This window comes from Natrinema sp. HArc-T2, assembly GCF_041821085.1.
GTDB lineage: Archaea > Halobacteriota > Halobacteria > Halobacteriales > Natrialbaceae > Natrinema.
The window spans coordinates 332205-387100 of sequence record NZ_JBGUAZ010000001.1; the positions used below are offsets into that span (position 1 = coordinate 332205).

Consider the following 54896-nt stretch of genomic DNA (forward strand, 5'->3'; position numbering starts at 1 on the left):
CATGGCGACGCGCGGCCAGCAGTACGTTTGCGACGTGTTCAGAGACGCCGAACTCGGGGTCTGCGGGGACGGTGGCCCGCCCTTTCACGTCGAAGATCCGACCCGGCACGCCAGCCACGTCGTCGACATCCTCTGCGTCGGGCGTACAGGCGACGAGGTTCGCGCCGACTGCGGGGATGAGCGCAGTAAAGCCACTCGCCGTCTCGAGGATGCGCAGCCCGCGCCGGAGCGACGAAAGTACCCGCTCGCTCGTCCGCAGGTCGCTTTCGGGATCGTGGACGCGAAAGCTCGCGCCGTGGTCGGCCAGTTCCGGAACGGCCTCCTCGTGAAGCTGGGCAAGCAGGTCGCCGCCGGCCTCGAGGTCGCGGATCAGGACCTCGAGTTCGATCAGGGCCTGTACCGGAGAGATCTCCTCGGCGGCCAGGCCGGTCCCGAGTTCCTCGACGAGGGTCTGGACGCGGTCGTCGGTGGCGATGCGATCGTTGACGGTCACGTCGCCATGAGCGTACTTCGAGACGGCGCTCTGGCTGATCCCGAGGACGTCAGCGACCTCGCTCTGGGTGAAGCCCCGATCGCGCAGATCGCCGGCCAGCAGCGACCGGACGGTCGGGAGAAACTCGTCTACGACGATTTCTTCGACGAATTGCATTCGTTACTCGCAAGTACGGGCGGCTGACGTGAGAAACTGTTGGTCCGCCTGGGAGCTAGAGTAGCGGGACGAGCAGCGCCGCGAACTCGTAGTCGAAGATGTGGTTGAGCATCGCGTAGGTGACGACGCCGAGGACGAGACTCAGGATCCACGCGCCGGCGGCGATCCGCCCGATCTTTGCGTGGGGCGTTTGCCGGAGTTCGGCAGGCGTGTGGCTCAGTCCGAGGACTAGCGCGTAGAGGACGACCGGCACCGAGACGATCGAGAGGATGATGTGGATCGCCAGCATGACGAGATAGGCGTAGTAGATGCCCTGCGGGCCGACGAACTCCTTCGTGCCGCCGCCGCCGACCTTGAGCAGATAGACGACCAGGAACCCGAGGATCAACACGAAGCCGCTGACCATCGCCAGGCGGTGTTTTTCGACCTCACCCTTGCGAATCCAGTACCAGCCCAGCGTCAGCACTACCGTCGCGGTCGTGTTGATGACCGCGATCACGTGCGACAGCAGGTTGACCTGTGCGTTCGTCAGGTCGGGATAGATCGGCACGTCGAGCAGGAACGTTCCGAGTACCAGCGCGTAGCCGACGATCGTCAGGAGGACCGTGACGCCCATCGGCTGCTCCCGGAGACGTCGTCTCGCATCAGCAGTTGCCATTATCGGACGTTGGGAGCACCGCCGTATCATGCTTGCTGTTCGCTACGAGACGTAGCAGGGTCGACGGTGCCGTTGCTCTCGAGCCTCGAGTCGTCGCGGACGACATCGTCACCGACGGAGCTCGCCTCCGTGTCCCCATCCCCGAGTCGTCGGTGATCGACCGCGACCGTCGATGCCGTACTGCCGGTCGGAGCCGTCTCTTGGCACAACCGGTGGTATCAATCTGCAGGTTCGGTCGACCCCTCGAGCGAGACCACTCCGTCGCATCCGACGGTGACATGATAGTCACAGAACGTAAACGAGACCGTTCCGCGTGGTCTGGTCGCACCGTTCGACCGCTCGGCAAAGAGCGCGTCGAGCGCTGCCGGGTCGACGACTGCATGAAGTGATTCGTACTGCGGCGGCGCGAGGTCGACCGACTGCACGCCCTCCGCGTCCGCGACTGTTTCGATTACCGCTTGGCTCGGCGGTTTCGTTGACGGTTCATCACTGCTATAGCCACCCTCCACCATCGTATTTGGGCCTTCCAAACCCGATGGAATAAAACTGTCCTTCGCGGATTCGACCGTGTCACCGGTCCTTGAGAGCAGACTGGCTGCCGTCACGCTGTCCCGGCGTACCCGGATAGCGACGTGCGGATCAACCACCACAGATCGGATCCAGAGCAATCTTAGACACGGTCCCGCCGCGTCGTCGCCACCCGAACGCGGGCGAAAACACAACGGGGCCGTGAGACACGGCAACCGATCGCTACTCGATGTGGATCGCCGGTTTGCCCGGTCGTGCTTTCGCCGCTCGCTCGTCGTCGGCGTCGGCCCGGCGGACGGTGACGGTCGCCCCGAACTCGTCCGTGACGAGCCAGGTCGCCTGCTCGAGGGTCTCGAGTTCGCGGGCCGGGGCGAGCAACTGGCCGGACTCCGCGCCGCCGTCGCGGCCAAGCAACTGCCCGACGAACGCGCCGACGGTCTCGCGGTCGGCGGCGACGTCGTCGGCTGCGAGCACCTGCTCGATGATGGCGTCGGTGTCGCCACCGTCAGCGGCTGCCTCGTCGACCAGTTCGGCGGCTCTGTATTTCCACTCGCGAGCGCAGACGAGTTCGATCCGGTCGGGTTCGTCGATCGCAGCGACGTCGACGATGTCCCGGACGTCTTCGAGGGTGCGCTCGACCAGTTGGCGCTCGAGCTGGTAGGCCGAGCGATCGCCTGCAGGCTCGGGCCAGTCGGCTTCGACGACCAAGCCGTCACCCCGGAGTTTGTTCCAGAGTTCTTCCCCGAGGTGGGGGGCCATCGGGGCGATCAGCGCGGCCAGTGTCAACAGCCCGCGCCGATAGACGTCGTCGTGCGGGCGGTCGTATTCGCGGTAGCGCCGGAGTAGGCGTGCAAGTTCCTGAATCTCGGTTGCAGCGCGGTGGAACCGGAACCGCTCGTACTCCTCGGTGACGGCGGCGATCGTCCGATCGATCTCCCGGTCGACGTACTCATCGTGATCGCGGCGTTCGACACGGGTGTCGCCCTCATCGACGAAGTCGGTCGCCATCCCATAGAGCGTCTGCTGGAGGTCGTAGGCCCCGCGGACGTTGTTGGCCGTCCACTCGAAATCCTGTTCGGGGTGGGCCGCCGAGAGGACGAACAACCGCGTCGTCTCCGCGCCGTACTCCTGGGGCGCAACGACGTTTCCTTTCGAACTGGACATCTTCTCGCCGTCATATAGGACCGTTCCCTGGCTGCGGAGTTCCTCGATCGGCTCGCGGTGCTCGAGCAGTCCCAGATCGGCCAGCGCCTTCGTGAAAAAGCGGGTATACAGCAGATGGAGAATGGCGTGTTCTTCGCCGCCGACGTAGACGTCGACGGGAAGCCACTCGTTGGCGCGGTCGGTGTCGAACGGCGCGTCCGCCAGCTCGGGCGAGGGGAATCGCAGGAAGTACCACGAGGAGTCGACGAAGGTGTCCATCGTGTCCGTCTCGCGTTCGGCTGGGGAGCCACAGGCCGGGCACGTCGTCTGTTTCCACTCCTCAGCGGCGTCGAGTGGGTTCCCCGTGGTCCGGACGAACTCGGGGAGTTCGACCGGAAGGTCCGCTTCGGGCACGAGGACCGGCCCGCAGTCGTCACAGTGGACGACCGGAATCGGCGTCCCCCAGTAGCGCTGCCGGGAGATCAGCCAGTCACGCAGCCGGTAGGTGACGTCGTCAACGAGTGCGTTGTGGTCGGCGACGAGTCGCTCGCGGGCCGTCTCGCTGTCGAGGCCGTCGTACTCGCCGCTTCCCTCGAGAGTGCCCTCGCCGGTGTAGGGTCCCGTTTCGTCGTGTTCGCCGTCGTTACCGTCGCCTTCAGGGACGATCACACGCTCGACCGGCAGGTCGTGTGCGAGCGCGAACTCGTGGTCGCGCTCGTTGTGACCGGGCACGCCCATCACGGCCCCGGTGCCGACGTCTTCTAAGACGTAGCCGGCGACGTAGACGGGGAGGTCATCGCCGGTCAGTGGGTGGGTTGCCGTCGCGTCGGTTTCGATACCCGAAAAGCCGACTTCGTCGGGGTCCTGTTCGCGGACGGTCTCGACGTACTCGGCGACTGCTGTGTCCTCTTCGGCCAACTCCCGCGCCAGATCGTGACCCGGCGAGACTGCGAGAGAAGTCGCGCCGTAGATCGTCTCCGGGCGGGTGCTGAAGACGTCGACGGTGTCGATCCCGTCAGCATCCGCGTCATCGTGAGACACCTCGAACGTGATCCGCGCACCTTCCTGACGACCGATCCAGTTGCGCTGAATCTCGCGGACGCCGTCGGGCCAGCCCTCAAGATCGTCGAGCCCCTCGTGGAGCTCCTCGGCGTAGTCGGTGATCGTAAAGAACCACTGGTCGAGTTCCCGGCGACCGACGGGGGTCTCACAGCGCCAGCAGACCCGGGTGCCGTCACGCTCAGCGACCTGTGCGTCGGCGAGCACCGTCTCGCAGTCGGGACACCAGTTGACCGTTGCCGCCTCGTAGTCGACGAGCCCGTCTTCGTAGAACTGCTCGAACAGCCACTGGTTCCACCGATAGTAGTCGGGCTCACAGGTGGTGACCTCCCGGGACCAGTCGTAGCCAAAGCCCATCGTCTCGAGTTCTTCGCGCATGCGTCGGATACACGCCTGCGTCCAGGACTCGGGGTCGGTCTTGCGCTCGAACGCGGCGTTTTCGGCGGGAAGACCGAAGGCGTCCCAGCCCATCGGGTGGAGGACGTTGTCGCCTTGCATCCGGCGATAGCGCGCGTAGGCGTCCGTAATCGCGTAGTTGCGGATGTGACCCATATGCAGCGTCCCCGACGTGTAGGGAAACATTCCGAGGACGTAGGTCGGATCCTCGGCGTCGGAATCGAGCGCGTAGACATCGTCACGCTCCCAGACGTACTGCCAGAACTCCTGTACCTGCGCGTGATCGTAATGACTCGTCATTATCGGGAGATCCGTTGGGTGTCACTCGGTGGGCCGGCTATATCATTGTTCGGCCGCGGGCGACGGTCTTGCCGACCGTCATGGCCGGCGTCGGCTGTGCCGGCTGCCCGCTCGAGCGACCGACCGCCAGCCGACTAAAGCCGTGATACTGTCGGACAAACCGGATTACACATCGATCGCACTCGAGACGCTGTCGCCAGCGCCGACAGGTGTCGAGACACGACCGAGTGGTCAGTGACCGTTGGCCGACAGGAGAATCCAGTGCCTATCGAGCTGTGGGTTGAACGTAACAAAGCGGGTGGCCCGTCTCCCATCGACTGTACGAATGTCTCACTCCCGCGACGATGGTCCATCGACGGTCGCGTTGTTCGTCACCATCGCGACCGTCTTACTCGTGTTCAGCGCGCTCGCGGTCCTGTTCGTCCCGGAACTGACGCCCAACGAGTCGAAGGCGTCCGGGATCGACTCGGATGGCGTGAACGCGACGAACGACCGCGGGAACGTCGACGAGCCCGACTCGGCGACGGCCACGAGCGACCCGACCGACGACGGCGTCGATAGCGGTTCGGATGGCGAACCCGGAGCGGATGCCCAGTCAGTCGACAGTGATCGTGAGGACGATGTCGACGTGGACACTGATGACGAGGTCGACGCTGACGACGGTCGTGACGACGATGTCTTCGACTGGGCGCTCGAGGAGACTGGCATCACCGACGACGCCGATGACACGGAGGACGCAGACGATACAGACGATGCCGACGGCGCCGACGACCGCGGTCCGCCCGGCGATGCCGGGCCACCCGACGATGCAGGCCCTCCTGACGACTTCGATCCGTTCGACGACTGAGACGGTTTGCTGTAACGATTTACCGGTGTATCGATCCGACGGTTCGTGGGCTGTATCGAAACTGACGGCCAATCGGGGATGAGCCATCTGTTCGGAGCCGCAGAACGTCTGGGATTCGTGACCCTCTCCGGACGCGACTGACGGGACGCCCTTCACCCATGATAGCATAACACAGCACATGCCTTCGACTGCACTCGTCACCGGCTGTTCGTCGGGCATCGGCTACGAAACGGCTCGCGCACTGCTGGCCGATGGCTGGCACGTCTACGCGACCGCGCGAGATCGTGATCGAGACGGGCTCGAGAACCTGGCTGACCGCGGTGCCGAGCCCGTCGCGCTCGATCTGACCAAGTCCGCGGACATCGACCGTGTCGTCGCTCGCGTCCGCGACGAAGCTGGCGGCGTCGACTGTCTGGTCAACAACGCGGGCTACGGCCAGTTCGGGCCGGTCGAAGACGTACCGACGGATTTGCTCGAGCGCCAGTTCGCCGTCCACTGCTTCGGCCCGCATCGACTCATGCGAGCGGTGCTGCCGGGTATGCGCGAACGCGGTCGTGGCCGGATCATCACCGTCACCAGCGCTGCGGACCGGCTCGCACTGGCCGGGATCGGCGGTTACAACGCCTCGAAGTGGGCGCTCGCGGGTTTGAGCGATGCGCTTCGACAGGAACTGGTCGGCTCGGACGTCGAGGTCGTCGTCGTTCAGCCCGGACTCGTCGCGACGCCGTTTTACGATCGCGCTCTGAGTGAACTCGAGGCGGCAGCCACAGCCGCGCGATCGCCGGCCCGGCCCGACGGTGACGCGACGGCAGCGACGGACGCCGACGTGACCGTCGTCAGGCCCACGCAGTATACCGACCTCTATCGCGTTCTCCAGCAGGTTCGCGCCGTCGAGGGTGGCGGTCGTCTCATCAACGACCCCGAAGACGTCGCCGAAACGATTCTGACAGCCGCGACGGTGCTCGATCCCGAAACCCACTACCGCGTCGGTCCGCTGCCACTGCTTGGCTCGCTGTACGGTACGCTCGTGCCGGCAACACTGCGAGACCAGCTCACAAAACTCGGCGTTCGACTAGCCGCGAGCGAACCGGTCTTGGAATTGCTCGAGCGACGGACGCCCGATCCTGGGGCTGAGCCGTATCCACCACGACGGTGAGGTGAGTTACGTTTGTGCTGCCGTCCCACGTGGGACCTCGCGACCGCCGGTGTAGGCGACGTACGCCGACAGTCCTGCGGCGACCAGCCCCGAGAGGACGTTACTCCAGATCAGGCCAGTGGATGCGGCCTCGAGGCCGCTCATCGCGAACTCGCCGCCGATGGCCCACTGGGAGATGAAGACCCACAGCGCCAGCAGGGCAGCGAGCGACATTACGCCGGTACTGGTGGCGTAGGCGTTGGTGAGCCGGTAGTAGTTGTACCCGGCCAGCAGGAAGATCCCGCCGCCGACCAGCAGGTTGTTCCACAGCATGGACGCCGCCGGTCCGTAGACGAACGGCGAGACGGCGATCCACAGCCCGATCAGGGAGACGAATCCACTCAGCCATTTCTCCCCGTCCGATCCGCGCTGCCGGGCGGACGATTCACCGCGCATCGGGTCGTTGGTCGTGGACTCGCTCATAGTCGGCGCTACCGCAAGCGCGCTGAAAAAACGTGTCGACCGTTCTAGTCGGGCCGTGAGAACCCGGTTCGGTGACCGTCCCCTCCGTGCTCGCCCAATGATCGATGAGGGGCTTCCAAACATGTGTTATACCTCGTCAATCCATGACTGGTGGCAGAGGAGGTGGCCGGGTAATCAGGTTTTAGGTCGGACGGGCTCCATCGAGAAATCAAATACGATCCACTTGGCATCCAGAGACGACTGGATCGCGGTGTAAACGGCCCTCGGGACGTGGATTCCAATAGACACTTCTACTGCTTCTCTGTCCCATTATGCATGGGCGCTTCGGACCTGTATGATCCGGACCGAATCTCTCCGCTCGCGTGGCGACTGCTCAGAGTCGCAGCCGGATACGACCAACGAGCAGTCGAACGGGAGGTGGACGAACTCATGCAGGCACATATCTCGATGCTCGAGAGTGGAAACCGGTCGTTGTCACACGCACGGCGAACGACGCTGTTGGAACTCTACAGCGCCGAACTCGCCGACGAGCAGGTACGGGCGATCGTCGATCACTTCTAGTGACACGTTCACGAATAGAAGGGCTTAAGAACAATAATGATAATTCCCGCCTGTATCAATGATACACGGACTGTTGGGTGGTTTAAACAGACGATTAGTACAATTTCTCCTTGCAGGGATCGGGATGGTGGCGATCGCAGCGGCACCCACACCGGCCGGCCTCTCGGTCGCGGGCCAGTACGCGATCGCGACGATGTTCTTCGCCGGCTTCCTCTGGGTGACCGGGACGCTTCCACTTGCGGTCACCGCACTGACGATTCCAGTTTTGCTGACTGGCACCGGTATCTACAACTCCATGGACACCGCACTCGCGGGGTTCGCGGACCACATCGTCTTCCTGTTCCTCGCGGGCTTTATGCTTGCGAACGGGATTCAGAAGTACGATATCGACCGGCGGATCGCGCTATATACCATCGCCAAGATGGGCAGCTCACCGCGACGGCTGGTTCTCGCGATCATGATCGTGACCGCCGTGTTGTCGATGTGGGTCTCGAACACCGCAACGGCCGCGATGATGACGCCCATCGCAGTCGGGATTCTCACGCAGGTGCTCGATCGCGACGACCTCGCGTCGTCGCAGGAGTCGGCAGCCGACGCCGACGTGGCCGACGCCGACGCGGTCCCCGATGGCGGCGCCGTCGGCTCGACAGCCGACTTCACGAACATCCAGATCTCGATGTTGCTGGGGACTGCCTACGCAGCGAGCGTCGGCGGTGTCGGGACGATCATCGGCACGCCGCCGAACGCGATCCTCGTCGGTCAGCTCAACGCTATTCTGGACTACGAGATCGGGTTCGCCGAGTGGTTCCTCGTCGGCTTCCCGGTCGTCGTCGTGACGCTCCCGCTGATCTGGTTCCTCCTGACGTACGTGCTCTACCCGCCGGAGATCCCGCAGGTCGATCAGGCGCGCTCGATCGCCCGCGAACAACTCGAGGCGGAGGGCGACCTCGACCCGCGGGGCAAGCGCGTGGCGATGATCTTCGCCGCGACGGCCGGTCTCTGGATGCTCGGCGGCCTCGGTAAAGTCTTCGAGCCGTTCCTCTCGAGTGCCTGGATGACGACGCTGTTCGGCGGCGATAAAATGACCGTCCTCGGCGTCGAAGGACATCAGGGCCTGCTCTACTACGTGATGGTCGGCGTCGCCGCGGTGCCGGCGCTCGTCCTGGCCGACACGATGGAGTGGGACGAACTGGTCGACATCGACTGGGGTACGCTGTTGCTGTTCGGCGGCGGTATCTCGCTTGCGAACGCGCTGGCGGACACAGGCGCGACGGAGTGGATCGCCGAGACGGTGTTCGGCAACCTCGTCGGCGCACCCATCGTGCTCGTCATCGGGGCGGTCGTCCTGCTGGTCATCTTCCTGACCGAGATGACGTCGAACTCCGCGACAACCAGCATCATCGTCCCCATCCTGATCAGTCTGGGCAGCGTTTTCTCGGCGACGCTCGGACTGACCGACTTCTCGACCGCGCTCTTCCTCTCGGTCTCCGGCGCGATTGCCGCGAGCTTCGCGTTCGCACTTCCGGTCGCGACACCGCCGAACGCCATCGTGTTCGGCAGCGGCTACATCAAACAGCGTCATATGCTCCGGACAGGACTCATCCTGAACGCGATCATGACAGTCATCCTGACGGGAATTATCTGGCTGCTGTTTACCTTCGTCTGGCCCCACCTGCTGTGGTGAGCGACGACTGAGTTTCGCGCAGCCGTTTCCGGTTAGCTCGAGTCGGTCTCGAGAATCGGCTTGCTTTTCATTTCCTCCGCGGCGGAGCAACTGTCAGCCCCGGTCGGCGCTCGCTTCGGTCGTCGTTGTGAGAACCAGCGGACGGTACGCCAGTCGATCGCCTCGAGAGACAACAGTACGCTCGGCTGGACCACGAGCGTTCGACCGGACTGGCGGACGCTCAACACCAGACCAGTCAGGGATAGCGACAGCGGATCGGAACAGTCGGTCAAAGCGATCGCTCCGAACAGCTATTGTGTCGAAATACGCATGGTAACATGTATGAACCGTCGAACAGTCCTCACGGCGACAGGAGGGATGGCGACGTTGTTCGTAACGGGCTGTCTGGGTGGGAGCGGTCCGGTTGGCGAAGAGACCACCGAGGTGTCGATGGTCGACGAGCAGTTCGATCCGCGGAACGTCCACGCCGACACGGATGCGACGATCACGTGGACCAACGAGGACGAGACGCGCCATACAGTCACGGCAGCCTCGGACAACTGGGAGAAGGACAGGGAGGTCCCTGGCGGCGCGGAGACGACCCACACGTTCGGGGAAAGCGGGGTGTACGACGTGTATTGCAGCGTCCACGGCGACGCCGACCTGTCGGGGATGAGTATGAAGGTGAGCATCGGTGATGCCGTCATCGAGAATCCACTCGGCGATGGCAGCGACTCTGATGGGGGTGGATACTACTGAGACTGGGTCCCGACTTTCTTTCTCGAGTGTCTTCACAACGTAGTGACTCGAGAGCAATCACAAACGAGTGAAGCAGTCTGAAACGCACCCACGAGTGTCGGCACCCGACCGCTCAGAACGCGAGTGCGTCAACGAGGACCGCGACCAGCACGGCACCGAGGAACGCGTTCGAGGCGTGGAACGAGCGAAACGCTGCGGCTTCGGTCTGTTCGAAGTGGAGACGAACGGCCGCCCAGAGGAAGATGCCCCCGAAGAGGACGACCGTCCCGGCGTACAGCATGCCGAGCTCGGTGATCCAGGTCAGTGCGATCGCACTCGCGAGCGTCGCGGCGATGTAGTAGAGGATGTGCTTTCTGGTGACGGTCTCGCCACGGACGACCGGCATCATCGGGAAGCCACCGCGGGCGTAGTCGTCCTTGTAGGCCAGCGCGAGGTTATAGAAGTGTGCCGGCGTCCAGAGGAAGATCAGTCCCGCGAGTGCGAGCCCCGGCAGGCCGATTTCGTTGGTGACTGCAGCCCAGCCGATGAGCGCGGGAAGTGCTCCTGCAGCGCCGCCGATGACCGTGTTCTGGACCGTGTTCGGCTTGAGCATCAGCGTGTAGACGACGCTATAAAACAGGATCGCGGCGAGACCGAGCGCCGCGGCCAGTCGATTGATGGTCAGGAACAATCCGAGTGACGCGACAGTCAACGCGAGTCCGAACGCGAGTGCGTTCCGGACCGGAATCAGATCGACCGCGAGCGGTCGTTCTGCTGTGCGGGACATCTGCTGGTCGACGTCGCGCTCGAGGACGTGATTGAACGTCCCGCTCGCGCCGATCGCGAGGACGCCACCGCCAAGTGTCGCGAGGATGGTCGACAGCTCGAGGTCGGGGCCGGCGGCCAGTGCCATGCCGGCAGCGGCGACCAGACAGAGCAGCCACATCAGCCGCGGTTTCGTCATGCCGAAGTATGCACGTGCGGTCAGCCGGGCGCGAGCCAGCCGACTCGACGGCAGCGTCCGCTCGGTTGCGGGTGAGATGTCCTCGTCGAGTTCCTCGAGCGGCGTCGGTGAGTCGATGGCATCGTCGTCGCTGCCGGTCGCGAGCTCGAGATCCCAGGCGAGTGCGAGGACGACCGCCGAGAAGATCACGAGCCCGAGTGCGAGGTGGAGTCCGGGAACGATCGCGGCAGGGCCGACCGTCGCGGTGAGGGCGCCAACACCGATCTGGACAACGTAGAGGAGGGCGCCGACGGCGAGGACTGAGCTGACGCGACGGGAGGCGTCACCGACGGTTGCGGCAAGCGCCGTCGCGCCGACGAGCAGGCCGACGACGAGGGCCGTCAGCCGGTGGGTCCACGCGATTGCGAGTTCGGTCTGGCTCAGCGGGTCGACCGGCGCGTGACAGGTCGGCCACGTCGAACACGACGCGGTCGCGTTCGTCAGCGAGGTCGTTGCGCCGACGATCAAAAGCAAATAGACGCCCAGCGCGGTCGCTGTGAGCAGTGCTGAAAAGCGTCGCCGCGTACCGATCGGACGAGGGAACGACTCTGTTGCCACGGCTATTCTCGTCTACATCCTTTGACTCCGCATATTTAGTGCTCTCGCTTTTGCCGCTTTCATCTGATCGCCTCGTATCCGACCCAGTTTTTGCCGCCTTCTGTCGGCCACCTCGTGTTCCCGCCCGCGAGACGGCCAGCACGCAAGTCGGCTTCGGGGCATCGAACTGGCCGCCACGGCCGTCGTCCAACCGCAACAGCTACATTCCCATGTCCGCGGCCGCGTCCGGAATCGGGAGGTCATGCGGCGAGACGCTCAGTAGCTCACCGACGTGGTCGAGTGCCATATCGAACCCGTAGTAGCGCTCGAGTTCGTCGCCCGCAGCTGATGGCCGCACTTTCAACATCGCGTAGCCCTCGCGGTTCTGTGCGACCGCTGCAGTTTGGCCCGTGTCGCGCTCGAACGTGAGGAGTCGTTCCGTCTCGGTTTCTTCGTAGGTTGCTGTGATGCCGTTTGCATCAGCCGTCCGGTCGTCAGTCATAGACGCCACTCACGGGGCAACCACCGGGAATCTGTCGGTTCCGGTGTGGTGCTCATGTTAGCCCGGCGAAGCAGCCCGTCGCGTGACCGAACGCGACCCGGTCACGGCGGAGACACATCGACACCGATTTTTCGGTTGCCTTCGAGGGTCGCCTCGTGAGCCGTTCCGAGTCCCAGACGGCCCGTCGACCGCTCGCGGCGTTCGAGCTGACGCGGACGGTTACGCTCCAGTGGCTCGCCGTCTCTGCGACCGGGTTTTTCGGCTTCGCCTACGGCTTCGGGCACGTGCTCGCGTGGATTCGTGGCACCTCACTCGAGCCGATCGTGATCGCGCCATCTTCACCGCCGACAGTGCTCGGCTGGCTGGCTGTCTCCGTCGGCCTGCTCGTCTGCGTGGTCGTCCCCCACGAACTGCTCCACGGCGTGTTCCTGGCGCGCTATGGCGATAACCCCGACTACGGGATCGGCGTCTCCCATTTCGTGCTTCCCTATGCCTACGCCGGGACCAGCGGCGCGCGCTATACTCGCAATCAGTTGCTCGTCGCCCTGCTCGCCCCGTTCGTGGTGCTGACGGCTGCCGGCGTCGCCGTGATGGTCGTCGTCCCGACACCGCTGTTGATCGTTCCGCTAGCGGCGAACGCGACCGGGTCGATCGGCGATCTCTGGATGGCCGCCGTCCTCTATCAGTATCCTGCCAACGTTCGCGTGGGCGACCCACCCGGTGACGTTCGCGGCTTCGGTATCTACGGCGCGCGCGGCCAGACACTGAGCCGACGGCCGGGCATGCCACTGCTCGCCCGGTTTCTGGCCGGTGGCGTCGGTACCCTCGCCATGCTCGGACTCTACGCCTTGGGTGCCGTGCTATTCTCGCTTGCCGTTGGCACTGGCGACGTCGTTCTCGGCGATCCAGGGTCGGGATGGCTGCTGTTTCGCCACTATCGTCTTCCCGACGGCACCGCGCTGCTCGAGGTCGGCGATCGGGCGCTGCTCACAGTCGCCGTCCTCGGTGGGCTCGCGTGGACGATCGTCACGATCGTCTACCGCCAGCTCGCGGCGGAGTAAGAAACCGTAACGCTCGACTCCTACTGCGCTGAACCCGCAGTATGACCAAGTGGCTCCGGAGCGGTCGCCGCCGAGACATCTGCTTCTTGCTCGCGGCGGCCGACGACGGCGAACTGCGCGGCCAGCAACTGAAATCACGCCTCGAGTCTCACTACGACGACCGACTCGAGCCCAAGTCGTTCTACGGCTCGCTGTCGGCGCTGGTCGAGGCGGGCTTCGTCGAGAAGCGAACCGAGGGACTTCACGACGTGTACGCACTGACCGAGCCCGGCGCACAGCGCGTGCGCGACCACTACACGTGGGTTCGGGACTGCCTCGAAGAATAGAGCTGTGTCGGGCGGTCGCTACTGCTCGAGCAGTTGGTCGCCGATCGTGTTCCGGAGCACTTCGCTGGTGCCCTCGTAGATCTCGTTGAGTTTGGCGTCGCGGTAGAACCGCTGGGCGGCGAAGTCCTTTGTGTAGCCGTAGCCGCCGTGGATCTGGATGCCCTCGTTTGCGACCTCGCGGCTCACTTCGGAGGCGTAGAGTTTGGCCTGTGAGGCGTCCTTGATGTAGTTCTCACCGCGGATCTTCTTGTCGGCGGCCTTGTGCATGAGCAGTTTGGCGGCCTGAATCTTCGTGTCCATGTCCGCGAGCTTGTGTTTGATCGACTGGAACTCGCCGATTGGCTGGCCGAACTGCTCGCGCTCGGTGGCGTAGTCCCGTGCTTCCTCGAAGGCCGCGCGGGCGATGCCGACACCGCGGGCGGCGATCGTGATTCGGCCACCGTTGAGGGTCTTCAGGGCGTGAACGAAGCCTTCACCCTCGTCGCCGAGCCGTCGGTCCTCGGGGATACGGAGGTCGTCAAAGCGGAGTTCGGCGGTCGGACAGCCCTTGTCGCCGAGTTTCTCCTCGGTGCCTTCGACGATGAAGCCGTCGTCTTCCTCGGGGCGGACGATGAACGACGAGATGCCCTTGTTACCTGCGTCGGGGTCGGTCTTCGCGAACACGGTGACCGTGTCGGCCACCGAGCCGTTCGAGATCCAGAGCTTGCCGCCGTTTACCACGTACTCGTCGCCGTCTTTCTCGGCGGTCGTATCCATGGCGGGGACGTCGCTGCCCGCACCCGCTTCCGAGAGCGCGAACGCACCGATGTCGTCGCCGGCTGCAAGCGGCGTCAGGTACTCCTCTTTCTGGTCGTCGTCGCCGAACTCGTAGAGCATGTTCCCTGCAAGCGAGGTGTGAGCAGCGACGATCGTTCCGAGTCCGCCCGAGCCACGGGAGATCTCCTCGAGCCCGATCGCGTAGGAGTGATAGTCGAGGCCGGCACCGCCGTACTCCTCGGGGAACGGCATCCCCATCAGGCCTAGCTTGGCCATCTCGTCGATGAGGTCAGACGGGAACTCGTCGTCGTGGTCGATCTCGTCGGCGACGGGGACGATCTCCTCATCGACGAACTCCGATACCATATCCCGAATCTGCTGCTGTTCGGGGGAGAGTGCAAAGTCCATACGTGCCGGTTCGTCTTCTCGGCTCTTTATTGTTCGCTATTTCGTCTATCGTATTGCCCAGACTGTGTTCTGCTTAGTAGTGTTAGGAACGAGTGCGAAGCGAGTCAACATCGCTGTGTCCAGACGGTAGGTGAGCGACGTGTCTGGGATCAGTCGCGATCCGGGGCAGCCTCGTCCGGAACCTGTCCCTCGACGAGCGACTGGTCGGCGTACTCCTCGCGGATGTCCTTCTTGGAGAACTTGCCCGTCGCCGTCTTCGGCACTTGCTTGATGAATTCGATCTCGTCGGGCAGCCACCATTTGGGGTACTCCTCGGCAAGCATGTCGTCGATTTCGTCGGGCAACGACTCGCGGTCTGCATCCTCGCCAGGGACGACGAACGCAACTGGCCGCTCTTGCCAGCGCTCGTGTGGGACGCCGACGACGGCTGCCTCGGCGACGTCGTCGTGGGCCATGATCGCGTTCTCGAGTTCGACCGAGGAGATCCACTCGCCGCCGGATTTGATCACGTCTTTTTCGCGGTCGACGATCTGGATGTAGCCGTCCTCGTCGACGGTGACGACGTCGCCAGTCTTGAGCCAGCCGTCTTCGAAGTCCGTCTCGTTCGCTTCGGGCCGTTTGAAATACTCCGTCGTCACCCATGGCCCGCGAATCCACAGCTCGCCGAACGCCTCGCCGTTCCAGGCGATTTCCTCGCCGTCGTCGCCGATCACTTTGAACTCGAGGCCGGGAGCCATCAGCCCCTGTTTACTGCGCTTGTCGATCTGGGTGTCATAGTCCGCATCCTGTAGGTCGGCTTTGAGATGAGAGACCGATCCGATCGGGGCCGTTTCGGTCATCCCCCATGCGTGAAGGACCTCGACACCCTGCTCGTCGAACCACTCGATCATCGCTTTCGGCGCCGCCGAGCCGCCGACGATGACGGTCTCGAGCGCCGAGAGATCGACCTCGTTTTCCGAACAATAGTCCATCAACCCGAGCCAGACGGTCGGGACGCCGGCGCTGATCGTCACGCCCTCGTCTTCGATGAGGCCGGCGAGGTCCGCGGGTTCGGGTGATGGGCCAGGGAAGACCTGCTTGGCACCGCCTGCGGTCGCCGTAAACGGCATCCCCCAGGCGTTGACGTGGAACATCGGGACGACGGGCATGACGACGTCGTCGTCTGCCATCGGGATCCCCTGTGGCGTCTGGGAGGCCATCGTGTGGCTCCAGAGCATCTGCTGGGTGTATTCGACGCCTTTCGGGTTGCCGGTCGTCCCCGAGGTGTAACACATCCCTGCCGGCTGATCCTCGTCGACATCGGGCCAGTCGTAGTCTGACTCGTGGTCCTCGATGAACAGCTCGTAGGGCGTCGCCTCGAGGTCGTCTGATTCCTCGCTGCCCATAACGACGAAGTCGACGCCGTCGAACTCGTCGTCGGCGTCGGCGACCGCGCCCGCGAGCTTCGGGGCGAACGATGGGTCGACGAAAATGAGCTGATCGTCGGCGTTGTCGACGATGTACTGGATGTGTGCGTCGGGGAGTAACGGATTGATCGTGTGAAGTTGTGCGCCCATCGATGGCACGGCGAAGTAGGTCTCGAAGTGCCGCGAGTGATTCCAGCAGAACGTGGCGACCCGATCGCCCGATTCGATACCGACCGCCTCGAGCGCGTTCGCGAGTTGGCACGTCCGTGCTTCGTACTCGCTGTAGGTGTATCGCTGGAGTCCGTCGTGATTGCGGGAAACGATCTCCGTGTCAGGATACAGGTTTGTTGCACGCCACAAAAACGGTCGCAGTGTTTGACTTGTTCCGCCTGGCATCAGTGTCTATGTCATATGTTCAAACACCGCATTACTCTTTTTATCGAGTGGATAACACTTCGTAGGCCGTTCCTGTCGTCGTGGCGTGGGTCGCGAACGTCACTGCTATCGGAACAATTGAACGGTTTGACACATCGGGCGCACGACGGCTGTGCGATCAGGTGTGCAGTGACTGGCAGTGGCTACGATAGTTCCGTCGCCGACGGCCAGTTTTGGGCAAGCGCCGGCACTCCGTACAGTGCAGGCGAGAGGCGGGCTCATACACCGGATTCGTGTCAGTCTGCGTTCGATCGGAAGATCACGCCGCGACCGCGGTGTTTTTCCGGATGGTCACCAAACTAACGTGAGTAGATGACCACGGGCCAGCCCGAACCACCCACCGATGGCGACCTCGAGTGGTGTTACGATGCGGTTCATGGCGTTTCGCGAACCTTTTCGATCACGATCGATCGGCTCGAGGAGCCGATGGCGAGACATATCTGTCTCGGATATCTCTTATGCAGAATTGCGGATACGATCGAGGATGCGGGACACATCCCACCGGAGACCCAGACCGAACTGCTCTCGACGTACGACGAGTTGCTCGATCCCGATGCCGAGCAGTCGGTCGCGGCGTTCATGGACGACGTCGAACCCTGGATCCCCGACGAGCGCACCGATGACTGGGACGTCGTCGCCGAGACGCCGCGCGTGCTGCGGACGTTCGAGTCGCTCGACGAGAAGCCCCGCGAGATCATGCGCGAACCGGTCCGGGAACTCGTCGACGGGATGGCGATGTTTACCGACCGCTACGCCAACGAGGGCGGCCTACGTCTGCAGACGATCGAGGAACTCGAGGAGTACTGCTGGTACGCCGCCGGCACCGTCGGCACCCTGATCACCGGCCTGGTCGCCCGGGGCAGCTCACAGGAGCGTGCCGAGGAGATGCGCGAAAACGCCCGCTCGTTTGCTCTCCTGTTGCAACTGGTCAACATCGCGAAAGACGTCGACGACGACTACCACGAGGAGAACAACGTGTATCTCCCCGCCGAATGGCTCGCGGCGGAGGACGTCGACGTCGAGGCCGTCACCGACGAAGCCCACCAGGGCGGTGTCACGAACGTCATCAAGCGCGTGACGGGCCGCGCCGAACGCTACCTCGACGACGCCCAGCGCTATCTCGAGATCGTCCCCGAACAGCACGGCAACCGCCTCTCGGCGTGGGCGATCCCCTATCTGCTGGCGGTCGGTACGCTCCGGGAGCTACGCGAACGTCCCGAGGACGTCGTCCGCGAGGGTGACGTCAAGGTCTCTCGCGCCGAGGTGTACGAACTGCTCCAGCAGTTCGAGGACGGCGTCTCCCGATCGCGCCTCGACGAGCTTCGCGCGGAGATGTCGGAACAGCCACTTCATCAGTGAGCCGCCGCCGAGACAGTGCGGGCAGCAGTGCCGGTTGAGTGGCACATCGCTCGAGAGCCGCTGCTGGCGCAGTTCGTCGCTCTTGGAACCGTGGGTTCCAGTTCGTCGCCGCGGTTTCACAAAATATATACTATGTACCTAATGAGTGGTCGAAAACAGCTAGCGGGTTCGATCACATGACGAGAGCAGTTCGCAACGTATGATACGGACTACTGTCAGTGGGTGCCGATGGGATCCGGCTGCCCTGCAGGTGCACCGGTACAGCAGAGCGTATGAGTGACGCCGGTTCGCCCATACCCGGCGTCAGCCGCGCTCGTGAACGCGTCCACACTGCGCTTACGCGGCGCGTCGGAATCGATGCACGCGCGCTGGCTGCGTTCCGTCTCGTCCTCGGCAGTCTCCTGCTGTTCGATGTTCTCCACCGCTCGCAATACCTCGAGACGTTCTATACCGACGGCGGCGTGTTGCCGCGTTCGCTGCTCGTCGAGCAATACGCACCCGGGAAATACTCGATTCATGCACTGTCGGGGGAGCCGTGGCTTCAGGTCGTTCTGTTCGGGTGTGCTGCTGTTTCCGCCACAGCACTGCTCGTCGGGTACCGAACGAGGATCGCGACGGTCTGCTCGGTGGTGCTGCTCTTCTCGGTTCACTTTCGGAACCCGTTCGTCCTGAACGGGGCCGATAGGCTCCTCCGCGAACTGCTGCTGCTAGGAGTGTTTCTCCCGCTCGGGAATCGCTGGGCGATCGACACACTCGATGAATCTAGCGGATACTCCGACCTCGAGCGCGACGACGAATCCGCGGTCCGATCCGGCAGCGACGTCCGGATTACGACGCCAGCGACTGCGGCGATCCTCGTTCACGTCGTCGTCATGTTCGTCAATAACGCCGTTCTCAAAGCCACGGGTGACACCTGGCACAGCGGTGAGGCACTCGGGTATGCTCTCCGACTGGATCATCTGACTATCCTACTCGGTGATGCCGTCGTGAACTACCCGCTCGTGCTCACGACCGGCACCTACGTCTGGACGGGGCTGGTGACCGGCGCGCCGCTATTGCTCTTGCTCGCTGGTCGTCTCCGGATCGCGTACGTCTCGGCATTCATCGCCGCGGTCACCGGGCTGGCGCTCTCGATGGCCGTCGGCCTCTTTCCGGTCGTCTTGGCCGGTGCGTTCCTCCTGTTTCTCCCACCGCGGGTATGGGACACTCTCGAGCACATCATTAGCATTGCAGTCGATCGGGTTGGTGTGCTCGAGCGCGGTAGAGCGGCGATCCGAGGCGCAGCCAGTCGTATGGGTCGATCTTCTACCGGCGGGTCGGTGTCCTCACTCTCATTCTCACTCTCACCACCGACCCGCCGTCGAGCACGGCAGTGCTGGTCGCTCGTCCTCGTCTGCGTGCTGGCGATCGTCGTCCTGTGGAGTGGTGTGCTGCTCGGTGAAGCGCACGCTATCGAACCAGTCGACTCGACGGTGCCCGATGACTACCAGTGGACGATGTTCGCACCGAACCCGAGCTCAAGCTACGGCTGGTACGTGGTCGCCGGACACGTCGACGGCGGGGAGGACATCGACGTGCTTCGCGGAGCGACCCTCCGGACTGATCGACCGCCGGATGCATCCGATGCGTTCCCCGGCTTCCGCTGGCGAAAGTATCTGAATTCGCTGTTCGACAGCGACGTGCGGGCCGAGCGATTCGCTACCGCCATGTGCGAGCACTCGACCGCACACGCCGACACGTCCATCACGAACGTCACCGTGACCTACACCGAGCAACCGATCGCACTCGAGGGAGCGACGCCGCCCCCAGAGACAGTCACAGTGGTCGAACAGTCGTGTTCACGCGACCGGAACGCTGAACTACAGACGACTGCAACCAGCAAGTGACCAATGAGCGATGCGAACCCGGACGACAACCCGGTCGTCCTCTTCGACGGCGTCTGCAACCTCTGTAACGGGTTCGTCCAGTTTATCCTCCCACGGGACACGGACGGGCGCTTCCGCTTTGCATCCCTCCAGTCCGACGTCGGCCAGGAACTGTTGGCTGACCACGGCCTCCCGACGGACGAACTCGAGTCGGTGGTCCTCATCGAGGGTGACGACTGCTACACGAAGTCAGATGCAGTCATCCGCATCGCGAGGCTCCTCGGCGGTGTCTATACCCTGCTCGGCCCGTTTCGATTCCTGCCGCGTCAGCTCCGTGACTGGGCGTACGACTTCGTCGCCGCCCGCCGCTACCGCTGGTTCGGGAAGAAAGACCAGTGTACGATGCCACCGAGCGACGTCAGCGTTGGTGAGCGGTTTCTCGAGTGACGACGTGCTGATAGGGTCTGCTATCACTGGTTACTGGCGCACCCGCATGACGGGTCGCGGGTGCGCCGGCACTGACTGATAGGTGTCCGTATGAGCGGCGAGTGTGTGGCCAGACTGTCGACTCGGAGTCGATCAGTGGCGCTCGATCGGTCGATTTTCGAGTCGTCCTACCGACAGTATCGGTCGTCGAGTGCGAGGTGCCGTCCCAGCAGCGCGAGCGGATAGCCGAACATGGCGACGCAGACAGCCCACGGCAGGAACAGCAGACTGAACAGGGCCATCCCGTACCCGGACACCGGATGCGGGGAGGTGACCGCGATCGCGGCGATCGGTGTGAGCGCAGCGACTGCGATGAGCGCGATTGGCGTGCGCCCACGGGCGAACGCATGACCGATCGGCAAACAGAGTGCGGTCGCCAGTCCGAGGCAGAACGGGTACGCGTCCATTGGCGGGCCGACGAGCAGCAGGGACACCGCTGCTGTGGTGATCGCCGCGAGCACCGACAGCCCGGCCAGCCCACGGGTCCCGAGTCGGCCACCGAGACGACATCCTGCGCTCCCCAGGAGGGCGTAGCCGACTCCGAGCGAAGTTAGTGCGACGGCATCCGGTGCGATGCCAGTTCCGGTCGAAATTGCGCCGACAACGAGGAATCCACCCGCACCGATCACACCGATGGCTACGATCACCTGCTCGAGCGTCGCCGCATCGACGGTAGTATACCCTCGTTCGGTGCGACCAATCACGATTCCGACGATCGCGATAGACACTGCAGGGACGACCCCGCCGCGAACCCCGTGTGCGAGCGCCGTCGGACCGGTTTCGAGGCCGATCGTGGCGTAGCCTCTCACGGTATCGAGGATGCCGCCGCTGCCGTAGGTGATGTACGTCTGATCGTCGAAATCGCTGTCCCATTCGTTCCCGTTCTCGGTCGTCCACGTCGCCGCATTGCCGTCGACCGTGGCAGCAGGAATGGTGTTCGTGATTGCGGTCCCCTCGGGTGTGTGTATCGTCAATCGGTCGGCCACGAGCTGGTAGTGTGTCGGCGACGTGCCGGTCGCGAAGTACTCGATGATCCAGGTGTCGCCGACGCCGCGTCTGGCGACGTCTTCGACCGTGTAGTTCACGACGACGGTATCACCCTCGAGCGTCGTCTCGACGGCCCGAACGTCGCCGTCGGCAACGTGGTATCGCGCCCAGGCATCGTCGACTGCAGCCTCGAGCGCGGTCACGTTGGTTCGATATCGGTTGGCGACCGAGGTGGTGACGGGAACGCGGGCGTGCCACCGCGAATCGCCGGTCTCGTTGACGTACACGTCAAGCGTTCCATGACCAGTCGCACCGTCAATTTGGGCATCGTTCGCAACGCCGGGGCCACAGACGCCACAGAGCTGCGACGGTGGTGGCGCACCGGCAACGGCGGGAACGCCGGCCAAGCCAACGCTGACACAACAGAGGGCGATGACGAGATGGGCAGCTCGCATTATCTCGACCTTTGAGTGTCAGTGCTAAATAACATACCTGTCCGAAGCGGTCTTTTTCCTGCGATTGGCCGCTCGACAGCTGAGGACAAGTTTCAAGACGAGACAGTGTGAGCTATGGATGACTGGTGAACCGCGTGAGCAAGAAACACGTCGTACCTGACTCGAGTGAGGGAGCAAGCGAGAGTGAGGCCGGCGGGTCCCGCGTCGTCGATATCGGTATTACCGTCGATGTCGGGACCAGCAGCGAAAGCGAGGACGCAGCTGATATCGAACTCGCGTTCGACGAGGACGACCTCCTCGAAGCGACCGAGTCCGGAGCAGAGACCGCTATCGGGACTGAACCGGTGTCTGAATCCGGGCTGGACTCCGGGGAACGCGACGCACTCGAGGACGCCGGGATCGACCCCGAGGCGGTCCTCGAGCGGGAGTGTTCGTACTGCCGATTGCGTGATGAAGGCGTCCCTGAACCGATCGCGGACGCGCTCCGAAGACGGTTGTCGCTGCCGTGGTCGTTCGAGACCGACGGCGATCTCGATCGGCGCTCGACGGCGGTTCGCGGGCTCGGCGAGGCCGAACGTGAGTGGATCGAGGTCAGCGGAGACGAGACCTGGCAGGCCTTCGAGTACGACCGCTCTGAGCCGATTTCGGTCGGCCGGGAGCGACCCACGGAGCGACCGTATCCGAAACCGACGCCGGTGACGGCGGTGACGGGTGTCGGTCCCGCCGACGCCGACACGCTGGCCGAGGCCGGCATCCGCTCTGCCGAACGGCTGGCGACGATCGACGCGATGACCGTCGCCGATCTCCTCGAGCTCAACGTATTGCACGTCCGGATGTGGCGACACAACGCCCGGGAACTGCTCGACTGATATCACGGGTCCGTTCCGTCCAACCGAGGAGCCCGAAACGGCGACAGCCCGCCGCTGCGACAGCTACTAACTACGTTCGTACTCAAGCTTTGAAGGGCCGGATCATCAGAGATTTATAGCGGCCTGTTGGACCGTCTAACAGATGATTCCGATCGACGACTCTCCGATCGTTCGCGACGGTAAGTCACTGATTCTGGCGATGGACCACGGACTCGAGCACGGCCCAGTCGACTTCGAGGATGTGCCGGAGAAACTCGACCCGTCGACGGTTTTCGAGACGGCAACTCACGACGCCGTCACCGCGATGGCGGTCCAGAAGGGGATCGCGGAGGGATACTACCCTAGCTACGAGGACGACGTAAACCTGCTGTTGAAGCTAAACGGCACGTCGAACCTCTGGATGGGCGAGCCCGACTCGGCGGTCAACTGCTCGGTCGACTACGCCGCTGAACTGGGTGCCGATGCGCTCGGCTTTACTGTCTACGGCGGCTCGAACAACGAGATCGAGATGGTCGAGGAGTTCCGCGACGCCCAGGAGAAGGGCCGCGAGTACGACCTCCCGATGGTCATGTGGTCGTACCCGCGCGGACAGGGCCTGAAAAACGACACCAAGCCCTCGACGATCTCCTATGCGACCCGGCTAGCGCTCGAGCTGGGTGCCGACATCGCGAAGGTCAAATACCCCGGTAGCAAGGACGCGATGGCCCACGCCGTCCAGTGTGCCGGCGACATGAAAGTCGTCATGTCCGGCGGCTCCAAAACGTCGGACTACGAGTTCCTCTCGACCGTCGAGGCCGTCATCGACGCCGGTGCGAAGGGTCTCGCCGTTGGCCGCAACGTCTGGCAGCGCGAGGACCCCACTCGGCTGCTTGACGCACTCGAGCAGGTCATCTACGAGGAGAAAACCGCCGACGCTGCACTCGAGGCGACCGAATAGGAATGACGGTCTCGGACCCAGTCGTCGAGAAGATCGTCTCGACGATCGGTCGCTCGGCGACCGAGATCCGGCAGGGATTGATCGGTCGGCGCGGCACGGTCGACGAGGAAAACCCAAGCGGCGAGACCCAGGCCGAAGCCGACGTCTGGGCCGACGAGCTACTCGGCGATCGGCTGGCCGAACTCGAGGGCGTCGGGCAGTACGCCAGCGAGGAACGGGCCGACGTCATCGACTGTGGCGGCAATCCCGACGAGTCGGGTGCCTACGCCGTGGCGGTCGATCCGCTGGATGGCTCCTCGAACCTCAAATCGAACAACACGATGGGGACGATCTTCGGCGTCTACGACGCCGCGGTGCCTGCTCGCGGTGACACGCTCGTGGCCGCCGGCTTCGTCCTCTACGGGCCGATCACGACGATGGTGATCGCGACCGATGAGACCGTCGCCGAGTACGAACTCTCCGGCGGCGAGCGCACGCTCGTCGACCGCGATCTCACGCTGCCCGACGAGCCGGTCGTCTACGGCTTCGGCGGTCGCGTCCCCGACTGGCCCGACGACTTCCGCGCACACGCCCGCGAGATTGAATCCGAACTCAAACTCCGGTATGGCGGTGCGCTCATCGGCGACGTCAATCAGGTGCTGACCTACGGTGGGACATTCGGCTACCCTGCTCTCGAGTCCCGGCCCGAAGGCAAACTTCGGCTGCAGTTCGAGGGGAACCCGATCGGCTACGTCGTCGAGCAGGCCGGCGGGCGCTCTTCGGATGGGATCCAGTCGCTGCTGACCGTCGAGCCTGACGGCCTCCACGATCGGACGCCGGTCCACGTCGGCAACGCCGAGCTGATCGACCGGCTCGAGGACGCACTCGCGTAGGCGACGACGCCGTTTTTCACCAGTCTCTGGTCCAGCTTGGGGTAACAGCGACGTAGAGGCCGACGCCGACCAGCAAGAGCCCGTAAAACGTCCAGCGTGGCCAACCCGTCTCGAGGAACAACAGCGTCAGAAACAGGACCCACAGTGAAATGACGAGGACGTCACCGAGCAGTCGGAGGGTGGTGCTCGTGACGGCGCTGAACGTGTGTCGAGTACGGTCGCGTCGTGAACGACGGGAGGGATCGTTACTCATGTGATTGCGAGGGTGGCCAGTGATCAGAAGTGATAGCCATGTTGTGCAGTCAGTCGATAGGCACCGACGCCCCAGACGTAGCTCTGGCCGGGCCACCACGTCCGGGCGTTGTTAAAGCCCGCGACGAGCACGTCGTCGTCATCGCCCTCGGGGTCGCGGTGATAGCTCACGGAGCCGCTGTCGCCGTCCGTGAGATCCATCTCGCCGCCCCAGCGAATCTGTCCACGGCGACAGAACTCGTCGGTAAAGCAGGTCACCGCGTCGATACCCTGGATCTTGCCGGTCGTGTGCCCGGTCAGTGCGCCGACCTTCTCGAGTTCTGCGCCCTGGGCGACGAGGGTAGCGAGCCCGAACTTGGTGAACTGGCCGCGAACGCGAGGTCGTGACGGTGCGTCGATGCGGCTCGCGGGTTCGATCTCGCTGGTGGGTTCGATCGCCGCGACGTCTTCGACGGGGTGGTAGTGGGCGACGGTCCCCACTTCGACTGTGTCACGGTCCTCGCGCGGCAGCAACAGTGTCCCATCGGTTGCGTCGTGATCGTCGATAAACGCATGTTCGGCCGTCACGAAGAAGCGTCGCTTCCCATCAGGGTGATACAGCGCTGGGCCGAGCGTCGCCATGCTTGAGGGGGTTTCACAGGCGACGCCGCTTGGAACCCGTTCGTTCACGAGCGCATCGACGAGCTGAGGGGATCGGTGCTCCGGACTGTTCTGGATCTCGTCGACGTCGATAATCGTCTCTGCGTTGAGATCGATACCGTCTGTGAGTTCGTCGACCATTTCGGGGATGGTGTGACCGTCGCTCGAGAGCCCGACGGAGACGCTGGCGGTTCCGCTGTCGAAATCGTCGGGAACGACCGCGCTGCCGAGATAGCCCGTAAAGCCGAGCCGGGCCAGGTGCTCGTTTACCTCGACGGCCTGCTGGACGGCGGCGTACCACTCGGCAGGGACCGTTTGCGTCCGTTCCCGGATCGACCACGGATCGGCAGGGTCGTCCCTGACGAGCGCGGTGACGACGGGGACCTCGTCGTCGTCAGCTGCGAGAAAGTCGTCGACACCGAGCCAGGCGGCCATTCCGGCGGCGTAGCCACCGCTGACGAGCGTTCGCAGGAACGCACGTCGGTCCATGCCCTGCTCAAGCCGTTCTCGAAGCGTCGCGAGTCGGTGGGCTGAGTGCTCGGTCTCTGTCTCCGCCATGTCGAACTCCGGCCATCGCCGGCTCCCGTTTCGCCACTGTCTCCCGCCACGAAACGGCGTCGGTAACCGTCGAAAGGAACGTCGAAATCGACAAAAGGGGTTCTGCCTGCAGGTGCCGCAGGTGCACAGGTTCGATCGGTAGCACCCCGTTTCGAGTTGCTAGACGTGCTTACTGCTATCTGCCGTCGCGCTACGCCTGCCATAACAATACCTCGCGTGATGGAATCGGCGCGTGCTCCCAGTGGCACGACGCCGGTTCGATTCCGGTGGGGAGGCTATGAGCTCCGAGGGAGCGGTTCCGTGGCGCCTCCTGCCGGGAGACATCTCGTCCGGTGGTCTCGAGCGCCTGCTCTGGGTGGTCGTCGCGGTTGCCCTGATCGCAGACGTCGTGACGACGTTCGTCGGTCTCCAGCTCGGACTTTCCGAGTCGAACCCGGCAGCACGTGGGGCGATCGAGGGGCACGGAGTGGCCGGTATGCTCGCCCTGAAGGCGTTTGCAATCTCCGTCGGTCTCGTCTGTCGGCTCCTCCTCGAGCGCCCGTATCGCCCGATCGTTCCGGTCGGACTCGCGGTCCCGTGGCTGGTGGCTGCGACCCTGAACACCTACATGATCTCGGTCGTCCTCTAATTCTGAACTCGATCACGAGTTCCGCTCGAGGGTCCGTCGCCAGTCCCGAACCTCGGCGAGCACCGCTTCCCACTGCTCTCCCCGGCCAGGGATTTCGTCGCCAGCCAGGCGCTCGCGTTCGGTCTCGAGTCGCTCGCCGCGTTCTCCGCCCTCAGTCCAGAGACTCGCGTCGAGTCCGAACGGGTGTCGGTGGCGGTTCGACATCGTCACGACGAACTGTGTCGTACGCGGGACTGCCCATGTCGACGCCACGATCCGTCACGATCGATCGTTTCGCACAACCCCTATTCCGCTCGAGTCGCTAGTGACGACAATGGCAACGCAACCGACTCACGACGACTCGCTGCCCCCACCTGAAGCACACAAGACGGTCCTCTTCTGTCCGGAGTGTGGTCACCGGAGTCCGATCACTGGCGACTGGGATGTCACGACGACCAGCACCGAGCGGTTGCTGGTCTGTACTGGCTGTGGGGCTGTCGTCGACCGGCGATCAGAGTCACTCGAGACCGCGTAAAGAGCGCCGGCACACCCAAGCCGTAAGCCGAATCATGTACAGCGTGGCCGCTCCTGGCCCGCATAGTGTTCGTCCCTGTCGATCGACCAGTCTCGCGAGCACCCACACCCCTCGTTCAGAGTGAAACGCGTTTCGAGCGAGCGGGGGGTCGCAGCTCACGTCGGCGCCTCGATAGTTTACGCAAAGGAATCGAGGTCGAGATCCCGGTTCGTCGCCGACGGGCTGGTTTCGTGAAGTTGGTCGTACGTCGGGAGTTCCTCGAGCGAGGAATCGCGGCGGACGGCCTTGACGATGTGTTTCGGATCGGTGACGAGCCGATGTAAGAGATAACTGCCCTGTGATCGCCCGCCGCCGGTCTTTTCGGACTCGATGACGCCGAGAAACGCCTGTTCTTTGAGCTGGCGGTAGAGTCCGTTCTCGGTGATCGGATCGTTAGCAACGAGTTCGCAGATCCCGACGTAGCGTTCGTAGATCTCCCGCGTCTTGTACGTCTCTCGCCCGCCGGTAATGATGCGGCTCGCGAGCGCGTAGAGGGCGAGTTTCGCGTGGACGGTCGCCCCGCTGGTAAGTTCCTCGATGCGGTTGATCTCGGCGACCTCCTGTGCTTGCTGGATGTGGGATTCCGAGACGGTCTCGCTGCCGGTCCGCCGTGCGAGTTCGCCGGCCTCTTTGAGGATCTCGATCGCCTTCCGGGCGTCTCCGTGTTTCTTGGCTGCGAGCGCTGCACAGAGTTCGATCGTCCCACCCTCGAGGACATCGGGCTGGAACGCGTCCTCGCGGTTGCGCATGATCTCGCGGAGTTGGGAGGCGTCGTAGGGATGGAAGAACAGTTCTCGATGGCCGAAGCTACTGTCGATCCGTTCGTCGAGGGTTTCCCGATACTGGACTTTGTTACTGATTCCGATGACGCCGATGTAGGTGTCTGTCTTCTGTGCCTCCCGCGCACGCGAAAGCTGCATGAGAATGTTGCTGTTGTCCAGCTTGTCGATCTCGTCCAAAATAACGATGACCGCGTCGAAGCAATCCTCGAGAATGCCCCAGATGTGCTGGTAATACTCCATCGTCCCGACGCCCCGTAGTGGGATATTCTGTTGATAGCCGGTCTGCTCTTTCAAACTGAGCGCCAACTGTCGTGTCGCGCGGGTTTCAGTGTTCGCTTCCGAACAGTCGACGTAGAGAACGGCACAGTCGATCTCGTTGCTTCGGGCGGCGTCCTGGGCTCGAGTCGCGACGTGTCGGGAGATGAGACTCTTACCGGTCCCGGTCTTTCCGTAGATCATCACGTTGTTCGGTGGATCACCGCGCGTGATCGCGCCGACCTCAGCCGCGACGGATTGGATCTCGTCGTCACGTCCGACGATGCGATCTTCGTCCGGAACGTGACCGACGTGGAGGAGTTCTTTCCGATTAAAGATAGGATCGTGAGATCGGAAAAGTGGGTCCCCACTGGTCTGCTCAGCCATAGTTTCGTTCTGGAAGACGGTATGTATAAATCTATGGAAGGTAGTTCAGACTGATAAATGCAGGGTAGCGTTTCTGAAGCCGACGTTTATCGACTTCCTGAGTGATCAACTCCTCGACCGAATGCAGACTGAACACTGGCACTCCCCGACACGGCACTCACGTACGTTCCCGCGGAACTCTCGGTCGACCATCCCGCTGGAGTCACTACAGATCGTCTCGTTCCGACCCACCCACCCCTCGTTCAGACTGAAACTGACGTATCCGTAGTAAGTTCGCCTCGACGATTAGAACTCGCAATGGGTCTGCCTACCGGAACTCGAGGCCGAGTGACGACGAATACGGTCGCTAACTGCCGAATGGGGACAGTAGCTATGCGTTGAGGTCGACCCCTGTGCCGTGACTGGCCCCTGTCTCACGAGAAGGGGCCACAATACAATGTGTTAACTTCTCATAGCTATAGTTTCGAGTATACCACTATCTATATACTAGTATTGAATGTTATGTTATAGGCAATAATTTAGTAATCCCTAGCGGATCTCGAACCGATAACGAATATCTCCGATAAAGAGGATAATTCGCCCGAATACAGCCGAGCTGGTTACAGAGCCAATCCGCATTCACTACCGTTTTCACTCTGAACAGGGGGTGGGGGTCCTCTCAGCTTCCGTGTCCGACCGACCCGGCATCGATCGAATTGACGCCTAACTCAGCGTGACCGTCGACTGTCACAACAGGAATTGTCGTTCACTCTGAATGAGGGGTGTGACCAACCGACATGTCGGAGCTGGCGTGGTACATGCCGAACGCGACCGCTATCACCGGCTCGATTCGCCTTTCACTCTGAGAGAGGGGGGTCCGTCACCGAGCACACTCGTCCTCACTGTCTGCTAACCGAATCACTCTTACAGCAGTAGCTATCCGAATAGCCGCTAAAAGCCGACTTAGTCGTCCCAAATAGTTCGGTAACTGAAGTGATCGACCGCACGTGTCGGCGATGTCGTTCTCCTAATATTTAATTCTCTTTCAATTCCTTATATTGTCTTTTATGCACTATGAGGTGCATTCGTCACGTTTATTTTGGTTACCTCGGAAGCTACTGTCAATGTCAGACGAAGCCAACCCGTTCGAAAGTCTGCAAGCGCAGATCGACGAGGCTGCAGAGTACCTCGACATCGGTGATGACGTGATCGAGCGACTCAAACACCCCGAGCGCGTTCTCGAGACGAACCTGACGATCGAACTCGACAACGGCGATCTCGAGCGCTTCAAGGCGTTCCGTTCGCAGTTCAACGGCGACCGTGGTCCCTACAAGGGCGGCATCCGCTATCACCCGAACGTTTCCCGTGACGAGGTCAAGGCGCTGTCCGGCTGGATGACCTACAAGACGTCGATCGTCGACATCCCACTCGGCGGCGGCAAGGGTGGCATCATCATCGATCCTGCCGAGTACTCCGAGGCGGAACTCGAGCGACTCACTCGTGCGTTTGCGAAGGAACTGACGCCGATGATCGGCGAGGACCGCGACGTCCCCGCGCCTGACGTGAACACGGGCCAGCGGGAGATGAACTGGATCAAAGACACCTACGAGACCATCGAGAACACGACCGAGCCCGGCGTCATCACGGGGAAGGCGCTCGATTCGGGCGGCAGCGAGGGTCGCGTCGAAGCAACCGGTCGCTCGACGGTCATCGCTGCACGCGAGGCCTTCGACTACCTCGACAAGGACCTCGAGGGTGCGACCGTCGCCGTGCAGGGCTACGGGAACGCGGGTTGGATCGCAGCCAAGCTGATCGACGAGATGGGCGCGACCGTCGTCGCCGCCAGTGACTCGAGCGGTGGCATCTACAACCCCGACGGCTTCGACCCCGTCGCGGCGAAAGACCACAAAAACGAGACCGGCAGCGTCGTCGGCTTCGCGGAGAGCGAAGAGGAGATCACCAACGAGGACGTGCTCACGCTCGACGTCGACCTGCTGATTCCCGCTGCACTCGAGAACGCGATCGACGCCGACCTCGCCGAAGACGTCAAAGCCGACGTCATCTCGGAGGCCGCAAACGGGCCGCTGACGCCAGCCGCCGACGAGGTCCTCGAGGACAAGGACGTCTTCGTCATCCCGGACATCCTCGCGAACGCGGGCGGTGTCACCGTCTCGTACTTCGAGTGGGTCCAGAACCGCCAGCGCTTTGCCTGGTCCGAAGAGCGCGTCAACGAGGAACTCGAGGGAGTTATCGTCGACGCCTTCGACGCACTGGTCGAGACCTACGAGGAACACGACCTCGACAACCCACGGACCGCTACGTACGTCGTCGCGATCCAGCGCGTCGCCGACGCCTTCGAGGAAGCCGGCACCTGGCCCTGAATCCAGACTCGCTGGTCGCTGCCTGACTCGAACAGTGTACCCACCGATCTTTTTCGGCGTCGTAGACAGTTTCCGTTCCAACAAACACTTAGTACCTGACGGGACAGTTGTAGAGAGATGAACCGACGAACCGTTCTTGCAGGGCTCGGCGCTGTCGGCCTCGCGGGGCTGTCAGGCTGTCTGGGACTGGTTGGATTAGACGAACATAAGTCGTCACCCGCGGGCGTCGAGGCCGCTGTTCGCGAGGAGACGGGCTACGAACAGACCGGCATTGAACCGCTTTCCGTCGAGCGGGAGGTCGGCCCAACCAACGAGATTGTCACCGTCACCAATTACATGACCACTCACGAGAAGGCAGTGGACATGGGGCAACTCGGCAGGCAACGCGGTGCCGTCTTCAACGTCCTGACGACCCCGCAGGTCTCGATTCTCGGTCGTGAACTCAATCCCATCGAGGAGATGTCGACACAGGAACTCGTCGACCTCGTCAGGCAGAACTACGATGGGATCGCGAATATCGAGCACAAAGACGACACCGATGTCACGATCCTCGACCAGTCGACGACCCAGTCGCGGTTTACCGCTGACGCGGAGTTCGACGGACACGACCTCCCCGTCAACGTTCACATCACCGAAGCCGTCGAGGCTGACACGGACCTGCTCGTGACCATCGGCGTCTATCCCGAGTACGTCCAGCGACTCGAGGAACCGAACGTCACATCCCTCACGGAGGCGGTGACGACCGCTGTCGACGAGGACGCCTCGAGCGACGGCTCCAATTCCACCACGAGCAATAACGAGAGCAGCACCGATTCGACGAGCATCGACAAAATCGACAACGAGACGAGTCTTGACGGAATCGACACCGAGACGCTCACAACGAAAAGCGTCGACGACCTCCTCGGCTAATTCCGCTGTTCTCCTTTTCTATCGCCAGCCGTCGTCTTCATCGTCTTCGTCGTCCCAGCCACTCGAGTCACCCCAGCCGGTGTCATCGGCTCGGTCGCTCGAGTCGGTGTCGTCTCGGTCCCGGGACTCGTCGTGTCCCCAGAGATCGTCGCTGTCGTTCTGTCCGCGATCGTCCCCGTCAGAGCCATCGCGTTCCGTGTTCCAGTTCTCACCTGACCTGTCGGTTCGGTCGGGGCCGCCGCCCCGAACCGTCGCTCGCTGGTCGGGAATCAGATCGAGGTCTGCGTCCGTGTCGCCAAGCACCAACAGCGCGTAGTATCGGAGGTAGATAACGATCGGAACCTGGAGCAACAGCGCAGACAGGATCATGACCGGGAGGCCGAGGACGAGCACGACCAATCCAATAAACGGGATGATGAGGAGGATAATAAAGGGGATCAGCAAGAGCACGAACAGAATGCCAATCGCAACCGAAAACACCAACTGGAGTACCCAGACGAGCAGCAGGTAGACGACGTACTCGGTCCAATGTGCGGTCAGTGTCGGCCAGAACCGTTTCCAGGCAGCGACGACGCCGAGTTCGTGCTCAAGCATCGTCGGCGCGACGAAGACTGTGGTGAGTCGATCGACGATGGCGAAGGCAAGTCCGATCGGAATCGCGAGCAGAGCCAACCCGGCGATCAGTCCCAGCGAGACCGATCCCGATGTCCAGAAGACGATTGCGACCACAGGGAGTCCGAACAGCACGAGACCGAGGAGCCCCAGTGCGACGCGGAAGCCGAAAAGTCGGACACCGTGGCCGACGTTGCGTGACGTATATTTACGAACGTGGACCTCACTCGAGCGCAGTGACTCGAGCAGCGTGAACTCGAACAGCGAACTCAGAAAGAGAAAGCCCAGTCCGATAGCGAGGACGACGACTGCGAGTACGATAATCACCGGCAATAATTCGCCGACGTCGACACCAGTTCTGGGATCAGGTCCTGTTTCTGGCGCCGGGCCGCTGAATCCACTGCCGCCGAAGTACGTCGGCGTGCTGACTCCGCCGACGAAAAAGACGATGAGCGCTAACTTGAGCCACATCCAAGGACGGATCGGTGTCAGAAACGCACGAGTCACGTCGATCGCGTCACTCAGATCATCGATCGCAAACATCGGTGGTGGCTATGGTTCCTCGAGTGATAATACTGTTGCGTAGATAACAACTGCTGACCCGAATCGTGTTTCTCCTGCGAGCGCACGCGCGCGCGACACTCATCATCGAGCGACTCGAGCAACACGGTGACGCGACCTCGCAAAAGTTAACGCCGGCGGCCCCTGTCGTGGATGTATGGACATCCGCCGGCTCGCGCGGGGAACCGTCGAGTGGAGCCGCATCGAGCGCGTCGTCCGGACGCTGGCGGACCGCTACGACCGCGAGTGCGTTCGCGTCGAGTTTCTCGAGGCCGACAACTGGCTCTCGACGCCGTGTGTGATCGACGACGAGTGGTTCGTCAAGATCGTCTCCAGGCAGAACGCGCTGGTGCATGCCGTGTTGACGACCGGCAGGAACGTCGGCGCGTTCTCCTCGGGCACCGAAGGGTTTTTCGACCGATTCGACACGCCTCGCGAGATGGTCGAACACGAGTACGAAGCGACCGAGCGGATGCGCGAGATCGGCGCTAACGCGCCACAACCGATTGACGCCTTCGAGGTCAACGGACTGGGTGTGCTCGTCCTCGAGTATCTCCCCGAATTCGAATCGCTCGACGATGTCTCCGATGCCGTCGTCGCCGACCGGGCATCGGAGCTGTTCGAGATGCTAGCGAGTCTCCATGAACACGGGCTCGCTCACGGTGACCTGCGTGCCGAAAACATCCTGCTCAGTGACGGCGAGTTCTATTTCATCGATGCGACCAGCGTTCACGACGATCGCGCCGACGAGACGACGGCGTACGATCTGGCCTGTGCACTGGCCGTCCTCGAGCCCCGAATCGGTCCGCGTAAGGCCGTTGACGCGGCGACGATGGCCTACGATCCCTCGACGCTGCTCTCGGCGCGAGCGTTTCTCGATTTCGTCCGGCTGCGTCCCGACCACGAGTTCGACTCGACGACGCTACGTAGCGAACTCGAGAAGGCCGCTGACCTCGGCGGTGGATAAGCGTCGTTCAGATGGTCTCGGAGACGACTGTTGCGCTCGTGGTCGAACCGACTGCTCGTCACTGGGCACCGACGGCGATGGTCGGATTCGCCCATCAGTCTACCGGGTCGCCAGCGTGAGTCCACGAAGCGATGCACACGACACCGCGAATTCGGCATGCAACTCGGCATATGTGAACGACCATCAGGATTTTCACCGCGCACGCCGTTCCCTCTGGTATGAGCCAGCAAGCCACCGAACAGGCACACGGACACTACATCGGCGGTGAGTGGACTACTGGGGACGGACACCCGTTCGAGAGCGAAAACCCTGCGACCGGCGAGACGCTGGCGACCTTCCAGCGCGGGACCGAGGCCGATGTCGACGCGGCACTCGAGGCCGCTGAGTCGGCTTTCCCGGAGTGGCGTGATCTGTCGTATATCGACCGTGCAGAGTATCTCTGGGAAATCTATCACGAGTTGCGCGATCGCCACGAGGAACTGGGCGAGACCGTCAGCAAGGAGTGCGGCAAGGAGATTTCGGAGGGAAAAGCCGACGTAACCGAGGCCTGGCACATGGTCGAGTGGGCAGCGGGGAACGCACGCCACCCTCACGGAGACGTCGTTCCGTCGGAGGTTGCGGGCAAAGACTCCTACATGCGGCGCAAACCGCGGGGCGTCGTCGGCTGTATCACGCCGTGGAACTTCCCGGTCGCGATCCCCTTCTGGCACATGGCCATCGCGCTGGTCGAGGGCAACACCGTCGTCTGGAAACCCGCCGAACAGACGCCGTGGTGTGGCCAGATCATCGCCGAGATGTTCGAAGACGCAGGGATTCCCGACGGCGTCTTCAACATGGTCCAGGGCTTCGGCGATGCCGGCGCAGCCATCACCGACGACGAGCGCGTCGACACCGTCCTCTTTACCGGCTCGGCCGAGGTCGGCCACGAGATCGGTGACAAGGTCGGCGGCGAACCCGGCAAGCTTGCGGCCTGTGAGATGGGCGGCAAGAACGGGATCGTAATCACAGAGGAGGCCGACATGGACACCGCGGTCCACGCGGCGATCATGTCCTCGTTCAAGACCACCGGCCAGCGCTGTGTCTCGAGCGAGCGCCTGATCGTCCACGAGGACGTCTACGACGAGTTTAAAGCTCGGTTCGTCGACGTCGCCGAGAATGTCGCGGTCGGCGATCCGCTCGCGGAAGACACATTCATGGGACCGGCGATCGAGGCCGACCACGTCGAGAAGATCCGGAGCTACAACGACCTCGCACGTGAGGAGGGTGCAAACGTTCTCGTCGACCGCTTCGAACTCGCGGACAGCGAGATTCCCGACGGCCACGAGGGCGGCCACTGGGTCGGTCCGTTCGTCTACGAGATCGACTACGAGCCCGACCTGCGCTGTCTCAACGAGGAGTGTTTCGGTCCCCACGTCGCCTTACTCGAGTACTCAGGTGACATCGAACACGCGGTCGAGATGCACAACGTAACCCCCTACGGACTGGCGGGCGCGATAATCTCGGAGGACTACCGCCAGCTCAACTACTTCCGAGATCACGCCGAGGTGGGACTCGCCTACGCGAACCTGCCGTGTATCGGCGCGGAGGTCCAACTGCCCTTCGGCGGCGTCAAGAAGTCCGGCAACGGGTATCCCAGTGCGCGTGAGGCCATCGAAGCCGTCACCGAGCGCACCGCCTGGACGATGAACAACGCCGACGAGATCGAGATGGCTCAGGGGCTGTCGGCCGACATCAAGACCTCTGAGGACTAACGAGAGGAGGGAACCCTCGAGGCGAGACCGTCGGAGAGAGCCGCCGGGATCCATTCGCCGCTGGTATTCTGGGCAGCGACGAGCCATTCAAGACGTGCGTAGCGCTGTTTTCTCGTCCTTAGCGGAGTCAGCACCGACACGGCAACGACTCCCATCCTATCAACGGTCTGGTCCCCTCTCAGTTCTCACCGGCAAACGAACCGCTTATCCGACGATTCATGGAAGGGGTCAGTACATGAAGGCAGTCGTCCTCGCTGCAGGCCAGGGTACGCGCATGCGACCGCTCTCCGAATCGATTCCGAAACCCATGCTGCCGGTCGCCGACCGACCGCTCGCGGCCCACACTGTCGACGCGGCGATTGACGCCGGTGCCGACGAAGTGGTGCTGGTGATCGGCTACGAAGCCGAGACCGTTCGAGAATACTTCGGCGCTGACTACCGCGGCGTCCCGATCTCGTATGCCGTTCAGGAAGAACAGGCTGGGACGGCCGACGCCGTCAACGCTGCCCGCGACCATCTCGAGGGCTCCTTCGCCGTCCTCAACGGTGACAACCTCTACGATCAGGCTGCGATCGACCGGCTGTTCGACGCCTGTCCAGCTGTCTGTGCGATCGAAGTCACCGATCCGAGCAACTATGGCGTTCTCAGCACCGACTCCGGGCGGAACGGCTCCGTAACGGGGATCGTCGAGAAACCCGCCGATCCGCCGACGAACCTCGCCAACGCGGGGGCCTACGCCTTCCCGGCTGAAGCCCGCGAGTGGCTCGAGGTGCCCGAAAGCGAGCGCGGCGAACACGAGATCACCGATGTCGTCGCTCGCGTGATCGACGAATACGACGTCACGCCTGTCACCCTCGAGCGGTGGCTCGACGTCGGTCGTCCCTGGGAACTGCTGGAGGCAAACGAGTGGAAACTCGCCGACCTCGAGCGGCGCGTAGACGGCAATGTCAGCGAGGACGCACGGCTCGAGGGTGCGGTCGTCGTCGAGGAGGGCGCGACGGTCGAACCGGGCGTCGTGATCGAAGGCCCGGCGCTGATTCGTGAGGGAGCGGAAATCGGACCGAACGCCTACGTGCGTGGCGCGACGCTGATCGAAGCCGACGCCGAAGTCGGCCACGCCGTCGAGATCAAAAACAGCGTCATCTCGCAGGGGGCGTCGGTCAGTCACCTCTCCTACGTTGGCGACAGCGTCCTCGGGCGGAACGTCAACTTCGGCGCGGGGACGAACGTGGCGAACTTGCGCCACGACGACGACGACATTCGGTTTACGGTCAAAGGCGACCGTGTCCCGACCGATCGGCGGAAGTTCGGCGTTGTCGCTGGCGACGGGGTCAAAACCGGCATCAATACGAGCCTCACACCTGGCCTGAAGCTCACGACTGGCGCGACGACGATGCCCGGCGAGACCGTCGAGCGGGACCGGTAGCGATAGGAGTCGCTGACGGTCACGGCGCACTCGATCGCCCGATTGCCCTCCGGCGGAGTCTCACTCGTTTCGATGGTGTCTCTCCTGCTGACGACCGATCGAGGTAGTACGGAGCGACCTGACCGAACGCCGTTGCGTGTAAACAATCTTTTATAATCTAGAGGTAGCATCCATCATACATGTCGACGGCAACGGTTCGTGGAACGATCAGGGGAATGGGGCAACGAGCGAATCCGGCGTTCGCGGCGGCTGTGATACTGCTGCCGCTGGCTGCACTCGGCTACGCGGTGACGGTCGCGACGGTCCAACAGCACACGTACGTCCACGTAATGGCGGGTGTCCTCTGGACTGGGATCGATCTCTTCATGGGGGCCGTCCTCGGGCCGGTCATCGGTGGTCTGGATGACGAACAGAGTTCGGCGGTGTTTCAGCGGCTCACGCCGAAGACGGCGTTTCTCCTGCCGTCGCTTGCGTTCGTGACGATCGCTGGCGGCATCACGCTGGCCCAGCGGATCGGCATCTTCCCACATGCCGAGTCGTGGCTGGCGCTGTTTACCGCGGTGAACGTGATCCCGATCCTGCTGTTGCTGGGCTGGCGGCTCGAGGTGTGGGACGATCTGCGCTGGCAGGTTCCCTTCGCCCTCGCGACGGTCGGCTCGCTGGCCTGGGTCGCGCTCACGATCGACGAGTTCGCGATGACCGAGCCCACGGTCGCCGTCGCGCTCGCTCTTGTCACGATCCTCTCGGTTCAAGGGTTCGGCTTCCTGCTGCCCGGCGAACTTCGGATGTACCGGGAGATGCGTTCGGTCGACCCCGATCCGTCGATCATCGCCGCAATCGGCAAGCAAAACGCGATGCTCGGCGGCGTGCAGGGACTCTTCCAGTTGCTCTTGATTCTCGATATGGTCTATCTCCGCTACGGTGGCTTCCCGTTTTAGGATGTGAACGAAGAGGCGAAAGGTGGACGCGGAGAGGGGGTGCGGAAGACGAGGAGACGGGTGTGCGCTCGGTCCCGGGTACCGAGCGCATGCGACGGGCCGGAGCGACGCGCAGTGCCGGTTTCGACGTGAAAAGCGTCTGTGCCGGCGTCCGTACCGAAGGCGTGCCCAACCAAAAAGTCAGCGGTCGAGCGCTCACGCTCGAGGGCTGACCGATGGCAACCGCAAGCGAAGCCGTCTCCGGGCTACAGGCGCCGATCCCGAAGTGCTGGGAACTCCGCGCGGACGTCGGCGACCGTATCCGGCTCGACGGTGGCCGTCACCAGCGTTGGCCCGTCGCCGCTCGAGGCCAGCGAGATGCCCCACGGGTCGTAGACGGTCGACCGGCCAAGCAACGTGGCATCCTCGAACTCGCCGGCCCCGTTGATCGTCGCGACGTAACACTGATTTTCGATCGCGCGCGCCTGCGAGAGCGTCTGCCAGTGTTCGATGCGGGGGTAGGGCCACGCACTCGGGACGAGTATCAGTTCGGCACCGGCATCGACCAGTCGCCGGTAGAGTTCCGGGAATCGGAGATCGTAACACGTCGTCACGCCGACGGTCACACCGCCGATCGTCGCCGTCTCGAGTCGCTCGCCGGGGACGAGTAGCTCGGATTCCGCGGACTCGTAGCCGAAGAGGTGGTGTTTCCGGTAGACGAGTCGGCGCGTGCCGTCGGCGTCGAACAACACTGCGGTGTTCGCCAGTCCCTCGTCGGCGGGCGTCTCGACGGTGTCGGTCGCCGCCAGGTCTTCGACGATGGTCCCCGCGAGGACGGCGATCCCGTGGTCGGTTGCCGCGTTCTGCAGCCGGGAAAACGTCTCGCCGGCGATCGGTTCGGCGTGGCGCGTATAGAGGTCAAATGCGAAGTAGCCCACGTTGAACAGTTCCGGCAGAGCGACCAGGTCCACACCGCGAGCGGCAGCCTGTTCGACCGCCTCGAGTGCACGATCGACGTTCGCCTCGACGTTGCCGGCCTCGATCTCGAGCTGTGCGAGCGCGATCGTAAGGGTGTCGTCAGCTTCCTCGCTGGCAGCGTTGGGGGAAGTCATTGTCACACTGTGTCGTTCCAATCATCGTTACTGTGTCGTCTGGAGGTCCCGCTCGAGTGCGCGCCGGAGGTTCTCGAGTTCCGAATCGAGGTTGCGCTTGAAGAACTTCTCGACGCCGGGGAGTTTGCCGTCGACGACGAAGTGATTCTCGAGCCGGGACCCGGCATCGGTTTCAACGATCGTGTGTTCGCCAGTGACGCGCATCACTTTCGATTTGCCGACGAACTTGACGTACTCCGGCGGTCGTCGCGTGACGTCTTCGGTGTCGACCCTGACAGTTTTACGAATGAGTGGGATTGGCAGCGACACCTGCCAGGTGACGCGTCGTCCCTCCTGATCCTCGACTGTGTACGTTTCGACGACGCTGATGGCTCGCGCTCTGTTCGCCGGATCGGCGATGAACTCCCAGACGCGTTCGGGCGACGCCGCGACGTCGAACGACCGATCGACACGGACAGTCATGCCCGTACGTGTGGGGTAGACGGATAAAAATCCGTGGACCGGCGGGTGACCGACTACCGATGGTGACAGCCGACATCGGGGATGGTCCGTGAACAGTGTCGAGATGCTCAGCTAATGGTGACTCGCCAGGTCGTCGACCGAGCACGTCCCCACTTCTCGATGTCGACGTCGTCGGTTTTCTCCGCGAGATGTGGCAGCCGAGCGCCTACTTGCTTCGACGAGAGTCCAATCGCGTCCGCGATGTTTTTGGCTCGGAAGTATTGCTCGCCGCGGGCGGCGCTCTCGCGGAGGTACGAGATGATTCGCCGCTCTTCGTCGGAGTAGTCGTTCATCGTCCGTACACGTTACTAGGTGTTCGTCGGTCTTAACTCTTAACGGCGGGAACGGCATGGAGCCAGCGCTGAGCGCCGTTCGACCCGGCAGCGGGCCCTCTCGAGTCGTTAGGAGGAGAGGTGGATGCCGACGACCGCCAGCGAGCTAAAGAGAACGGCCCCAGCGAATCCCCAGGCAGCCGTCACGTCCGGTGCACCAACGAGCATGACCAGTGCGCCGATCACTGCGAGTGCGCCCAGTGCGAGCCCCAGTCCGATACCCTTGTCCGTCTCGGTTTGCGTAGCCATGCTCGGGCGTTGTGTGTGGGGTCTCTTAACTTCACTCATTGCTGAGCGGTTCCGGGGCCGCTCTCACCGATGACGCCACACGGCGTCGACTGGTCGTTGGACGCTCACCTGCCGAACCGATTACTTGATCGTGGTGTGTTCGGATTCCTCGTTGAGCGCGAGGTTCGCCGCAATCTCGGCGTTTCGCATCGCGTACTGGGCGGTTTGCTGGAGGCTGACGAGCACTTCCCGGACGCGAAGCAGATCCCTGTTTTGCATCTCGGGGAGTTCGTCGAGGATTTCCTGTTCTCGGCTGGCGATATCGTGGAACAGCGTCCGGACCTCGTTGGATTTGTTGTAATCGCGTTCGACAGCTGCTTCGACGGCCAGCGACGTGATTTCGTCGACCATCTCGTTGAGCTCGCGGATCTCACGCATCACCGAACTGTCGACGTTTAGCGTGTGGCCCTCGGTTTCCATGACGATGTCGCCGATATCTTCGGCGTTGTCTGCCGTCAGCTCGAGGTTCTTCGCGATCGAGCGGTAGCCGATCAGCGGGAAGCCGCTGTTTAAGCCAACCGCCCGCGCGAGGTTCGGGTTCTGGTAGGCCGTAAAGATCAGGCGCAACAGGAGCACGAAGATCTTGTTCGCCTGTCGTTCCCGGTTCAGGGCGCGCTGGGCAAGATCGGGGTTGCCGTGAGCCAGCGCCTTGATCGACTCGCCGCGCATCGTCTGCCCCGTTCGCTCTAAGCGCTCGAGCAGATTGTCGAGCGTGAAGTCTTCGGGATCGACCGAACAGCGAATCGAGATGCTCTCGGGGGTTTCCTCGATGACGCCAAGCCCCATAAGCTGCGTTTCGGCCTGATAGACTGCATTGATGTGATCCGACTCGAGCGCGCCGTCTTCACGCTCGATGCGGATGATCCGCCGTCCGAGGACGTACTGAGCGACGATCGCACGCTCGACGGCGGCGGCGTCTAGCTCGTCGGTGTGGATGATCGCTTCCGTCTCCTCCGTGCTCGCAGACTCGGGCATCACGGTCAGAGTACCCTTGCCGCTGGTCCGCAACGACACCTCGTCACCCTTCTCGACGTCGTGTTCGGACGCCCACTCCGCGGGAAGGGTCATTGCGAGTGTCGACGGGCCGAGTCGTTGCACTTTCCGCGTTTCCATAGCACACCGTAGGGGTGACCCGACCTTAATCTTGACTATATGGTCATTATCTCGAGTGCGATCGTTATATGGTTGTGACTGATGGCTGTTACGGAGACTCCCTTAAATTATTCGACCCGTCCTCCGTCGTAACGTCCAGTACTCGGCGCTCCGGCGTCAGGTAACGGGCAGCATTCGCGTGGTGAACCGCCCGGTTCGTACCTGCTGCCAGCCCCGGAGGTGGTCGTCGAGGTCCTCGTCGTCGGTGTCTACGTGCAGCGAGTCGATCCCGTCGAGTTTCTCGTCCGCGGCGACGACGGCGATATCGTCTGCCTGCCGGATCACCGGCGGTGAGATCTGGTGGTTCCCGCGACCGAAGAGAAAGCCCTGCCCGCCGATCGGTGAGACGACGATCGTCACTGGCTCCGTGATGACATCGAGGAGATCTGCCTCCGCGGCATCACGGGCGAGTACCGTTCCCTCGCGCCCGTCGGAGCCGCGTCCGGAGTCAGTGCCGTCCGATTCGGTATCGGAGTCGGCCCGCCAGACGTCGACACCAAGCGGCGAGGGATCGATGCCGAGTTCCGCTTCGATCGCCCCGACGGTGCTGCCGGGTCCGAAGACGTAGGTCCGACCGGGTTCGACCTCTCGAGCGAACCCCGTCGCCAGTGAGTCGACGCTCCCGCTCGAAACCTGCTTGCTCGATTGCAGGTCCGGCGCGACGGGCACCGGCACGATCGCCCGCAGTTCCGTCCGGACCTCCCCCTCGCGATAGGCATCCTCGTCGATGTCGTTGACTTCGCGAGCTTCGACGCGGTCGAACTCGGCGGCGATGCGACCGGCATCAGCCGGCGTCACACCGAAGACCGACGAGTAAATCTTGACCCCCGCTGGGACGCCAAGCATCGGTATCCCGGTGTCTCGAGACTCGGTCGAGAGTCCGTCGGTGGCGTCTGCGTCCTCGAGCACGGTTGCGACATCGACTGCGGTGCCGTCGCCGCCGACGAACAGGATCAGTTCGACATCGTGCTCGAGGAGCGCGCGGACGGCCCGCCGGGTGTCGGCTGCCGTCGTTTCGGCGTCCGCAGGGTCGCCGGGCCGTGCCGGATCGGCAGCGTCGTCCTCACAGACTGTTGCCGGATCGTAGACGACCGTCGGCTCGTAGCCAGCGTCCCGGGCCGCCCGTTCGCCCATCACGCCGGCGGCGGTGTAGACGGTGAGGTCAGGTGCGCGCCGATGGAGCGAGCGCAACGCCTCGCGTGCCCGATCCGGCGCTCGCGGCTCGGCACCGCGACGGCGCGCCTCCTCGAGTTTTCCGTCGGTCCCCTTTAGCCCGACCCGACCGCCCATCCCGGCGATCGGGTTGACGACGACGCCGATGGATTCCATATCCGAGCGTCGCACGCCAGCCGGAAAGCGGTATCGTGTCGCCGACCGACGATATCGTCGTCGTCACGGCCCAGCACGCATACGGCGACGCGACGGACGGGGCGACGAGCACGATTTCTGAAGGATTAAGAGGGATGCGGACCGAGCGCCAACCATGACCACACTGACCGATGCCGCTGTTCTCGCGACGGAAACGGAGCTCCCGATGAATATCGTCGGCTGGGGCGCACTCGTGTTGGGCCTGCTCGTCGTCGTTGCCTGGATGCTCTATCTCTACCGCTGACGGCACCACGTTACGGTGATTCGACCCGTTTACGGAGCCATGCGGCTGCGTCGGCGACGGTCGTTTCGTCAGTCCCTTTGAGTTCGACCCGAACCGAGTCTCCCGGATAGCTCCCGACGGAGACATCGAAGCGGTCCCGTAGTTCGGCGATGCGATCGAGGAGCGCGCTTTCGGGTTCGTCGGCGACGACCGTCTCGCGGTGGGTCGGCGTCCCCACGAACTCACTGGCGATCGTCTCGAACATCGTCTTCATCTCGGCAGGCACACCGGGAAGGACGTAGATACCCTCGAGTGCGGCACCGGGGGCAACACCCACGTCGTTGTGAAGCGCCCGCGCACCGACGGGCAGTTCGGCGGTCCCCGCCACGAGGTCGTCGCGGCTGTAGCCGTCCGCCTCGAGCCAGGCGATGGCCTCGTCGTGTTCCTCGAGATCGCGTCCGAGTGCGGCTGCGACGCCGTTCATCGTGAGATCGTCGTGAGTCGGGCCGAGTCCGCCCGTGACGATGACGGCGTCGTACTCGGCGCGATACTCGTTGACGACGCGAGCGATGTCGCCGACCCGATCTGGCACAGTCGTGACACGCTCGACGCCGACGCCGCGGTCGTCGAGTTGTTCGCAAAGCCACGTAGCGTTCGTATCCGTCGTCCGTCCGGCAAGTAGCTCGTCTCCGACCGTTACGACCGCGACGTTCATACTGGCTCGTTTGCACCCACCGTTCAAATGTGTCTCGCCTGCCGCCATCTCGTTCGCAATCCTGTAATCTGAGAATGATTTTCGACAAAGTGGTAGTAACCACAAGATTCAATCTTGATAATTAGTAACGAGAGGAGTATGTCTCGGAGCCAAATACAACAAACCGAGGGGGATTCGGCTGCAGTGCTCTCCGCACTGGGGAGTAAATACAGCGTAGACATACTCTGTGCAGCAGGCACACCGAAATCAGCACAAACGCTCAGCGACGATATCGAGATTCCGATCGCGACCTGTTATCGTCGAATCGAGGAACTCGTCAATGCGGGACTGTTGACCTGTGAGGGACGACGACTTTCTGATGAGGGAAGACGAACGAACATCTACCGTCGAACGGTAGACGAAATCGAGATCGATTTCTCGGACGAGACGCCCGAATTTTCGCGCAAACGACGCACCGAGGCGAAAAACAGGCTTCAAGACCAGCTCAAGGGCTAATACTGCCGACAACCGGTCAGTGGCTACGCGAGCAACGCTTCTCTGCGGGTCTGCACGCGACGGACACGTCCGGGAACCGACCAGTCCAAAGCGGCCATCCTTAAGTATTCTCGAAAGAATACCGAAGTATGACCAATCCTGCCGAGATCTCCGAATCCGGACTGGACGCCACGGCGGACACCGATGTCGTCGGGCACCGTCGCACTCTCCACGTCGGTCGCGACCGACCGATTAGAATCAGTACCGGGCACCGGATTCGACACCACGACGGCAAGTGTTCGCGACCGCATGGTCACAACTACGAAATCTCCGTCACCGTCGCGGGACGGCTGACCGAGGAGGGATGGATCGCCGACAAAGGAGATATTACCGACATAATCGACGAGTGGGATCATATGTTCCTGCTCGAGGCCGGCGATCCCCTCATCGAGGCCTTCGAGGCGGCTGGCGACGACGACGCAGTCATCGTCCTCGAGCATCCGCCGACAGCCGAGGTGATGAGCGTCGTCTTAGAGCGGAAACTCGCGGCGGCCTTGCCCGAGACAGTGACCGATGTCGCGGTACAGGTCAATGAGACGAGTGAACTCTGCGGGGGGAGCACGCTCTGAGATGCCGGTTTCCGACTCCGCCGATCGTGCCCCCGGCGCTGCGACCGATGCCGAGCGCGGAACCGACGGGTCGTCCGATGGCCTGCCGATCAACGAGTTGTTCTACTCGCTCCAGGGCGAGGGCACCCTCGCCGGCGTCCCGTCGGTGTTCGTCCGCACGAGCGGCTGTAACCTCCGGTGTTGGTTCTGTGACTCCTATCACACCTCCTGGGAGCCGACCCACGCCTGGATGAGCCTCGAGGAGATCCTCGCCGAGATCGAGTCCTACGACGCCGACCACGTCGTTCTCACCGGCGGCGAACCCCTGCTTCACGACGACAGCGTTGCCTTGCTCGAGGCCCTCGACGACCGAGACTACCACACCACCGTCGAGACCAACGGGACGATCTACCGGGACGCGCCGATCGACCTCGCCTCGATCAGCCCAAAACTCCAGAGCAGTACACCGACGCCCGAACGCGATCCACAGGGCGAGGGCGAGTGGGCCGAGCGCCACGAAGCCGACCGGATCGACCTCGATACGCTCGCCCGACTCGTCGCAGACTACGACTTTCAGCTCAAATTCGTCGTGACCGACGCCGACGACATGCCGGAGATTCTCGAGTTGCTCGCGGACCTGCGAGCGACCGCCGAGGTTCCGATCCGAGACGACGACGTGCTCCTGATGCCCGAGGGAGCGACCCGCGAGCGACTCGCCGACACGCGCAGCCGGGTCGCCGACCTGGCGATGGAGCATGGCTTCCGGTACACGCCGCGGCTCCACGTCGACCTCTGGAACGACGCGCCCGAAACGTAATTACCCGCTATTCGACCTCACGATGACTGACACTCCCAGCGACTCCGCGACCGACGAATCGACCACTGACCGCGCCGTCGTCCTCCTCTCCGGCGGGATGGACAGCGCTACCGTCGCTTACGAGGCCCGCGAGCGTGGCTACGAGATTTACGCGTTGCACACGTCCTACGGCCAGCGCACTGAGGATCGCGAACTCGAGTGTGCCCGTCGACTGGCCGACGAGCTCGACGCGGCCGACTTCCTGCGGATCGAGACCGGCCACCTCGCGGCGATCGGGGCCTCGAGTCTCACCGACGACGAGCTGGCCGTCGAAGACGCCGACATAGAGAGCGACGAGATTCCCTCGTCGTACGTTCCCTTCCGGAACGCGAATCTGCTCGCGATGGCGGTCTCCTACGCGGAGGCCAACGACTGCGACGCGGTGTTTATGGGTGCTCATAGCGAGGACTTCTCAGGATACCCTGACTGCCGACCCGCGTTCTTCGAGGCCTTCGAGCAGGTGGTCGACGTCGGCACGAAACCCGAGACCGAGATCGCGATCGAAGTGCCGTTCGTCGAGCACTCGAAGACCGACATCGCCGCACGCGGCGTCGAACTCGAGGTTCCGTACGAACACACGTGGAGTTGCTATCGGGAGAACGAACCCGCCTGTGGCACCTGCGATGCGTGTGCGTTCCGACTGCAGGCGTTCCAGCGGATCGGCGTTCGTGACCCGATCGAGTACGCCGAGCGGCCATCGTACGTCGACGACTATAGTAGCCACTGAACGTCAATGCACACCCGATCGAACAGACGGCTGTGCGATCGGTGTGTAAATCGTTTCAGTTGTTACTATAGCGATCGCGTCGTGAAAATCGGTACCGCGTCCGGTACCGAGTGCCCCCAAACGGCCACGCGAAACGGTGCTCAGATCCTCGTTCGTGCTTTTCTCTCTCCGTTCCTCGAGGACGCGTGGCCTGTATCATCGGTGCTTGACACACGAGACGGTCTATCAATCACCGGACTTGCTATCGCCCAGTGACAGGGGTGACTCCGCGCTCCGCTGCGATAAGATCTATGCTTGGCAATCCCACGCATTCATATTCCGTACCGGGATCACCACGCCGCCTCGAGCACGCGTTCGATTTCCGCGACGGTCGGATCGAGTCCGGGCGGCGCATTCGTCATGAAGCTGTCCGCCAGGATCGCCTCCGCGACGGCAGTGAACGCGTCGGGCTCGGGACCGTCGACGTCGCGTAGCCGTGTCGGGAGCCCGAGTGTGTCCCGGACCTCGGTGACCGCCGCGACGACTGCAGCGGCCTGATCCGCGGCGTTGCCGACGCCGAGTGCATCCGCGAGCATCCCCACGCGAGCGTCGACGCCCACCTGCTCGAACAGATAGTCGAGGACGTGGGAGACGACGACGGCATGGGCGGCCCCCTGCTGGACGTCGTCCGTTCGCGTCAGCCCGTGGCCGAACGCATGGACGATCGAGAGCGTCGTCTCGCCGGGTCGCGAGATGCCGTACTGGACGAGGATGAGACCCTCGAGGATCGTCTCGAACGTGTCGAGATCGCGATTTCCGTCGCCGAACGCTGCGAGCCCGTCGACGAGTTTCTCGAGCCCGTGGCGGGCAGTCGCGTCGGTCACCGGCGTCGCGTTATTCGCGTAGAGCGTCTCGATCCCTTTGTCGAAGCCGTTCATCGCCGACCCCGCGAGCACCGCGTCGGGTGTGGTCGCGACCAGTTCAGGATCGTAGAACGCGGCTGCTGGCATCAATCCCGGATCGCCGACGCCACCGCCGACCTCCTCGTCGACCGGCAGCGTTGCGGGCGCGGCGGTGATGCCGGCGCCCGTCGAGAGGTCGGCACCGGCCAGCGTCGTCGGTACGGCGAGGATCGGTACCAATCCGTCGTCGGGGACGGTGATCGTCCCTGTTTCGGCGAACGCGGCGGCGACGTCGTCGGTCGCTCGATCGCTCGCCGCGAGGGTACTGACGGCTTTCGCGACGTCGAGGCTGCTGCCGCCGCCGAGGCTGACGATCGCGTCGGCGTCGACCTCCCGCAGCCGCTCGCGACCCTCGAGCGCCGTCGCCAGCCGCTTTTTCGGCGTCGTCTCGTCGAAGACGTCCGCCAATCGATCCCCCAGGCCCGCCCTGACCGGCTCGATCACCGCCGGTGTGCTGCCGACGGTCGAGCCACAGACGAGCAGCGCGCGCTCGAGCCCCTGTCGCTCGAGTTCGGTCGCGAGGTCGTCGACACAGCCCGCGCCGAAGCGTATCGTCGCGGGATCGTAGTCGAATCGGAACGCGGAGTCGCGGTCGGTCGCGTCGGCTGTCATGTACGCTCGTACGCGCCGATCGATGTTAAAGTCGCGAGCAGCGGCGATGCGCTCGCCTGTCAAAACGGCAGCCGCTACCCGTCGTCTTCGTATTCGCGAAGCACCGTCGACACGGTATTCGACACGTTCTCGAGCGCGACGGCGTTCGTCTTCCGGAGCTCTCCATCTTGGCGGGCCGCCTCGAGGTGGCGAAGCGCCGCACGAAGGTGCTCGGCGGTGTCGGTGTCGGTCGTGTCGTTCATGGTGAGTCGAGGGAGCGGTCGTAACCGACTCGAGCGGTTAAACTCGTCGGTGGTGTCGATCACTCGAGCGCGTCGCGAACCGCTGCCTTGCGTTCGGCGAAGGTCGCGTCGTCGAGGACGGGCGTGACTGCTTCGGGGTCGATCTCGACCGCCTCGGCCAGATCGATCCAGGCCCGACAGCCCCGGTAGCTGCCGCGTTCCTCGATCAGCCGCGGTGATTCGAGTGCTGACACGCGGAGCAACAGCACTCGAAGGTCGTCGTCCGGATCGTACTTGTCGCGCAGGCCGTCCGGCGTGTAGACGTAGTGGCGGGCCAGCGCCTCGAGGTCGTCGCTCGAGACGGTGTACTCCTCGCGGACGTCGGCGATCGCGCGGATCGGCACGCCGGCGTCGGGTTTGGTGCTCGCTCGATGGTAATAGTCCTCGTAGCTGGCCTGATAGCGGGCCGGCTTCTGGTGGCTGTAGGCCGGGTAAAGGACGAACGGTTCGTCGATCTCGCCGGGATCGAGCGTCGGGTGGCGCACGAGGACGGTCTGTGCACCGTCGATCAAGGCGTTGACGACGCCGGCGCGCTCTTTCAGCGCGGGCATCGGGTCCGTCGTTGATTCGATAGAGCTCATTCATCCTGACCGATACAAACGAGGGACAAGTATCCTGCCGATTGGCACTGACTGTCGACGAGCTCGTCCCGACCTCCTCTCTCGAGAACCGTCGGACGCACCGACGGGTTCAAGTCGACTTGTACTAACGCAAGTACAATGATGATAGTGGGAACGACCGCGCTCGCGCGGACACGGACTACGACTGCAGGGACGGCCACCGTCGTCTCGGTGTGGTGCCGATGAAGGGGTTCGTCCTCGGCGGCGTCAGTTCCGGCGTCGGGAAGACGGTCGCGACGCTGTCGATCATCCAGGCGCTCGAGGACGCCGGCCACGCGGTCCAACCGGCCAAGGCGGGTCCGGATTTCATCGATCCGAGCCACCACGAGGCGATCGCGGGACGGCCCTCCCGCACGCTCGACCTGTGGCTCGAGGGGAAAGACGGCCTCCGCCGAAATTATCAGCGCGGCGCAGGTGACATCTGCGTCGTCGAAGGCGTCATGGGGCTGTACGACGGCGACGGCTCGAGCACCGCCATGGTTGCCGAGGCGCTCGACCTCCCTGTCGTCCTCGTGGTCGACGCCAAAGCGGGGATGGAGAGCGTCGCGGCGACCGCGCTGGGCTTTCGCGAGTACGCCGACGCGACCGGTCGTGATGTCGAGGTAGCCGGCGTCGTCGCCCAGCGCGCCCACGGCGGTCGCCACGAGCAGGGGATTCGCGATGCCTTGCCAGACTCCCTCGAGTACTTTGGCCGGATTCCGCCCTCGGGCGACCTCGAGATCCCCGACCGGCATCTCGGGCTCGAGATGGGCGACGAGGCCGCGCTGCCGCGCGAGGCGCTTGCGGACGCTGCAGAATCGCTGCGAGCTGACCGGCTGGCGGTCGTCGCGAGCGAGCCACCCGCGCCCGAGACGGGGGAATCCGAGACGGCAGCGCCGGTCGACGCCACGATCGCCGTCGCCAGCGACGCTGCCTTCTGTTTCCGGTATCCGGCCACGATCGAGCGGCTCCGCGAGCGGGCCGATCTGGTCACCTTCTCGCCGGTCGCGGGCGATCCCGTGCCGGAGTGTGACGCGGTCTACTTGCCCGGTGGCTATCCCGAACTCCACGCTGCCGACCTCGAGTCAGCTGGCACGCTAGCCGACCTTGGCGAACGCGCTACCGAGGGGCTGCCAGTGCTCGGCGAGTGTGGCGGCCTGATGGCCATGTGCCAGTCGCTGACGACGGCAGAGGGCGAGACGAGCGCGATGGCAGGGATCCTGCCTGCGGACGTGACCATGTGCGACCGGTATCAGGCGCTCGATCACGTCGAACTCGAGGCCACGGCGGGAACGCTGACGGCTCGCGCCGGCGAGACGATCCGGGGCCACGAGTTCCACTACTCGAGTGCCGACGTCGACGACGACGCCCGGTTCGCGTTCGAGACGGTTCGTGGTGACGGCATCGACGGCGATCACGACGGCCTGATCGAGTACGACTCGCTTGGCACGTACGTCCACGTTCATCCCGAGAGCGGCGCGTTCGATCGCTTCCTCGAGCGCCTCGAGATACGGTAACGCTCGCACAGGTGTTCACGAATTTTGAAACACGGTTAAATAGTTAACACGTGCGGCCACGTACCACACACCATGGCTGAAACAGTCCAGCGACTCGAGCCCCTCGCGCGCAAGCCGCTGACCGATCGTACCTGTCTCGTCACCGGCTCCTCGCGCGGGATCGGCCGCGAGATCGCGTTCGAACTCGCCCGCTGCGGTGCCGACGTGGCGGTCAACTATCGCTCCTCGGACGAGCTGGCCCGCGAGGTGACCGAGACGATCGAGGAAAACGGCGAGACGGCGGTCCCCGTCCAGGCCGACGTTTCCGATCCCGAACAGGTCGAGCGAATGGCCGACGAAGTCCACGAGGAACTCGGCGAGATCGACGTCCTCGTCAACAACGCGGGGATCACCGTCGATCGGACGTTCGAGAACATGACCTACGAGGACTGGCGGACGGTCATCGACGTCAACCTCAATGGGACGTTCAACTGCACGAAGGGGTTCTACGAGGACATCAAAACCTCCGATAACGGTCGGCTGATCAATATCTCGAGCGTCGTCGGCCAGCAGGGCAACTACGGGCAGGCCAACTATGCAACCTCGAAAGGCGGACTCTTTGCGTTTACGCGGACGCTCGCACTGGAACTCGCCGCGCACGACTCGACGGCCAACTGCGTTGCACCCGGTTTCACGGAGACGGATATGCTCGAGAAGGTTCCCGAACGGGTCCGGCAAAAGATCCTCGAGGATATCCCACTGGACCGGTTCGCCGAACCCGAGGACGTCGTCGGCATGGTTCGCTTCCTCGCCGGCGATCAGGCCCAGTACATGACCGGGCAGGTGCTCGGCATCAACGGCGGCATGGAGTGGTAGCCCGCGGCGATCGCGTTCGATCGAGTCAGTGCCCGCGACTCGAGTCTCGTTTTCCGCGTTCGTCTCGTGCTCGCAACAACGGTGTCTCGACTAGGTGTTCTCGTGAGACAGACTGTCGTATTAGGTTTGACAACGAAAGTTGTGCTACTCCAACCACACCTGGGCAATCGCAGTTGTTCTACCACAAACAAAATTGTTTTAGTGTCGGACTCACTTCCCACGGATGATGCCACCCATCGCGCTTCCACACGACGCGAAGGCCGGACCGACCAAGCCGGAGGTCCGCGCCGTCGTCGGCTCGAAGCTCGCGCTCGAGCCCGACGACCACTTCGCGGAGGTCGGCTCCTGTACCGGAGCCATCACGATCGAAGCCGCACAACGAGCCGGGCGGGTGACCGCCATCGAGCGCAAACCCGAACGCCTCGAGACGACGGAGCAGAACATCGCCGCCAACGAGGATGTGATTCGAGCGGACATCGAACTACGCAATGCGGAAGCGCCCGAGGGACTGCCCGACGACGCCGACGCGCTCTTTCTGGGCGGGAGCCGGAACTTCGAAGCAGTGCTCGACCACGCCGTCAACACCGCAGTCGACCGCGTGGTCATGAACGTCTCGCGGCTCGAGGTCGCCGGCAGAGCAACCGAGGCTTTCCGCGAGCGCGACCTGCTCGAGGAAGTCGTCCAGTTCCAGGTGAGCCACGGCTACGAACTCGCCGGCGCGACGAGTTTCGACTCGGATAACCCGGTCTACATGCTGGTCGGGAGCGCGACCCCGGACGAGACGGACGGCGAGGTGAGCCAATGACGCTGTACGGCGTCGGGCTCGGCCCCGGCGAGGCCGACCTCGTCACGGTTCGCGGGAAAGAGGTCCTCGAGTCGACCGACGTGGTCTACTCGCCGGGCCGACTCTCGCGGACGGTCGCCCTGAACCACGTCGACGAGTCGAAGATCGGGGACCTGGACTTCCCGATGACGAAAGACGAGGAAAAGCTGCGCCGGGCGTGGAAGGAGGCCGCAGCGGAGATCGCCCCGAACGCACGCGACGGCGACGTCGCGTTCGTGACGCTCGGCGATCCGAACGTCTACTCGACCTTCGGTCACCTGCGCCGGACGATCGATGCGTTCCATCCCGATGTGGACCTCGAGATCGTCCCCGGCGTCAGTGCCGTCACCGCGTTCGCGACCGCGATGGGCGTCGAGATCGAAGCCGGCGCGGGCCTCTCGCTGCGAGAGGCCGCCGCCGGTGCGAGCCCAACGGGACCGGACCGGATGATCTTGTTCAAGGTCACCGACGCGCCCGCGACCCACGAGGGGCTCGTCGAGGGCGGCTACGACGTGACCTACGGTCGCCGGCTGTTCATGGAACAGGGCGAGACGATCATCACCGACGATCCCGAGACGATCGACGAGCGCGACTACTACACGCTCGCTTACGCCGAGAAAGAAGACCTCGAGGTCGAACAGGCGACGGCCGCCTTCGAGACCGAGACGAAGGATGCCGGCGGTCGTTCTGCGGCAGCCGTGGAGGAAACCGATGACTGACGAGACACCCAACGACCCACAGGACGCGATCGACTCACAGAGCGACCGCCGCCGCGAGGAACTGGACGACCGGATCTTCGAACACAGCGCCGGTGACGACCAGGAGGGCGTTCCCTTCGTCGGGGCCGGCCCCGGCAACCCGCGACTGCTGACCGTCGCGGGCAAGGAACTGCTTGAGGAGGCCGACCTCGTCGTCCACGCGGGCTCGCTGGTCAACAGCGAACTCCTCGACGAGTACTGCGCCCACGCCGAACTGGTGAATTCCGTGGGGAAAGACCTCGAGGAACTGATCCCGCTCATGCGGGACGCCTACGAGGACGGCGACAACGTCGTCCGGCTCCACAGCGGCGATCCCGCGATCTACGGGGCCGCACTCGAGCAGATGGACGCGTTAGAACACGAGGGCGTCCCGACCTACTTCGTGCCGGGCGTCACGTCGGCCTTCGCGGCCAGCGCGACGCTGCGAACCCAACTGACGCTCAACGAGGTTTCGAATCACGTCGCGTTCACTCGCCCGCAGGGCAAGACCTTGACCGAGGAGGAAGACCACATCTCCGAGTTCGTGGAGATGGGCGACGTGACGACCTGCATCTACCTGGGGACCCACGCGGTTCGCGATACGATGGACCGGCTGCTCGAAGACGACCACGACCCAGAAACGCCGGTCGCGGTGATCTATCACGCGTCGTGGCCCGACGAGGACGTCATCATCGGCGATATCGGGACGATTGCGGACAAGGTCGAGGACGCCGGCTATCGCGCCTCGGCGCTGGTCGTCATCGGCGACGCGGTGACCGGTGCGGGCTACGAGCGCTCGTTTCTCTACGGTGACTGGGCGAATCGGGGCGCTGACTCGAGCGACGCGAGCGAATCGGAAACACAGGCAGGAGACGACTAACCTATGAGTACGGACAACGCTGACGACGCGACCGACGATGCTGGATCGGATTCGGGCGGCCACTGTTCGACGCCGGATTCGGACGGCGAAGTCGCCGAGGAGATCGCGATCATTTCCTTCGGTCGGAAGATGGACACCGCTGAGGAGATCAAAGCCGAGATCGGCGATCGCTACGAGACGATCGACATCATCGAATACCACGGCGATGTCTTCGAGGAGCACTGGGGCGAGTACGACTGCTTCATCGGCCTGATGGCGTCGGGCATCGCGATGCGCAAGACGGCCCACCTGTTAGACGACAAGTGGGAGGATCCCGCGATCTGTGTCGTCGACGAGGAACTGACGTGGGCCATCCCGATCACGGGTGGCCACCACGGCGCGAATCAGGTCGCACAGGATCTCGCGACGATGGGTGCCGTCCCGGCCATGACCACCGCAAGCGAGGCCGCAGGCAAGCAGGGCGTCGAGTCGAAGGCGAAGGCGATGGACGCCCACGTCGTCAACGGCGACTCGACGGTCAAGACGAACCTCGCCGTCCTCGACGACAACCTCGGCCCCGTGGCTCGACTCGAGGGCCCGAAGGCCGTCCTCGTCGGTGACGACGTCACCGTCCTCAAGCGCAACAAAGACGAGGGGTGCGTCATCGGCACCGGCAGCGTCTCCGGCGCGAGCAAGGAGTCGTTCCTCGCCGCGTGGGAAGAGGCGCTCGCACAGACCGACTACGACTTCGACGACGTCGAGTTTGTCGGGACCGCGACCCGGAAAGAAGACGAGGAGGGGCTGCTCGAAGCCGCTCAGGAACTCGATCTCGGTGTGGTCGCCTTCGACAAGGAAACGCTGCTCGCCCACGAGGGGCCGACGCCCTCGAAATCGAAGGAGCTGATCGGCTGGCCGGGCGTCTCGGAGGCCTCCGCGATCGCCGGCGGTGCCCAACAGGACCTCGTCCTCGAGAAGATCGGCTACGAAAACGAGGTCACGGTGGCGATCGGCCGATGAGTTCCGACGCTGACTCCACAACTGGCGACGGCACCCCTGACGACCACGGCACCCTCTACGTCGTCGGCATCGGCCCCGGTCTTCCCGAGCACATGACAATGCGGGCCAAGGAGGTCATCGAATCGGCGGACGTGGTCATCGCCTCGAGCCTCTATCAGGAGTTTCTGCGCGACGACGGGACGCTGCCACCGGAGGACGCTGTCGACGACGACGGCGTCGCGACCCGCGAGGACGGCTTCGAACAGGAGATCGTCCGCTCGACGATGGGCCGCCAGATCGAACTCGCTCGCGCGGCGTTCGACCACGTCCGGGAGGGAA

Annotated in this window: 61 protein-coding genes (2 of these 61 cut by a window edge); 35 read left to right on the top strand and 26 right to left on the bottom strand. The window is 63.4% G+C overall.

Features of this window, described 5'->3' with window-relative positions; all coding sequences use genetic code 11:
* From ACERI1_RS01750 to leuS, 4 genes are all read right to left on the bottom strand, one after another.
* Positions 1-649, bottom strand: the 5' portion of a protein-coding gene (locus ACERI1_RS01750; protein WP_373616307.1) for a thiamine-phosphate synthase family protein. It extends 251 nt beyond the left edge of the window; the window shows 649 of its 900 coding nt (coding positions 1-649); the start codon lies at positions 647-649; its stop codon lies beyond the left edge, outside the window.
* 55 nt (positions 650-704) lie between these two features.
* On the bottom strand, positions 705-1307 hold the full coding sequence (locus ACERI1_RS01755) for a DUF420 domain-containing protein (protein WP_373616308.1): 603 nt from the start codon (positions 1305-1307) through the stop codon (positions 705-707).
* Between the two features lie 218 nt (positions 1308-1525).
* A complete protein-coding gene (locus ACERI1_RS01760; RefSeq protein WP_373616309.1) occupies positions 1526-1819 on the bottom strand; it encodes a HalOD1 output domain-containing protein in 294 nt (97 codons plus the stop codon).
* Positions 1820-2057: 238 nt separating this feature from the next.
* On the bottom strand, positions 2058-4733 hold the full coding sequence (gene leuS, locus ACERI1_RS01765; protein ID WP_373616310.1) for a leucine--tRNA ligase: 2676 nt from the start codon (positions 4731-4733) through the stop codon (positions 2058-2060).
* Between the two features lie 325 nt (positions 4734-5058).
* Here leuS and ACERI1_RS01770 point away from each other — a divergent pair, with 325 nt between their 5' ends.
* Positions 5059-5580, top strand: a complete 522-nt coding sequence (locus ACERI1_RS01770) for a hypothetical protein (RefSeq protein WP_373616311.1) — start codon at positions 5059-5061, stop codon at positions 5578-5580.
* Between the two features lie 178 nt (positions 5581-5758).
* On the top strand, positions 5759-6736 hold the full coding sequence (locus tag ACERI1_RS01775) for an SDR family oxidoreductase (protein WP_373616312.1): 978 nt from the start codon (positions 5759-5761) through the stop codon (positions 6734-6736).
* A gap of 6 nt (positions 6737-6742) precedes the next feature.
* On the opposite strand, the gene ACERI1_RS01780 is transcribed toward ACERI1_RS01775, so the two are convergent.
* Entirely contained in the window at positions 6743-7198 is a 456-nt protein-coding gene (locus tag ACERI1_RS01780; RefSeq protein ID WP_373616313.1) for an SPW repeat protein, read from the bottom strand.
* 315 nt (positions 7199-7513) lie between these two features.
* Here ACERI1_RS01780 and ACERI1_RS01785 point away from each other — a divergent pair, with 315 nt between their 5' ends.
* Entirely contained in the window at positions 7514-7759 is a 246-nt protein-coding gene (locus ACERI1_RS01785; RefSeq protein ID WP_373616314.1) for a hypothetical protein, read from the top strand.
* A gap of 124 nt (positions 7760-7883) precedes the next feature.
* Complete coding sequence (locus ACERI1_RS01790; RefSeq protein ID WP_373616315.1) at positions 7884-9443, top strand: SLC13 family permease; 1560 nt, start codon at positions 7884-7886, stop codon at positions 9441-9443.
* A 32-nt stretch (positions 9444-9475) separates the two neighbouring features.
* Here the strand turns inward: ACERI1_RS01790 and ACERI1_RS01795 are convergent, their stop codons facing one another.
* The gene (locus tag ACERI1_RS01795) at positions 9476-9715 is read right to left on the bottom strand and encodes a hypothetical protein (RefSeq protein ID WP_373616316.1); all 240 of its coding nucleotides are present in this window, start codon (positions 9713-9715) and stop codon (positions 9476-9478) included.
* A gap of 49 nt (positions 9716-9764) precedes the next feature.
* Between ACERI1_RS01795 and ACERI1_RS01800 the strand changes: the two genes are divergently transcribed.
* Entirely contained in the window at positions 9765-10181 is a 417-nt protein-coding gene (locus ACERI1_RS01800; RefSeq protein WP_373616317.1) for a cupredoxin domain-containing protein, read from the top strand.
* A gap of 112 nt (positions 10182-10293) precedes the next feature.
* Here ACERI1_RS01800 and ACERI1_RS01805 read toward each other — a convergent pair whose 3' ends face one another.
* Positions 10294-11721 carry a heme o synthase gene (locus ACERI1_RS01805; protein WP_373616318.1) on the bottom strand — a complete coding sequence of 476 codons (1428 nt, stop codon included), beginning with the start codon at positions 11719-11721 and terminating at the stop codon, positions 10294-10296.
* Positions 11722-11920: 199 nt separating this feature from the next.
* Positions 11921-12202: a hypothetical protein gene (locus ACERI1_RS01810; RefSeq protein WP_373616319.1), complete on the bottom strand. Its 282-nt coding sequence runs from the start codon at positions 12200-12202 to the stop codon at positions 11921-11923.
* 155 nt (positions 12203-12357) lie between these two features.
* Here ACERI1_RS01810 and ACERI1_RS01815 point away from each other — a divergent pair, with 155 nt between their 5' ends.
* A complete protein-coding gene (locus ACERI1_RS01815) occupies positions 12358-13263 on the top strand; it encodes a DUF3267 domain-containing protein (RefSeq protein WP_373616320.1) in 906 nt (301 codons plus the stop codon).
* Between the two features lie 41 nt (positions 13264-13304).
* Entirely contained in the window at positions 13305-13589 is a 285-nt protein-coding gene (locus ACERI1_RS01820; RefSeq protein WP_373616321.1) for a PadR family transcriptional regulator, read from the top strand.
* A gap of 18 nt (positions 13590-13607) precedes the next feature.
* Here the strand turns inward: ACERI1_RS01820 and ACERI1_RS01825 are convergent, their stop codons facing one another.
* Together ACERI1_RS01825 and ACERI1_RS01830 are read right to left on the bottom strand one after the other, a co-directional pair.
* Entirely contained in the window at positions 13608-14753 is a 1146-nt protein-coding gene (locus tag ACERI1_RS01825; protein ID WP_373616322.1) for an acyl-CoA dehydrogenase, read from the bottom strand.
* Positions 14754-14902: 149 nt separating this feature from the next.
* Positions 14903-16555, bottom strand: coding sequence for a long-chain fatty acid--CoA ligase (locus ACERI1_RS01830; protein ID WP_373616323.1), 1653 nt, complete (start codon positions 16553-16555; stop codon positions 14903-14905).
* A gap of 351 nt (positions 16556-16906) precedes the next feature.
* Between ACERI1_RS01830 and ACERI1_RS01835 the strand changes: the two genes are divergently transcribed.
* The 3 genes from ACERI1_RS01835 to ACERI1_RS01845 all read left to right on the top strand — a co-directional run bounded on the left by ACERI1_RS01835 (position 16907) and on the right by ACERI1_RS01845 (position 20265).
* The gene (locus ACERI1_RS01835) at positions 16907-17953 is read left to right on the top strand and encodes a phytoene/squalene synthase family protein (protein ID WP_373616324.1); all 1047 of its coding nucleotides are present in this window, start codon (positions 16907-16909) and stop codon (positions 17951-17953) included.
* A 272-nt stretch (positions 17954-18225) separates the two neighbouring features.
* Entirely contained in the window at positions 18226-19839 is a 1614-nt protein-coding gene (locus tag ACERI1_RS01840) for a hypothetical protein (protein WP_373616325.1), read from the top strand.
* Between the two features lie 3 nt (positions 19840-19842).
* Complete coding sequence (locus ACERI1_RS01845) at positions 19843-20265, top strand: thiol-disulfide oxidoreductase DCC family protein (protein ID WP_373616326.1); 423 nt, start codon at positions 19843-19845, stop codon at positions 20263-20265.
* Between the two features lie 167 nt (positions 20266-20432).
* On the opposite strand, the gene ACERI1_RS01850 is transcribed toward ACERI1_RS01845, so the two are convergent.
* Positions 20433-21746: a hypothetical protein gene (locus tag ACERI1_RS01850; protein WP_373616327.1), complete on the bottom strand. Its 1314-nt coding sequence runs from the start codon at positions 21744-21746 to the stop codon at positions 20433-20435.
* Positions 21747-21880: 134 nt separating this feature from the next.
* On the opposite strand from ACERI1_RS01850, the gene ACERI1_RS01855 reads away from it, so the two are divergent.
* The 3 genes from ACERI1_RS01855 to ACERI1_RS01865 all read left to right on the top strand — a co-directional run bounded on the left by ACERI1_RS01855 (position 21881) and on the right by ACERI1_RS01865 (position 24424).
* Positions 21881-22615 (top strand): hypothetical protein, encoded by a 735-nt coding sequence (locus ACERI1_RS01855; protein ID WP_373616328.1) that lies wholly within the window; start codon positions 21881-21883, stop codon positions 22613-22615.
* Positions 22616-22757: 142 nt separating this feature from the next.
* Positions 22758-23552, top strand: coding sequence for a class I fructose-bisphosphate aldolase (locus ACERI1_RS01860; protein WP_373616329.1), 795 nt, complete (start codon positions 22758-22760; stop codon positions 23550-23552).
* Positions 23553-23554: 2 nt separating this feature from the next.
* Positions 23555-24424 (top strand): class 1 fructose-bisphosphatase, encoded by an 870-nt coding sequence (locus ACERI1_RS01865; protein ID WP_373616330.1) that lies wholly within the window; start codon positions 23555-23557, stop codon positions 24422-24424.
* A 16-nt stretch (positions 24425-24440) separates the two neighbouring features.
* Here the strand turns inward: ACERI1_RS01865 and ACERI1_RS01870 are convergent, their stop codons facing one another.
* A complete protein-coding gene (locus ACERI1_RS01870) occupies positions 24441-24677 on the bottom strand; it encodes a hypothetical protein (RefSeq protein WP_373616331.1) in 237 nt (78 codons plus the stop codon).
* Positions 24678-24700: 23 nt separating this feature from the next.
* A complete protein-coding gene (locus ACERI1_RS01875; protein WP_373616332.1) occupies positions 24701-25873 on the bottom strand; it encodes a hypothetical protein in 1173 nt (390 codons plus the stop codon).
* Between the two features lie 277 nt (positions 25874-26150).
* Between ACERI1_RS01875 and ACERI1_RS01880 the strand changes: the two genes are divergently transcribed.
* On the top strand, positions 26151-26501 hold the full coding sequence (locus ACERI1_RS01880) for a DUF5658 family protein (RefSeq protein ID WP_373616333.1): 351 nt from the start codon (positions 26151-26153) through the stop codon (positions 26499-26501).
* Between the two features lie 12 nt (positions 26502-26513).
* On the opposite strand, the gene ACERI1_RS01885 is transcribed toward ACERI1_RS01880, so the two are convergent.
* Positions 26514-26753: a hypothetical protein gene (locus ACERI1_RS01885; protein ID WP_373616334.1), complete on the bottom strand. Its 240-nt coding sequence runs from the start codon at positions 26751-26753 to the stop codon at positions 26514-26516.
* 61 nt (positions 26754-26814) lie between these two features.
* Here ACERI1_RS01885 and ACERI1_RS01890 point away from each other — a divergent pair, with 61 nt between their 5' ends.
* Positions 26815-27015, top strand: coding sequence for a hypothetical protein (locus ACERI1_RS01890; protein ID WP_373616335.1), 201 nt, complete (start codon positions 26815-26817; stop codon positions 27013-27015).
* Between the two features lie 176 nt (positions 27016-27191).
* Here ACERI1_RS01890 and ACERI1_RS01895 read toward each other — a convergent pair whose 3' ends face one another.
* Positions 27192-28478, bottom strand: coding sequence for a Cdc6/Cdc18 family protein (locus ACERI1_RS01895; protein ID WP_373616336.1), 1287 nt, complete (start codon positions 28476-28478; stop codon positions 27192-27194).
* Positions 28479-29581: 1103 nt separating this feature from the next.
* Here ACERI1_RS01895 and ACERI1_RS01900 point away from each other — a divergent pair.
* Both ACERI1_RS01900 and ACERI1_RS01905 read left to right on the top strand, forming a co-directional pair.
* Complete coding sequence (locus ACERI1_RS01900; RefSeq protein ID WP_373616337.1) at positions 29582-30838, top strand: Glu/Leu/Phe/Val dehydrogenase; 1257 nt, start codon at positions 29582-29584, stop codon at positions 30836-30838.
* Between the two features lie 117 nt (positions 30839-30955).
* Positions 30956-31747: a DUF6517 family protein gene (locus ACERI1_RS01905; RefSeq protein ID WP_373616338.1), complete on the top strand. Its 792-nt coding sequence runs from the start codon at positions 30956-30958 to the stop codon at positions 31745-31747.
* Between the two features lie 18 nt (positions 31748-31765).
* Here ACERI1_RS01905 and ACERI1_RS01910 read toward each other — a convergent pair whose 3' ends face one another.
* Positions 31766-32902 (bottom strand): hypothetical protein, encoded by a 1137-nt coding sequence (locus tag ACERI1_RS01910; protein ID WP_373616339.1) that lies wholly within the window; start codon positions 32900-32902, stop codon positions 31766-31768.
* A 175-nt stretch (positions 32903-33077) separates the two neighbouring features.
* Between ACERI1_RS01910 and ACERI1_RS01915 the strand changes: the two genes are divergently transcribed.
* The 5 genes from ACERI1_RS01915 to ACERI1_RS01935 all read left to right on the top strand — a co-directional run bounded on the left by ACERI1_RS01915 (position 33078) and on the right by ACERI1_RS01935 (position 38214).
* Entirely contained in the window at positions 33078-33887 is an 810-nt protein-coding gene (locus ACERI1_RS01915) for an RIO1 family regulatory kinase/ATPase (protein WP_373616340.1), read from the top strand.
* 218 nt (positions 33888-34105) lie between these two features.
* The gene (locus tag ACERI1_RS01920; RefSeq protein WP_373616341.1) at positions 34106-35638 is read left to right on the top strand and encodes an aldehyde dehydrogenase family protein; all 1533 of its coding nucleotides are present in this window, start codon (positions 34106-34108) and stop codon (positions 35636-35638) included.
* Positions 35639-35873: 235 nt separating this feature from the next.
* Positions 35874-37064, top strand: coding sequence for a bifunctional sugar-1-phosphate nucleotidylyltransferase/acetyltransferase (glmU, locus tag ACERI1_RS01925; RefSeq protein ID WP_373616342.1), 1191 nt, complete (start codon positions 35874-35876; stop codon positions 37062-37064).
* Positions 37065-37279: 215 nt separating this feature from the next.
* On the top strand, positions 37280-38002 hold the full coding sequence (locus ACERI1_RS01930; RefSeq protein ID WP_373616832.1) for a hypothetical protein: 723 nt from the start codon (positions 37280-37282) through the stop codon (positions 38000-38002).
* A gap of 89 nt (positions 38003-38091) precedes the next feature.
* Positions 38092-38214, top strand: a complete 123-nt coding sequence (locus tag ACERI1_RS01935; protein ID WP_373616343.1) for a hypothetical protein — start codon at positions 38092-38094, stop codon at positions 38212-38214.
* 33 nt (positions 38215-38247) lie between these two features.
* Here the strand turns inward: ACERI1_RS01935 and ACERI1_RS01940 are convergent, their stop codons facing one another.
* The 6 genes from ACERI1_RS01940 to ACERI1_RS01965 form a co-directional block, all read right to left on the bottom strand.
* Positions 38248-39093 carry a carbon-nitrogen family hydrolase gene (locus ACERI1_RS01940; RefSeq protein ID WP_373616344.1) on the bottom strand — a complete coding sequence of 282 codons (846 nt, stop codon included), beginning with the start codon at positions 39091-39093 and terminating at the stop codon, positions 38248-38250.
* Between the two features lie 27 nt (positions 39094-39120).
* Complete coding sequence (locus tag ACERI1_RS01945) at positions 39121-39555, bottom strand: SRPBCC family protein (RefSeq protein WP_373616345.1); 435 nt, start codon at positions 39553-39555, stop codon at positions 39121-39123.
* A gap of 107 nt (positions 39556-39662) precedes the next feature.
* Entirely contained in the window at positions 39663-39887 is a 225-nt protein-coding gene (locus tag ACERI1_RS01950; RefSeq protein ID WP_008009774.1) for a hypothetical protein, read from the bottom strand.
* A gap of 108 nt (positions 39888-39995) precedes the next feature.
* Positions 39996-40175 carry a hypothetical protein gene (locus ACERI1_RS01955; RefSeq protein WP_008009772.1) on the bottom strand — a complete coding sequence of 60 codons (180 nt, stop codon included), beginning with the start codon at positions 40173-40175 and terminating at the stop codon, positions 39996-39998.
* Positions 40176-40295: 120 nt separating this feature from the next.
* Entirely contained in the window at positions 40296-41327 is a 1032-nt protein-coding gene (locus ACERI1_RS01960) for a PhoU domain-containing protein (protein ID WP_373616346.1), read from the bottom strand.
* A 156-nt stretch (positions 41328-41483) separates the two neighbouring features.
* A complete protein-coding gene (locus ACERI1_RS01965) occupies positions 41484-42695 on the bottom strand; it encodes an ATP-NAD kinase family protein (RefSeq protein ID WP_373616347.1) in 1212 nt (403 codons plus the stop codon).
* 35 nt (positions 42696-42730) lie between these two features.
* Here ACERI1_RS01965 and ACERI1_RS01970 point away from each other — a divergent pair, with 35 nt between their 5' ends.
* Both ACERI1_RS01970 and ACERI1_RS01975 read left to right on the top strand, forming a co-directional pair.
* Positions 42731-42853, top strand: a complete 123-nt coding sequence (locus tag ACERI1_RS01970) for a hypothetical protein (RefSeq protein WP_373616348.1) — start codon at positions 42731-42733, stop codon at positions 42851-42853.
* The gene (locus tag ACERI1_RS01975) at positions 42850-42978 is read left to right on the top strand and encodes a hypothetical protein (RefSeq protein WP_373616349.1); all 129 of its coding nucleotides are present in this window, start codon (positions 42850-42852) and stop codon (positions 42976-42978) included. Before ACERI1_RS01970 ends, ACERI1_RS01975 begins: the two co-directional genes overlap by 4 nt.
* 10 nt (positions 42979-42988) lie before the next feature.
* Here the strand turns inward: ACERI1_RS01975 and ACERI1_RS01980 are convergent, their stop codons facing one another.
* The gene (locus ACERI1_RS01980; protein ID WP_373616350.1) at positions 42989-43672 is read right to left on the bottom strand and encodes a competence/damage-inducible protein A; all 684 of its coding nucleotides are present in this window, start codon (positions 43670-43672) and stop codon (positions 42989-42991) included.
* Positions 43673-43810: 138 nt separating this feature from the next.
* On the opposite strand from ACERI1_RS01980, the gene ACERI1_RS01985 reads away from it, so the two are divergent.
* From ACERI1_RS01985 to queC, 4 genes are all read left to right on the top strand, one after another.
* The gene (locus ACERI1_RS01985; RefSeq protein WP_373616351.1) at positions 43811-44167 is read left to right on the top strand and encodes an ArsR/SmtB family transcription factor; all 357 of its coding nucleotides are present in this window, start codon (positions 43811-43813) and stop codon (positions 44165-44167) included.
* 128 nt (positions 44168-44295) lie between these two features.
* Positions 44296-44775: a 6-pyruvoyl tetrahydropterin synthase family protein gene (locus ACERI1_RS01990; RefSeq protein ID WP_373616352.1), complete on the top strand. Its 480-nt coding sequence runs from the start codon at positions 44296-44298 to the stop codon at positions 44773-44775.
* 1 nt (position 44776) lies between these two features.
* Positions 44777-45571: a 7-carboxy-7-deazaguanine synthase QueE gene (locus ACERI1_RS01995; protein ID WP_373616353.1), complete on the top strand. Its 795-nt coding sequence runs from the start codon at positions 44777-44779 to the stop codon at positions 45569-45571.
* 22 nt (positions 45572-45593) lie between these two features.
* A complete protein-coding gene (gene queC, locus ACERI1_RS02000) occupies positions 45594-46337 on the top strand; it encodes a 7-cyano-7-deazaguanine synthase QueC (protein WP_373616354.1) in 744 nt (247 codons plus the stop codon).
* Between the two features lie 329 nt (positions 46338-46666).
* On the opposite strand, the gene ACERI1_RS02005 is transcribed toward queC, so the two are convergent.
* From ACERI1_RS02005 to ACERI1_RS02015, 3 genes are all read right to left on the bottom strand, one after another.
* Complete coding sequence (locus ACERI1_RS02005) at positions 46667-47890, bottom strand: iron-containing alcohol dehydrogenase family protein (RefSeq protein ID WP_373616355.1); 1224 nt, start codon at positions 47888-47890, stop codon at positions 46667-46669.
* 74 nt (positions 47891-47964) lie between these two features.
* Entirely contained in the window at positions 47965-48132 is a 168-nt protein-coding gene (locus tag ACERI1_RS02010) for a hypothetical protein (protein WP_373616356.1), read from the bottom strand.
* Positions 48133-48191: 59 nt separating this feature from the next.
* Entirely contained in the window at positions 48192-48752 is a 561-nt protein-coding gene (locus ACERI1_RS02015) for a DUF1802 family protein (protein ID WP_373616357.1), read from the bottom strand.
* A 221-nt stretch (positions 48753-48973) separates the two neighbouring features.
* On the opposite strand from ACERI1_RS02015, the gene ACERI1_RS02020 reads away from it, so the two are divergent.
* The 7 genes from ACERI1_RS02020 to ACERI1_RS02050 all read left to right on the top strand — a co-directional run.
* The gene (locus ACERI1_RS02020; protein ID WP_373616358.1) at positions 48974-50287 is read left to right on the top strand and encodes a cobyrinic acid a,c-diamide synthase; all 1314 of its coding nucleotides are present in this window, start codon (positions 48974-48976) and stop codon (positions 50285-50287) included.
* 72 nt (positions 50288-50359) lie between these two features.
* Positions 50360-51142: a beta-ketoacyl-ACP reductase gene (locus tag ACERI1_RS02025; protein WP_373616359.1), complete on the top strand. Its 783-nt coding sequence runs from the start codon at positions 50360-50362 to the stop codon at positions 51140-51142.
* A gap of 226 nt (positions 51143-51368) precedes the next feature.
* On the top strand, positions 51369-51947 hold the full coding sequence (cbiT, locus tag ACERI1_RS02030) for a precorrin-6Y C5,15-methyltransferase (decarboxylating) subunit CbiT (protein WP_373616360.1): 579 nt from the start codon (positions 51369-51371) through the stop codon (positions 51945-51947).
* On the top strand, positions 51944-52684 hold the full coding sequence (locus ACERI1_RS02035) for a cobalt-factor II C(20)-methyltransferase (RefSeq protein WP_373616361.1): 741 nt from the start codon (positions 51944-51946) through the stop codon (positions 52682-52684). Before cbiT ends, ACERI1_RS02035 begins: the two co-directional genes overlap by 4 nt.
* A complete protein-coding gene (locus ACERI1_RS02040) occupies positions 52677-53582 on the top strand; it encodes a cobalt-precorrin-4/precorrin-4 C(11)-methyltransferase (protein WP_373616362.1) in 906 nt (301 codons plus the stop codon). Before ACERI1_RS02035 ends, ACERI1_RS02040 begins: the two co-directional genes overlap by 8 nt.
* A 3-nt stretch (positions 53583-53585) precedes the next feature.
* On the top strand, positions 53586-54578 hold the full coding sequence (cbiG, locus tag ACERI1_RS02045) for a cobalt-precorrin 5A hydrolase (protein WP_373616363.1): 993 nt from the start codon (positions 53586-53588) through the stop codon (positions 54576-54578).
* Positions 54575-54896 carry the beginning of a precorrin-3B C(17)-methyltransferase gene (locus ACERI1_RS02050; RefSeq protein WP_373616364.1) on the top strand. It continues 551 nt past the right edge of the window, so the window shows 322 of its 873 coding nt (coding positions 1-322); the start codon lies at positions 54575-54577; its stop codon lies off the right edge, out of view. The genes cbiG and ACERI1_RS02050 overlap by 4 nt, the downstream gene beginning before the upstream one ends.

Bases quoted from the DNA above. Each gene is read 5' to 3' on its own strand.
- ACERI1_RS01755 (WP_373616308.1), bottom strand. From the start codon at position 1,307: ATGGCAACTGCTGATGCGAGACGACGTCTCCGGGAGCAGCCGATGGGC.
- ACERI1_RS01760 (WP_373616309.1), bottom strand. From the start codon at position 1,819: ATGGTGGAGGGTGGCTATAGCAGTGATGAACCGTCAACGAAACCGCCG.
- leuS (WP_373616310.1), bottom strand. From the start codon at position 4,733: ATGACGAGTCATTACGATCACGCGCAGGTACAGGAGTTCTGGCAGTAC.
- ACERI1_RS01770 (WP_373616311.1), top strand. From the start codon at position 5,059: ATGTCTCACTCCCGCGACGATGGTCCATCGACGGTCGCGTTGTTCGTC.
- ACERI1_RS01775 (WP_373616312.1), top strand. From the start codon at position 5,759: ATGCCTTCGACTGCACTCGTCACCGGCTGTTCGTCGGGCATCGGCTAC.
- ACERI1_RS01780 (WP_373616313.1), bottom strand. From the start codon at position 7,198: ATGAGCGAGTCCACGACCAACGACCCGATGCGCGGTGAATCGTCCGCC.
- ACERI1_RS01785 (WP_373616314.1), top strand. From the start codon at position 7,514: ATGGGCGCTTCGGACCTGTATGATCCGGACCGAATCTCTCCGCTCGCG.
- ACERI1_RS01790 (WP_373616315.1), top strand. From the start codon at position 7,884: ATGGTGGCGATCGCAGCGGCACCCACACCGGCCGGCCTCTCGGTCGCG.
- ACERI1_RS01800 (WP_373616317.1), top strand. From the start codon at position 9,765: ATGAACCGTCGAACAGTCCTCACGGCGACAGGAGGGATGGCGACGTTG.
- ACERI1_RS01810 (WP_373616319.1), bottom strand. From the start codon at position 12,202: ATGACTGACGACCGGACGGCTGATGCAAACGGCATCACAGCAACCTAC.
- ACERI1_RS01820 (WP_373616321.1), top strand. From the start codon at position 13,305: ATGACCAAGTGGCTCCGGAGCGGTCGCCGCCGAGACATCTGCTTCTTG.
- ACERI1_RS01825 (WP_373616322.1), bottom strand. From the start codon at position 14,753: ATGGACTTTGCACTCTCCCCCGAACAGCAGCAGATTCGGGATATGGTA.
- ACERI1_RS01830 (WP_373616323.1), bottom strand. From the start codon at position 16,555: ATGCCAGGCGGAACAAGTCAAACACTGCGACCGTTTTTGTGGCGTGCA.
- ACERI1_RS01835 (WP_373616324.1), top strand. From the start codon at position 16,907: ATGACCACGGGCCAGCCCGAACCACCCACCGATGGCGACCTCGAGTGG.
- ACERI1_RS01840 (WP_373616325.1), top strand. From the start codon at position 18,226: ATGAGTGACGCCGGTTCGCCCATACCCGGCGTCAGCCGCGCTCGTGAA.
- ACERI1_RS01845 (WP_373616326.1), top strand. From the start codon at position 19,843: ATGAGCGATGCGAACCCGGACGACAACCCGGTCGTCCTCTTCGACGGC.
- ACERI1_RS01850 (WP_373616327.1), bottom strand. From the start codon at position 21,746: ATGCGAGCTGCCCATCTCGTCATCGCCCTCTGTTGTGTCAGCGTTGGC.
- ACERI1_RS01860 (WP_373616329.1), top strand. From the start codon at position 22,758: ATGATTCCGATCGACGACTCTCCGATCGTTCGCGACGGTAAGTCACTG.
- ACERI1_RS01865 (WP_373616330.1), top strand. From the start codon at position 23,555: ATGACGGTCTCGGACCCAGTCGTCGAGAAGATCGTCTCGACGATCGGT.
- ACERI1_RS01870 (WP_373616331.1), bottom strand. From the start codon at position 24,677: ATGAGTAACGATCCCTCCCGTCGTTCACGACGCGACCGTACTCGACAC.
- ACERI1_RS01875 (WP_373616332.1), bottom strand. From the start codon at position 25,873: ATGGCGGAGACAGAGACCGAGCACTCAGCCCACCGACTCGCGACGCTT.
- ACERI1_RS01880 (WP_373616333.1), top strand. From the start codon at position 26,151: ATGAGCTCCGAGGGAGCGGTTCCGTGGCGCCTCCTGCCGGGAGACATC.
- ACERI1_RS01890 (WP_373616335.1), top strand. From the start codon at position 26,815: ATGGCAACGCAACCGACTCACGACGACTCGCTGCCCCCACCTGAAGCA.
- ACERI1_RS01895 (WP_373616336.1), bottom strand. From the start codon at position 28,478: ATGGCTGAGCAGACCAGTGGGGACCCACTTTTCCGATCTCACGATCCT.
- ACERI1_RS01900 (WP_373616337.1), top strand. From the start codon at position 29,582: ATGTCAGACGAAGCCAACCCGTTCGAAAGTCTGCAAGCGCAGATCGAC.
- ACERI1_RS01905 (WP_373616338.1), top strand. From the start codon at position 30,956: ATGAACCGACGAACCGTTCTTGCAGGGCTCGGCGCTGTCGGCCTCGCG.
- ACERI1_RS01910 (WP_373616339.1), bottom strand. From the start codon at position 32,902: ATGTTTGCGATCGATGATCTGAGTGACGCGATCGACGTGACTCGTGCG.
- ACERI1_RS01915 (WP_373616340.1), top strand. From the start codon at position 33,078: ATGGACATCCGCCGGCTCGCGCGGGGAACCGTCGAGTGGAGCCGCATC.
- ACERI1_RS01920 (WP_373616341.1), top strand. From the start codon at position 34,106: ATGAGCCAGCAAGCCACCGAACAGGCACACGGACACTACATCGGCGGT.
- glmU (WP_373616342.1), top strand. From the start codon at position 35,874: ATGAAGGCAGTCGTCCTCGCTGCAGGCCAGGGTACGCGCATGCGACCG.
- ACERI1_RS01930 (WP_373616832.1), top strand. From the start codon at position 37,280: ATGGGGCAACGAGCGAATCCGGCGTTCGCGGCGGCTGTGATACTGCTG.
- ACERI1_RS01935 (WP_373616343.1), top strand. From the start codon at position 38,092: ATGCGACGGGCCGGAGCGACGCGCAGTGCCGGTTTCGACGTGAAAAGC.
- ACERI1_RS01940 (WP_373616344.1), bottom strand. From the start codon at position 39,093: ATGACTTCCCCCAACGCTGCCAGCGAGGAAGCTGACGACACCCTTACG.
- ACERI1_RS01945 (WP_373616345.1), bottom strand. From the start codon at position 39,555: ATGACTGTCCGTGTCGATCGGTCGTTCGACGTCGCGGCGTCGCCCGAA.
- ACERI1_RS01950 (WP_008009774.1), bottom strand. From the start codon at position 39,887: ATGAACGACTACTCCGACGAAGAGCGGCGAATCATCTCGTACCTCCGC.
- ACERI1_RS01955 (WP_008009772.1), bottom strand. From the start codon at position 40,175: ATGGCTACGCAAACCGAGACGGACAAGGGTATCGGACTGGGGCTCGCA.
- ACERI1_RS01960 (WP_373616346.1), bottom strand. From the start codon at position 41,327: ATGGAAACGCGGAAAGTGCAACGACTCGGCCCGTCGACACTCGCAATG.
- ACERI1_RS01965 (WP_373616347.1), bottom strand. From the start codon at position 42,695: ATGGAATCCATCGGCGTCGTCGTCAACCCGATCGCCGGGATGGGCGGT.
- ACERI1_RS01975 (WP_373616349.1), top strand. From the start codon at position 42,850: ATGACCACACTGACCGATGCCGCTGTTCTCGCGACGGAAACGGAGCTC.
- ACERI1_RS01980 (WP_373616350.1), bottom strand. From the start codon at position 43,672: ATGAACGTCGCGGTCGTAACGGTCGGAGACGAGCTACTTGCCGGACGG.
- ACERI1_RS01985 (WP_373616351.1), top strand. From the start codon at position 43,811: ATGTCTCGGAGCCAAATACAACAAACCGAGGGGGATTCGGCTGCAGTG.
- ACERI1_RS01990 (WP_373616352.1), top strand. From the start codon at position 44,296: ATGACCAATCCTGCCGAGATCTCCGAATCCGGACTGGACGCCACGGCG.
- ACERI1_RS01995 (WP_373616353.1), top strand. From the start codon at position 44,777: ATGCCGGTTTCCGACTCCGCCGATCGTGCCCCCGGCGCTGCGACCGAT.
- queC (WP_373616354.1), top strand. From the start codon at position 45,594: ATGACTGACACTCCCAGCGACTCCGCGACCGACGAATCGACCACTGAC.
- ACERI1_RS02005 (WP_373616355.1), bottom strand. From the start codon at position 47,890: ATGACAGCCGACGCGACCGACCGCGACTCCGCGTTCCGATTCGACTAC.
- ACERI1_RS02010 (WP_373616356.1), bottom strand. From the start codon at position 48,132: ATGAACGACACGACCGACACCGACACCGCCGAGCACCTTCGTGCGGCG.
- ACERI1_RS02015 (WP_373616357.1), bottom strand. From the start codon at position 48,752: ATGAGCTCTATCGAATCAACGACGGACCCGATGCCCGCGCTGAAAGAG.
- ACERI1_RS02020 (WP_373616358.1), top strand. From the start codon at position 48,974: ATGAAGGGGTTCGTCCTCGGCGGCGTCAGTTCCGGCGTCGGGAAGACG.
- ACERI1_RS02025 (WP_373616359.1), top strand. From the start codon at position 50,360: ATGGCTGAAACAGTCCAGCGACTCGAGCCCCTCGCGCGCAAGCCGCTG.
- cbiT (WP_373616360.1), top strand. From the start codon at position 51,369: ATGCCACCCATCGCGCTTCCACACGACGCGAAGGCCGGACCGACCAAG.
- ACERI1_RS02035 (WP_373616361.1), top strand. From the start codon at position 51,944: ATGACGCTGTACGGCGTCGGGCTCGGCCCCGGCGAGGCCGACCTCGTC.
- ACERI1_RS02040 (WP_373616362.1), top strand. From the start codon at position 52,677: ATGACTGACGAGACACCCAACGACCCACAGGACGCGATCGACTCACAG.
- cbiG (WP_373616363.1), top strand. From the start codon at position 53,586: ATGAGTACGGACAACGCTGACGACGCGACCGACGATGCTGGATCGGAT.